Origin of the sequence: Paenibacillus sp. P46E, assembly GCF_001909095.1 — a bacterium.
GTDB classification, from domain to species: domain Bacteria; phylum Bacillota; class Bacilli; order Paenibacillales; family Paenibacillaceae; genus Paenibacillus_AQ; species Paenibacillus_AQ helianthi.
Genome location: NZ_LVYZ01000061.1, coordinates 1 through 57,671 on the forward strand (window position 1 = coordinate 1; position 57,671 = coordinate 57,671).

Sequence of the window (57,671 nt, forward strand, 5' to 3'; positions counted from 1 at the left end):
GAAGAAGGTACAGTAATTATGATTTATATTAAAGATCTAATGAGCGGGATTGATATCTTCAAGGCTCTCAGCTCCGAGATCCGGATTCAGATTCTGGAGCTGCTTGCAACGAATCAAGCCCTAAACCTCAATGAAATCGCCAAGAAGCTGAATCTCAGCAATGGTGCCATCACGATGCATATCAAGAAGCTTGAGGATAGTGGGCTGATTGAGATTAATACTTCGGTCGGCAAGCATGGCATTCAGAAGGTATGCTATTTGAATAAAGACAAACTGATGGTGGATTTGCGAAGCAAGGAGACCGACAATTTGTACGAGGTTGAAATCCAGGTTGGGCATTACAGCAATTACCAGGCAGTCCCTACCTGCGGACTTGCCACGAAAGACAGCATCATTGGGGACTTTGACGAACCGCGCTATTTCGCCGATCCCCAGCGGATTGAATCCGAGATTATCTGGATGGCAGAAGGATTTCTTGAATACCGGATTCCGAATTATCTGAAGGCAAACCAGACCTTCCGCGAAATTCAGTTCTCCATGGAGATTGGTTCAGAGGCACCTGGGTTCAATGACAATTATCCCTCGGATTTATACTTTTATGTAAATGGTATCGAAATCGGTTATTGGACGAGTCCCGGCGACTTCGGCGATGCCCGCGGCACCTTCAATCCAGACTGGTGGCCTCCTCATCTTAACCAGTACGGAATGCTGAAGCTTATCCGCATTAACAATGAAGGAAGCTTTATCGACGGTTGCCGTATCTCAGATATTACCCTGGATGATATCAAACTGGATTACAAAAGCGAGCTGACCTTCCGTATTGCCGTCACCGACAAACCGGTCAACAAACGCGGATTAACGATTTACGGCAAGCATTTCGGCAACTATAGCCAGGATCTGATGGCCCGTGTGCTCTACAATGTACATGAGGTTGAAGATGCCGCTTCCCGGCTTACACCAACCCACGCAGACTAGCTGGTGAACTTTCCCGGCCCAAGCCGCCAGGAAGAATTGGAATTGGAGAACGAGATGGAAACCTTCTCACCGTATAAATGTCCTCCCGTTAACCCACACTAACTAGGTCTTTCAATCCAGCTAAAGAGGGAGTGTTTCGAATGCGTGAAGGTATGATTCCCACCGTTCTCGGAACTGTAGTCACCGCTTCAAGCGCAGCTTTTCTTGGCAGCAGGTATAAGATGGCCGCTACAGGTATTCTTGGCTTTGGCCTAGCCCACATCGTGCTGGGAGCCATTGATCTGTTCGAGCACCGCTAACAAGATTGAAAGATGCCGGCCCTGTAGGTATACAGAGCCGGTTTTTTTTAATAAATATCCAATCCGCCGCTACTCCCTCTGCTGCAGGGACTTCAAAAAGGCCCTTCCCTGATACAGGTAAGGACCTCATACTACTTAGTGTTTATTTTACAGCTACATAAAATAGCCGTCCGGCACTGTCGTCGGCCTCCACCCATTCAAAATCGGCATAGACCTTGACTTCACTGAAGCCTGCCTTCCGCAGCTCCTCTGTCATCCATTCGGGATCATACGCCCGCTGGATGTGAGTCTCTTCAAAACGGCGGTATAGGCCGCTTCCTCCCTCTTCCCGGGCGAAGATGGACAGATGATGCTCAATTTCCCGGCGCGGCACATCCATTTCACAAGTCCAAATATAAGATACCGCAGGCTCATCCAGCACAAACGGCTGCTCCTCTTCGTAGCGGATAAGTGTATTGGGGTGATGCACATCAAACAGGAAGCTTCCTCCCGGCTTAAGGCCGGCATAGGTCTGTTCAAATACGGACCGGATATCCTGCTCCTCCAGCACATAGTTCAGACAATCGCAAAAGGAAATGACCGAATCGACAAGCTCCGGCAGCTCCCACTCCTTCATATTCTGCCGTACCCAGCGGACACTGCCCTCACGCAGGAAGCGGCGTCCCTGAGGATGCCGCTCCATCTTCATCTGGGCTACAGACAGCATATCCGAAGACAGATCAATTCCTGTCATGTGGTAGCCTGCAGCGGCAAGCGGGATCGTAATGCTTCCGGTTCCGCATCCCAGCTCCGCCACCGTCAACGGCTTGCCGTATTTACTCCATGCCGTCTCCGCAAAGGCCAGCCAATCCGGATAGGGCATATCCGCCATCAGCTCATCGTATACATAAGCAAATTTCCCATAGGAAGACACTGGCTTACACCGACTTTCTGTGAATGAAACTGTATAACTGTTCTTCCGTTTCCGGATTATTATTGTTCAGGCTCTTGGTTATCCTTGGCTTGGCTCTGGTCACCGGCCTCTTCGCTCCGGGCTAGATAGGTCCAGTTCTCCTTCTGGGTCACGAGCCCTTCCTTCATCAGCTTGCCAAGCGCACGCTTGAATGCCGATTTGCTGATGCCAAACCGCTGCTTGATGATGTCGGGAGGTGTGGCATCTGAATAAGGCATCGCTCCGCCAGGCCGTTCGTTCAGGAAATCCAGCAGCGCTGCGGAATCGACATCCCGGCCTACTTCCTTACGCTGGCTCATAGACAGGTTGACACGGCCGTCTTCACGGATATGCGAGACCCGAGCCTCGAATTCCTCGCCAAGCCGCAGCAAGCGGCTACGTTCAGAGGTATGCACCATACCGATGATCCCGAAGCCCAGCACCCCGCCGTCAACAAGTACAAAAGTACCCATCTGGAGCGGCTTGTACACTCTTGCCTTAACGGTCTGTCCCATCCAGGACTCTGGTGCAGGCAGCGACAGCGGCGCAAGCTCCAGTTCTCCTGCGAGCTTGGCGCGCAGACGTCCCTGCTTATCATGCTCCATAAGCACAAAAACCTTGTCTCCCACCTGCGGGCGCAGCTCAATCAGCTCCGGCAGCTCACGGATCGGCAGCAGCAGCTGCCGTCCGAGTCCCATCTCCAGGAAGCAGCCCAGACGGGGGTGAATATCCGCCACTTCCAGCAGAGCCATGTCACCCAAGGTCAGGAACGGCTTCTTCATTGTGGCTGCCAGACGGTCCTCTGTATCGAAGAAGATGAACACTTCCACCTTGTCGCCATTCTTGGGCTTACTGCCAACAAGCTCCGTATAATGCAGCATCACATCCTGGTCACCAGCGCCCAGAAAATAGCCGTAAGGGGATACCTCACGCAAGACTTCCAGGGTAACCGTAGTTCCGGCAATCAGACTCATACCGTCTCCACAACCTTGGCGTCAGACCACAGACGCTCGATGTTGTAATATTCCCGCTCGTCGCGGTGGAATACGTGCACGATCACATCTCCCAGATCCATCAGCACCCAGCGGGCTGCATCCATACCTTCAATGCCGCGGATGACTCCGCCGGCTTCATGTACAACCTTGCGCACCTCGGTGGCAATGGCCTGAACCTGTGTATCCGAATTCCCGTGGCAGATGACGAAATAGTCACTGATAGGTGACACACTGCGCAAGTCAAGCGCCACCACGTTCATTGCTTTTTTATCATCGGCGGCCTTTAGGGCCAATTGCAAAAGCTTGCTTGATTCTACACTCATATTTTATCCTCCATTATTCTAACTAAGTCATTGCGGGCCAGCATGGTCAGCGGGAACACAATGCGGCGTTTCTGAAGCAGCAGACTGATTGTAGAGTCGAACCCTGCGATCAGGCCGTCCTCCAGGCTTACCTTGGACTGCTTACGGATGTCTTCCACTCCCGGAAAATCCCTTCCCGGCTCGATGTAATCTGCCAGACAGACGATTTTTTCCAGCAGGCCCATGTTCTCACGTCCGGAGGTGTGAAAACGGATCGCATCCAGCACCTCAGGATCGGTGATTCCATACTCATGCTCGGCAACAAAAGCGCCAACTTCTGCATGCCACAACTGCTTGTCATAGCTCAGCAGCTCAGCGGACAGCCCGTTCTGCTCAATGATCTCCTTCATTCGTTCCACCGGCCAGTATTTGGCCACATCATGCAGGATCGCTGCTGTTTCCGCCCGGGCCGGATCCCCGCCATAGCGCTCTGCCAGCTTCACCGACGTCTCCATCACGCCCAGGGTGTGCTTCCAGCGTTTGTCGGGCATCTGGGCGGAGACCGCTTCAATCAGTGCTTCGCGGCTGAATGCCATACAACCCACTCCTTTGAACATAATCGTATACAGCATCAGGCACCATATAACGAATAGACTTGCCTTCAGCAGCTCTGGCTCTCAGCATCGTGGAGGAGATATCCACAAGCGGCATATCCGCCAGCAGTACCTTCTCGGCAATGAATCCGGGTAGCGCTTCAAGATCCAGTGGAGTACCCGGCCGGCCGACTCCGATAAAGGTCAGACGCCGGACCAGCTCTTCAATCCCGTGCCATTTTGGCAAATACTGGACCATATCAGCTCCGACAATGAAAAAAAATTCATGCTGCGGATATTTTTCCTGCAGAATCGTGATGGTTTCGAAGGTGTAAGAGACGCCCCCTCTGGCGATTTCCAGATCCAGAATGCCAAACGCGCCGTGATCCCTCACTGCATCCTCAACCATGGCCAGCCGCTCCTCGCCGGATGCTCCCGCCTCATGCTTATGCGGCGGGATGTGCGAGGGCATGAACCATACCTCTTCCAGCGAATAGGACTCTCTCGCCGTCTCCGCTGCCATCATATGGCCGATATGAAGAGGATCAAAGGTCCCTCCCATAATTCCAACTTTCAAGAGGTCTACCTCCTCTTATTATCAGGGTAAACTGCACTCCCCCGCAAGCTGCGGAGGCCGTATTAACGGGGCAGCTCGATGGTTTTGTTATCGCGTGATTCCTTGTACAAAATGATGGTCTTGCCAATAACCTGCACCAGCTCGGAACCCGACTGTTCTGCAAGTGCAGCGCCAATTTCCTTCGGATCATCCGCATTGTTGTTCAGCACACTGATCTTCATCAGTTCGCGCTTCTCAATAGCCTCTTCGATATGGCGGATCAGATGATCGTTGACACCGCCTTTGCCGACTTGAAATACTGCATCCAGATGATGGGCCAGCGAACGGAGATAGCGTTTTTGTTTTCCAGTTAACATAAATGAACAAGCTCCTTAATTAACAAATATTATTACCCTAACTATACCGAACTAATAAACCAAAATGGGAGAAAAGAGTGTACCCGCAGGCGAAGAGATGTAAGTTGTATATCAGGAGAGCCTGAGACAATCCATAATCGTCTGACGCATGATATCTACCGGTGCATTCCGTCCAGTCCAGTACTCAAGCGCATAGGCTCCCTGATAGACGAACATGCCAAGCCCGCCATGAATTATGCAGCCCCGCTTCTGTCCCTCCGTAAGGAGCCTGGTATGCAGCGGATTATAGATCAGATCACTGACGATCGTTCCTTCGCGAAGCAAGGCAGGGTCAATCGGCGTGGCATCCATGTGGGGATACATACCGACAGAGGTGGTATTGATCACAATATCCATTCCGGGAATATGGGCCGGGATTTCATGCATTCCAATACCAGAGACTGTACCCTTCAACTGAAAGGCTGCAGCAAGCTGCTTCGCCGTATCCTCAGTCCGGTTGGCAATAATCACTTCGAACGGACGCTCCTCCAGCAGCGCGGCAATAATCCCTCTTGCCGCCCCTCCGGCACCAATGACCAGAATGCGGGTGCCCGACAATTCCGGTGCCGCCTCCGCCTTCAGTGAGCGGACATATCCGATGCCGTCCGTATTATATCCGGTAAGTACCCCATCGTCGTTAACCACCGTATTGACCGCGCCTACAGCCAGTGCGCTGGCATCCAGCCTGTCCATATACTCCATTACCGCAACCTTATGCGGAATGGTCACGTTCACCCCGCGGAAACCTAGGGTACGGATAGCCTGAATGGCTTCACCCAGCTGTCCGGGTGCAATATGCAGCGGCACGTAGGCCCCGGAAATGCCGAGCGCCTTCAGCGCTGCTCCATGCATAACCGGGGATTTGGACTGGACGATAGGATCACCCATGACCCCCAGCAATATATCCTTATTCCTGTAATCACTGTTTGTGCTTGTCACAGCCTATTCGCCCTCCTATAGGTCAGATCAGCGATGGACGGGTCAGAACCTTAATTCCCCGCGGAACATGGATGGCTACAACTGCCCCGCCTGTACCGTTCACCTTGATCCAGCCCAAGCCGGAAATGAAGAGATCCGTCTGGCTGTTCCGGCCGATGCGGAACTCGTGGCGCTGCCATTGCGGCAGCTTATCCATGTCAGCGGTTCCCGGCGGAGACAGCAGCTCGCCACGGTGCTCCTGATAGAGGGAATCCGCACGTTCCAGCTTCGTACGGTGAATCTTCAGCGTTCCGCTGATATAGCAGGTGAAGGATTGCCGTTCACCTTTCACGAAGTCAAAGCGGCCCAGACCTCCGAAGAACAGCGATTGTCCCTCGTTCAGCTGATATGCCGCCGGTTTCAGCGGATTTTCGGGCATTACGGCTCCCAGATCTTTGCGTTCCACCAGCTCACTATACCGCCAAGGGTATACAATCCCCGGGGTATCAATGATGTAGTGTCCGTCATCCAGTGGGATCTTCACCGTATCGAGTGTTGTTCCCGGGTAACGGGAAGTAGTCAGCTCCTGCTCCAGATCGCTGTAATCAGAGATCAGCCGGTTAATGAGCGTAGACTTACCTACATTAGTAGCACCGACAACATACACGTCCCGCTGGCCCCGCAGCTCGGTGACGGCTTCAAGCAGACGGTCGAAACCCTGATTGCGCTTAGCGCTGCAGAGAACAATCTCCGCAGTCCGCAGGCCATGCTCCTTGCAGCGCTGCTGCATCCAATTGCGAAGCTTGTTCCAGTTGGTTACCTTGGGGAGCAAATCACTTTTGTTGACTGCCAGAATGACAGGGTTGTTGCCTACGAAACGCTGCAGGCCGGAGATCAAGCTGCCTTCAAAGTCGAAAAGATCGACAATATGAATGACAAGCGCATTCTTCTCACCAACACCGCTCAGCAGATGCAAAAACTCATCCTGATCCACCGATACGGAAGATGCTTCATTGTAGTTCTTAATACGGAAACAGCGCTGGCATATCACGGGTTCCCGTTCAAATGCCACCTCCGGAATATAACCCGGGATGTCCTTGTCCGCGGTCTGCAGCTTGATACCGCAGCCGCTGCATTTCTCAGGGCGCTTGGTTTCATTTGTTGAATTCATTAAGGTTTATCCTCCTCGTGCCACAATCCTTGCTTGCGAAGCCGTGTAGTCGCTATACGCTCAACCCGGCGGTTGAATCTGGTGCCGATCCCTTCATCCTTCACAGAGATAGGGAGCACGAGCACCGTATACAGCCCCAGGCGGTTGCCGCCGTATACATCGGTGAGCAGCTGATCGCCGACAACAATCGTCTGTTCCGGCTTCAGTTCCATCTGTTTCATAGCTTTTAGAAATGGAGTATTGCTGGGCTTGCGTGCCTGGTGCACAAACTCAATATTAAGCGGCGTTGCAAAGCGTGACACCCGGTCCATGTTATTGTTCGACACAATGATGAGCTTGAAACCCAGCTCCTTCACCTTCGTGAACCATAGCAATAGCTCCGGAGTGGCCAGAGGCGCTTTGGCGCCGACCAGCGTATTATCCAGATCCGTGATGATACCCCGGTATCCAAGAGCGTACAGCTCTTCAAGAGCAATGTCGAATACCGTATTCACCCGGAGTTTGGGGATTAACCTTTCAAACAATACGTTCACCTCGATTTCATACGAAAAACTATATCATACTCTTTACGCTTCGCAAATGAATCCGGAACGGCCATTCTTCACCTCTGCCGCTACTTGCCGGACTTTATGCTTTTGCGCAGCCGCAAAGCTTCAGTATACACGCTGCGCCAGTCTTTGTCTTCAATAACCTCTGGGCTGTACTTCGCACGTTCGAACATTCCCAGCAGAGCTGTGAGAGAACCAGAAGCCGCAGGGCGTTCGTGTCTCCAGCGATCGACGGATTCCCGAAGCGTTTCGTGTTCTTCCTTAAGCATGCCCTTTCTGCGCGCATACTTTACCCAGCGCGCTGTTTCCGCCTCAACTTTCTGAACGGGAGACAACGGCTGGCCGTTGCGCAGCCGCTGGATGAAGAAGCGCAGGCTGAAGCGGCGGTGCCAGAGCAGGAAGCCTGCCCAGGACAAAAGCACAACGGCTGCCGCTGCTACCATCCATGTCCCCATATGAAAACCCTGCTCCTGAGCAGCGTTGTTCACCTTCGCCGGCTTAGGCTGGGTGTCTTTTTCTTCGGGTGCCGCGGTTTCTTCAGGCACTGCTTCCTGACTTTGTGTCAGTAGTGGTGCCGTGAAGCCTGGAGTCGCCTCGACAGGAACCCATCCATAATCCCCAAAATAGACCTCAGCCCAGGAATGGGCATCTGCATTCGTTATCGTGTAGTTGTTATTGATGAGATCACTCCCTTGCTGAATCGCAAGGTTATCCGGCAGTTGCGCCTGTTCACCCGGCGCATAGCCCTTGACCCAGCGGGCCGGAATCTCCAGTGAACGGGCCATGGTGACCAGCGCAGTAGAATAGTAGTCGCAATACCCTTCCATAATTTCGAACAGGAAGCTGTCCACCAGATCCTTGCTTTTGCGGCGTGAGAGATCTGGCTGGTTCGTATACGGAAAACTCTGCTGCAGGTACTGCTGCAGAAGGGCCGTTTTCTCATAAGGGGTCTTCCCCTGGGCTGTGACCTTCGCCGCCAGCTCTTTAACCCGTTCCGGGAAGTTGTCCGGCAGCTGCAGGTACTGTTGATCGATCTTAGCCCCGCCATACAGCTGTTCGTATGTCTGTCTGTTCAACTCCTGTACCGGAACAACCGGTACCTGTGAGGTCAACACATATTCGCGGGGGAAGGCCTTGCTGTTCTCCTCAGATTCCCATAGCAGTTCACTGCCTTCTTTTCTCCAGGACAGGCCGCTGCTTGTATTCTGTCCATTCACAGAATTCACTTTGGAGATGGAGTAGCCTCCGAAGAGTACAGGGTAAGACTTGCCTCCCAGCACTTTTACAGTCTGCTTCAGCTCTTTGGTCTGCACCTTGGAAGCTGTATTGCGGTCCAGCTTCTGTCCAACTTCGGCCTCTGCGACCCCTCCTCTGTCTACAGGATCGTCATCACTCCAGCCTTTGCCGGAATACACGCTGCGTGTCTCTCCCCGCATATACGTGCGCAGATCCGAAGCCACCGTCATCACCGGTGAATAATCGAAATTGAAGCCTCCGCCAAGATTGTTGTCATCTGTACTATAACCAGAGGTTGTGCTCCCAGTGGAGGCTGTACCCGTTCCGTTCCCGGACGAGCCGGAGCTGCCGGAGCCTGAAGTGCCGCCATTGCCGCTCCATTCCTGCCAAGCCGTATACGGATCAGTCAGCGTTGGGCGCACATCGGGCATATTCACACCGGTAATAATCACAAGAGAAAAGATAATGGCTACATTGATGGCGATTTTAAAAGGATATTTCAGCAAGTGAGTCCAACCGCGCGGGTAATGCAGCTGAAAGCTTCTTAAATGCTGTGTTACCAGCCAGCCCATCCCGGCAGAAACGGTCCAGGCCACCTCCTGCCATAATATAGAAGAAGTAAAAGAGTCCAGCGCAGCAAATGCCGCAATATTCATTCCGGTAAACATCAGAATCCGGGCTTTCGAGGATACCCACCAAGAGGATATTAGCAGCAAGGCCAGCGCCCCAAAAGCAAACCAGATATAGGGTGCCATATGCGAGAGGATATCCGGCAGCCGGTCACGGAGCCCAGGCATCCAGGGATCAGGAACATAGGTCCCGTAATGAAGTATCATCCGGTAGGTAAGGTATACCGCAGCCGCAGCTTCAAGCAGCAGCCGGTAGACCACTTTGACGGGTACAAGTATTTCAATAACAACCGCGGCAGCCAGTGCCATAAGCACCGATGCGGTGGTCACTTCAAGCCAGAAGGTTTCTGTGTAAGAAACCCATTGCAGTGCAATCACCATCAGCCACAGCAGGCTGAAGGAGTGATGCCAGGAGGATTTAATTCCATTCCACCAGCGTATCATATGACTTTATCACCTCCGAGCACAGCGGGAAGCTCCTGCAGCGCACTGACGGAGTAGCCAGTAATGCCGCGTGATCCCAGTACATCTATCCACTCCTGAGTACGCCTCATAGCCGCCGGATTACGTACATGAATTTGCGAGGGCGTCATCCCCCGGCTCTCCGCCCAGCGCAGCACATCCAGAACAGGCTGGCCTGACTGGGGACTGATCAGTACAAAATATGAGCCCTTGGGGAACATGCGGGACGCCTTTTCCAGTCGGGTAATCAGCGGTCCGCGGCCCTCAGCATTGATATCGATCAAATATTGAATCATTTTCTGCCGTTCTGCACTGCCTTCAGCAGGTGTGAACATCTTGGTATGCTTGTCCAGACAGCACAGACCGATACCGATCCGTTCACGTATTCCATACCCCAGCAGCGAGGCTGTAATCGAAACAGCAAGCTCGAAATGATTCGAGCTGCCATAGGATGCCGCACTTCCGTCCAGCACCAGCACAGTTTTGGGAATAGATTCATGCTCGAATTCTTTCGATTTCCAGTCGCCGGTCTTCGCCGTTGCGTTCCAGTGAATACGGGTCAGCCGGTCACCGTAGACATAATCGCGGACACCATTGATCTGTGTAGTCTCGCGGCGAGAAGGGACCAGGGATGCCTGAGGTCCGGCCAGCCGGGCTCTCCGCTCATACAGCTGCCAGCGCGGCACAAATACTGAGCGCGGCAATACACGGAACTGGCCCTCCGCCTGAAAGGTCCCTTTGTGTTCTACAAGCCCGAAGATGTCTTCGGCGAGAATATCCGTACCTTCAAAGGAATAATGGCCCCGCTCAAGCGCCGGTGTCTGGAAGTGCAGTTCTCCCCGGCCCTTCAGGCTCGGGATGAGACTCTCCTCAAACACCCATGATTCGCCGTTGTGGCGCTTCAATATTTCTCTCACCACTACATAAGGCAAGGGCAAAAAGCCCGGAATCGTGATGCTCAGCTTCACCCGCAGGAACCCGCCCGCATATAATAAGTCAGGCTTGTCCTGCTCCGAATACAGGCTGCGGGTGCCTTTGGCGCGGCGGACACCGCCCAGGCCTCCGATAATTAAATAAAGAAGCAGCACGGTGACCATAATAAAGAGCATAAAGGAAGTTTTGCCGCCCTGAAAAAGTACATAAAGCAGCGTGATGCCCCAAATGGCGAGAACGCCAGCCATTTTACGGGGCTGAAGAAGCGCGGCCGCCCCAGACAGATAGCTTTTCATATCACTGCCTCATCGTGACGGGCACGTGAATGCTCTGCAGCAGCTTCTGGAGCAGCGAATCCACATTCACGTTATCCATACGCGACTCCGGCCGCAGCAGGATACGGTGTCCCAAGGCATAAGGCGTCAGAATCTTCACATCATCGGGCAGCACATAATCGCGCTCCTGCAGGAAGGCATAGGCCTTGCAGGCCATCATGAACGACAGGGACGCCCGGGGGCTGGCCCCAAGCAGCACCAGGGGATGCTCCCGGGTCTGCCGGACCACATCCAGCAGATAGTTCAGCACAGGATCACTGATATAGACAGAACGGATCTCTTCCTGAATGGATGCAATCTCTTCCATCCCCGTCACTGGAGTCAGCCTGTCCACCGGCTGGCCCTCCTGATGGCTGAGCAGCAGGTTCTTCTCGGTATCTGCATCCGGATAACCGAGGCTAATCCGCAGCATGAAGCGGTCCAGCTGGGCTTCCGGCAGCGTATAGGTTCCTTCAAAATCAATCGGGTTCTGCGTTGCACATAGCATGAAAGGATGCGGAAGCGGGTACGTCTCTCCATCTACAGTAACGTTCCGTTCCTCCATCACTTCAAGCAGTGCGGACTGCGTTTTGGTGGTGGCACGGTTGATCTCATCGGCAAGCAGAATATTAGTCATGACCGGGCCCGGACGGAAATGGAACATTTCATCGCGCGGATGATAGACGGAGACACCGGTAATGTCACTTGGAAGAATATCCGGGTTGCACTGAATCCGGCGGTATTCACCGGACATGGATCTGGACAGGGCCCGTATCAGTTGGGTTTTGCCCGTTCCCGGCACATCCTCAATCAGGACATGTCCGCCGGCAAGGAGAGCAGTGAGCAGCAGCTCTATCTCAAATGATTTACCAAGGATGCAGGATTCCAGATTATTGCGAACAGCGTTCATAATTTGCATGGATTCTTGACGAACGGGCATATAGGGTAAACCTCCTATGTCAAAATAAGCAGTATTAATTATATTTTACATGATTAGGGACCCCAAAGTACATTATTGAAGATTGCTATCTTTAACATACGTCAAAGAAGCCGAACAAGGTTCTCCCTCCCGGCTTCTAAGATTTTCTTATTCTATTCTTGCTTGGAGTCTCCGCCTGAACCGGAGACCAGATCGTTCAATCCTACAATCAGACTCTCCAGACGTTTGAAGCTATCCACCATTTGGTGCGTAATATTACGCTGCTCCTCCACACCGGCCAGAATTTCTTCCGTCGCGGCGCTGGACTGCTCGGTGACACTGGAGAATTCAGTAATTTCGCTAACAACCTTTTCTGAAAAATGCTTCATGCCCGCTGAGCTTTGCTCTACATCCCCGGCCTGTGTCAGCACCTTGTGGGCGTTCGTCTGGATGGACTGGAACACTTTTTCCGTATTCTGTGCTGATTCACTGCCCGTGTGCAGAATCTCAAGGCTCTGTTCAAACTGCGAGATCAGTCCTTCGGTCTGCTGCTGGAGACTGGCGAGGACCTCGCTGATGGAATCGGCAGTCTGTCCGGAGCTTTCGGCAAGCTTGCGCACTTCTCCGGCCACTACAGCAAAACCCCGGCCATGCTCCCCGGCGCGTGCCGCCTCTATAGAAGCGTTCAGGGCCAGCAGATTGGTCTGCCGTGAAATTTGCATAATACTGTCCAGCATCGAGTGCATATCCAGACTCCGCTGAGAGAATTCCTGCATCTGTTCCGAAGTATGGTTCATCACTTCACGCAGCTCGGTGAATTGTCCCGTGAGCAAGGAGATATTGCTGCTGCCTTGTTCGCTCACTTCTGCCGTGTCTGCAGACAGCTGCTTCATCTCCTGGGAGTAGCCGGCGACATCGCGGATATGCTGGTCTGACACAGAGATGGATTCCGTGATTTCCGCGATACTGCTCGCCTGATATTCTATGCCTTTGGATACCTCTTGAAACCCGATCACGACTTCATTAGTGATGGCATCAACCATCTCCACTTCCTCTTTGAAATTCCCGGTAAAAGCATACAAACCGTCTACAGCTGATTTGACGCGGTCCAGCAGATATTTCACCTGGGTGCCTGTAGCCTCTACCTCCTGCCGGTGCTGCTCACTTTGAATAAACAGTTTGCGGTTCACGATAGATACACCGAGCATGGCACCGCAGATTAGAATAAATAGCCCAAAGCTGTCTACATAGGCCAGAAAATCCGGATTCGCACCAGCCTCTGAGTGGCCCGATGCGATCTGAATGAAAATATTCACAGCATTCACACCAGCGGTAATCGCAAAATAATGGTAGCTTGGATAAAATAGCAACATCGAGCACAGCAGCAGCGGTGTCCCAATGTCATCCGTGCCCTGATTCATATACACAGAGAGCGTTCCCAAAATAACAGTAAACACCCAAGGTAAGACAAGAATTCCTTTTTTCTTCAGATGAAGTACAGTTGCCACCACACTTAATGGAACCGAAACCGCGCTTGTAATCCATAAGTCTGGAACCTGAAATGCCAGAATCAAGCCGATCAGCGTAACCACGCAAAAGGCACAGAGAATAATCTTGTTTCTCATCCAAATAATTTCTGTAAATCTTTGATTCTGCAAGTTACACTTCCCCCGTCTTTATTTATTGAACCTGTTCTAACGTTTTATATCGTCATTGTTCGACAGTTTTTTAACTATAAATCTAATCAATTCGGCCCTTTTATTCCTCTTCACGCAAAAAAAAGCCGCCAAATGGCGGCCCTAAAAACAAGTTTCATGTATGCACTGGACTAGCCCTTCGGGCGCACAACAAGTGCAGCGAGGAACGAGAATACTATGGCTGCAGAGATCCCTGCACTGGTTACATCAAATATGCCTGTAACGACTCCAATCCAGCCATCCCGTTCCAGTTCGGTCAGCGCCCCGTGCACCAGGGAATTCCCGAAGCTGGTAATCGGTACCCCAGCACCGGCGCCGGCAAATTTCACGAGCGGATCGTATAATCCGAAGGCATCAGCAGCCGCTCCGGCCACCACAAGCGTACTCATGGTATGAGCGGGGGTCAGCGCCAGCACATCCATCAGCAGCTGGCCGATGACACAGATCGCACCTCCGACCAGAAAGGCCCACAAGTAGATCATACCCTATCACCCCCCATCTCCAGAGCCACGGCATGGGCCACACAAGGAATGCTTTCTCCCTGCTGGTAAGAGAGCGGTGAGAGCAAGGCTCCCGTTGCCACAACCAGCACACGCTTTAACTCGCCTTTTTTCATCCGGTTAAGAATATGACCATAAGTTACTGTTGCAGAGCAGCCACAGCCGCTCCCCCCGGCAATTACATATTTCTGTTTGTCGAGATCGTAGATCATTAGGCCACAATCATTAAAAGTCGTCTGCTCCATAGGAATGCCTTCCTTGGCCAGCAGATCCTTCGCAATCGGCAGCCCGACCGACGCAAGGTCCCCTGTTACAATCAGATCATAATGGCCGGGGGAAAGCGCTGTATCGCGAAAATGTGCGGTTATCGTATCCGCAGCAGCCGGAGCCATGGCCGCCCCCATATTGAAGGGGTCCTTGAGGCCCAGGTCCATAATACGCCCCATCGTTGCCATCACTACATGCGGTCCTTCTGAGGTTCCGTCATTACGCCCGATAACTGCACAGCCGGAGCCGGTTACGGTGTACTGGGCGGTTGGAGGTTTTTGCGAGCCATATTCCGTGGGATAACGAAACTGCTTCTCCACAGTACAGTTATGGCTGGAGGTGCCCGCCAGTGCGTATTTGCCGCCGCCGGAATCTATGATCATCGAAGCAATGGCAAGGCTCTCCATAGAAGTGGAGCAGGCTCCGAATACCCCCAGATAAGGCACACTCAGCGTTCTTGCGGCAAAGGAGCTGCTGATGATCTGGTTCATCAGGTCGCCGCCGACAAAAAACTCTAATTTATCCTGATCCAGCGCCGCATTCATTAATGCCAGCTTGGATGCTTTTTCGAAAAGGGCGCGTTCTGCCTTCTCCCACGTCTTCTCGTCCATCTTCAACGAATCGTAGATATAATCAAAATCGGAAGTCAGCGGACCCTCCCCTTCCTCCGGGCCCACTACCGCAGCGGAACCGAGAATAACAGGTCGGGTAGTATACTCCCAGGTCTGGCTGCCAAGCTGCTTCACAAGTGCCCACCTCCAAAGCCCAGGATCGCATAGACTACACCCACAACAAATGCGGCGACCACCCCGAACACTATTACCGAACCGGCCAGTTTGAACATGTTCGCACCCACACCAAGCACAAGGCCTTCAGCACGGTGTTCAAGCGCTGCGGAGCACATGCTGTTGGCAAAGCCTGTGACAGGAACTGCTGTCCCTGCACCGCACCATTGCGCAAGTTTGTCGTAGACGCCAAAGCTGGTCAGAATGACAGAGAGCAGGATCAGGACAGCTACCATCGGGCTCGCGGCTTCCCGTGCAGTCATATCAAAGATAGCCATAAAAGCCTCCTGAATGCCTTGTCCAATCACACAGATCAGTCCTCCGGAGAGAAACGCACGCACACAGTTTTTGAACACCGGACGGCTGGGAACATAAGGCTTGGCCAATTGTTCATAATCCTCCGGGGTCAAGGTATCAAGCCGCAGCTTGACACCGGATTTTCTAGTTTTTGCTGGCACAAAGGGACACCTCCTGAAAAGGATGCGAAAGGGATAGCCAGTATTACAGACTCAGGCTCTCCCTCCCGGAATATTCTTCGTTAGAAGTTTTTCCTTATTCTTCACCATTTCCGGTTTCGTTATGTCCCTCTAGCTCAGGTAAAATACAGCAGCACAAAAATCAGCAGCAAAAACAGAATCAAAATAAGCACGGCCTCACGCTCTGCAATATACCGCAGGCCGCCTCTCCGCCGTATTCCCCGGCTGCTCACCCTGCGGGAGAGGCCCATTGCCCGGGCCTGGGGCATGCTTCCTGCCATTCTCATGCACTTCGCATCCTTTCCCGGCCCCTGGGAGCCGCTGCTTTCATACTATTCGCATCCCTAGTACCCGGTGTTTATTTTGCCCTCCAATCATGGACAATTTGAGCCGCAATGTTCATACTAGATGATAGTAAAGGAGCGAGATGAACAATGAATCCAGAAACACTTGAACTGTTCAAAACACTGACTGAATTCCGCGCCGCACCGGGCTTCGAGCGCGAATTGCGCGCTTATGTCAAGGATGCGCTGGCACCTTATACCGATGAGTTCGTGCAGGACCGCCTCGGCAGTCTGTTCGGCGTGCTCCGCGGTGAAGAGAATGGCCCGAAAATCATGGTTGCCGGACATTTTGATGAGGTCGGCTTTATGGTTACAGGCATTACCGACAAGGGCATGATCCGCTTTCAGCCGCTTGGCGGCTGGCTGGCTTCAGCAGTGGCTTCACAGCGGCTTCAGATCGTCACCCCCAAAGGTGTACTGACGGGTGTTGTCGGCAGTACTCCGATCCATTTAATGAGTGACGATGAACGCAAGCAGCCTGGCGATATCCGTAAAATGTACATTGATATCGGTGCGGACAGCCTCGAAGAAGCACAGAGCTTTGGTGTAGCTCCCGGACAACAGGTTCTGCCGATCTGCCCGTTCACTCCACTGGCCAATCCTAAGAAGATTATGGCCAAAGCCTGGGATAACCGCTATGGCGTGGGGCTGGCGATCGAGCTGGTTCAGGCCCTGCACGGGAAGAAATTGCCAAACACTGTCTTTGCCGGGGCTACGGTACAGGAAGAAGCTGGCCTGCGCGGAGCACGGACCGCTGCAAATCTGCTGCAGCCGGATATTTACTTCGGCCTGGATGCCAGCGCCGCTGCCGACATGACCGGCGACCGCCAGGCTTTTGGACACCTCGGCCAGGGGGCCTTGCTTCGCATCTATGATCCAACCATGATCACGCACCGGGGACTGATTGAATATGTGCAGGATATGGCAGATACCCACAAAATCAAATATCAGTATTTTGTCTCGCAGGGCGGAACGGATGCCGGTCAGGTGCATGTCAGCGGTATCGGTGTGCCGTCTGCTGTCATCGGCATCTGTTCGCGCTACATCCATACCGCCTCTTCCATCATTCACAGCGATGATTACGCTGCTGCCAAAGAGCTGCTGATCAAGCTGGTGGAAGGGCTGGACCGCACAACACTGCAGACCATACTAGAGAACAGCTAGCTTGTTAAGCACGTCATAAGGACAGGAGAACATACTTTGCTGCTCTCCGGTAGAGTGTTATCCGATGTTCCAAATTGCAAAACGGGCTGACCAGGAATACCTTTCCCGGTCAGCCCGTTTTGTATAGATCATGAATGCCTTTCTATTAGTTCCGCGAACGCACCTCCTGGCGCATGAACACATAATAAGATAACCCGAAACAAAGCACGGTCGCCGCAAGTAGGCCGGTCAGCTGCGGCCAGACCAGAAGCAGGCTTTGTCCTAGAGATAACGGACTTGAGATCGCACCCACCAGCTGATCCATGGTCAGAGGCCCCAGGGAACGGACACCCGGGGAGAGCAGTGTGGTAATCGTTTCGGAGAACAGCTCCGTTGGCGAGAGCCGGTTCAGAGCGAGAATAAAGTGGACATGGCGGAGCTGCTCACTGACAGAGGCCATCTGGGACACCGCGGTGGCACTGTCGATCAGGCTGATGATCATGCTGTAGAACAAGGTCAGGAACAGCCAAGCGGCGATGCCCGACAATGCGGAGGTGGCTGCCTGGCGGAAGCGGATCGAGAACAGGATCGACAGATTCAGCCAGAAGCCGATGTAGACCGTGGCGATGATCAGAAAGAACAGGATGCGCCAGAATTCCTCCGGGGTCGGCGGATAGCCGATCGTCAGGAGACCCAGCCCTGTAACCAGCAGCCCCAAGGAAAATACCACGACGGCAATGAGCAGCAATGAAGCGGTGAATTTGGCCTTCAAAAAATCATCCCGGTAGACTGGCTGCGAGAGCAGACGTCCAAGCGTGCCTTTGTTCCGCTCCGAATTTACTGCGTCAAAGCCCAGCGAAATGCCGATCAGCGGACCCAGCCAGGATAGAAAAGTGGTGAATGTCGGAATGGACAGGGTGCTGCTCGAAAGGGTAAACATTTTTAGAAAGAGAAAGGTCGCTGTACCCTGGTCCTCCTGCCCCCCGCTCTTGATGGAGCTGATAGAGGAATAAATGGAGCCGATACAAGCCAGTACGATAATACCGATCAGGATGGTGAACCGCCAGCTGCGGACATGATCCCCCATCTCCTTCTGCACCATAACCCAGAAGGCCGAGCCGCTGCCGCCTTCCCGTTCATCCGGTCTTTTGTTTATGTCTTCAGGGGATTTACCGCCCTGCAGTATAGTAAGCAGCCTGGACCAGCCCACACGCATCGGTGCAGCAGCATTTTGCGCTTTTACCGTCATCATCCTTCCTCCCTCCTTTCAAAGTAACGGTGATAAATCTCATCCAGTCCAAATTCCTTGCGGGTAATGAAATACAGCTCTGCTCCGCTGTGTATTACCTGGGCGGCAATTGCCGAGGTTAGGTTCCGGTCACAGATCAGTGTCACCAGCACGCTGCCCGGCGGCGCATTCTCCCCTTTCCACTCCTCTGTTTCAAGCCTCAGCACACCTTCGATGGCTTCCAGACGTCCAGCCAACTCCCCGCTCCAGGGCTGAACCGCCAGTTCCACCTCGAACCGCAGTTCCTGGTTAAGCTCCCTGGACAGCGTTGCAATATCGCCGCAGGCGATGAGGCGTCCTTGGACAAACAACCCCACCCGGTCACAGATCTGCTGCACCTGCTGTAATTGATGGGAGGACAGCAGTACGGTAATGCCTTCATTCCGGCTCAGATCGGAAATAAGCACCAGCAGCTCTCTTACCCCTTCCGGGTCGATGCCCAGCGTCGGTTCATCCAGAATAATGACCTCAGGATTCTTAATCAGCACATCAGCAAGGCCTAGACGCTGCCGCATCCCGCGGGAATAGGTGCCAACCTTGGCACGCGCGCTTCCGGCCAGCCCGACCTTTTCCAGCAGCCGTTTCGCACTCCGCGCCGCTTCCTCCGCTTCAATCCCGTTAAGCCTAGCTGTATAGATCAGATTGTCCAGACCGGTACGGTCTTCGTAGAAGCCGATATCATCCGGCATGTATCCCACCCGGCGTTTGACCTGCAGCGCATAGCGTGCAGGATCATATCCGCAGATTAGCGCACTGCCGGAGGTGCGCTCCGTCAGGCCGAGCATCATTAGAATGGTTGTTGTTTTGCCGGCACCGTTCGGACCCAGCAGCCCAAAAACCTCTCCTTTACGGATTGTCAGACTTAGGCCGTCTACGGCAGTGAAGCTGCCATACCGCTTCGTCAGATCTTTCAATTCAATAACAGATGGTATATTCGCGTTGTTATCAGATGTATCTGCCATATCTGTTGTTCCTGTTAACAGCCGCTGCTCGATATTAGTATCCATAAGATCACCGTCTTCCGAATTTGCGGAACAGATAATAGATTCCGCCAATGACAGCGGCAATGATCAGCACACCAATCCAGCCCCAGAATACGGAGGTCTTCACCGTAACCCGCAGATCAGCCGTTGCTGATTTGGCTGCAGAAGCGGCGCTGAGACTAACCACATAATCCCCCGGCAGCGAATTGCTGCTGGATTTGATAACAGCCTGGGTCGTTGCGGTGGCTCCCGGTGCAATCGTACGGATGGTGGAAGGATCGAAGGAAACCTCCCAGCCAGTTGGCGTACCTTGCGAAGTCAGCGAGACATCCTCAAGCGGTGCACTGCCTGTGTTCGTAATCACCAGATTAATCCGCCGCTGACCGCCTGCTTTCACATCTGTACTCAGCAGATTGTCTGATGTGCTCAGCTGAATGCCGTAGGTTCCTGTAACCACAGCCTCCAGTTCTGCTTTTGTTTGGGTGGAGCCGCTTGTTGCGGTTACCGGTATTTTGTAGGTACCCGCCTTGACCTGTTCCGGCGGTTTGGCTTCAATACTAATATTCTTCTCTGCTCCCGCTTCCAGCTCGACCGACGTTACACTGTTGCCGTCTGCCTTAATCCGCACATCCCATCCGTCTCCTGCCTGTGCCGCAAGCGCGTATGACTGCTTCTGCGCTGTGTGATTCCTCAGCACTGCACTATACGTAAAAGTGGTATCGGAATGGCCTTCCATATTGGACTGGTCCACCGCCAGCTCAGTTTTGAAGGTCCCCTGCTCGGATACATTGACTTTAAGCTTCAGTGAATCCTGTCCCGGAGCGTTAACCGCGAATATATAGCTTCCCTTGTTAATCTCCAGCGGCACCTCCAGCTGCAGGTTGACGCTCTGTGTTTCCCCGCCCTTGACAGCGATCTGCTGAACCTGGCGTCCTCCTGCGGTCAGCTCATACTTCCAGAAGTTGCCGCCTGCGTCAAATGATAATCCGACCTTCTGTGTAGCAGTTCCATGATTGATTACATCTACCGGATAAGTGACCGACTCGCCCGGTGCCGCAGACAACTCAACATAAGGTGTGTACAGTTCTACTGCGCCTGCAGCCGCCGCTTTAGGCAATCCCGCATTTGAACTCCAGACCAGTCCTGTCAGCAGCAGAATCAGTAGTGCAGCGAGTGGTTTTCCGCATCGTTTTAACATCAATAATTCCTCCTTCGGTAGTTCATCCGATAAAGATACGAACGAATACCGGCTTTGGATTTACTGTAAAAAATATATTTTTGGAGGTCTTTTAAAAAAATAATTTTAGTGGTACAAAGAAGAAAAGGCAGTTAAAAAAACGAGCGGCGGAGTATCAAATAGTCAGATATGGACCAATGAATGTTGCTAAGGGAGGAAAAAGAGCGATGGATCCCCACAACGAGGCAATGGCCGAGGCACTGGCGCAGATGTGCGAAGGCTCCACAGCCGCGTTTGACGAATTCTATGGATGCTATGCGCCTTTCATCATGAAGATCGCCTATGGGCAGACTCAGGATTGGATGGAGGCAGAAGACATCTGCCAGGATATTTTTCTGGAGGTATTGCGGAAAGGCGGAGCCTATGATGCTTCACGCGGCACGGTCAAGGCGTGGCTGGCGGTAATGACACGCAGCCGCTGTATCGACAGGCAGCGCCGGAAGGCCCGGACGGAGCCTATTGCCGATCCCGAAGTGCTGCATCGTGAGCCGGACGGACCGCTTCAGGAGGATGCCGCGGTGCGCAAGCTCCAATGTGAAGCACTGGATCATGCGCTGCAGACTCTTCCGGTCAACCAGAGAAAGGCGATCCTCGGTTCCTATTATGCCGCGCACACGCATCAGGAGCTTGCGGATTCCTGGAGCGTTCCGCTGGGCACGGTGAAATCATGGATTAAATACGGCGTTGCCAATATGCGCAGGCAATTCATCAAGCAAGGCTGGATCGAGCAGCCGGAAGGAGACCCCTCCTATGAACCGTTACAGAAACGAAAATTCTGAATTCCTCCATAGCAGCAGCGGCTCCCATGTCCCCTTCCGCCATTACAGCGAAGAGGAATGGATCGATTGGATCGGGAATGACATCCAGGGAAACAAGCGGGCGGAGATGGGCTTCCATTTGGAAGAGTGTCCGGTCTGCCGTGAACGATATAACACCTGGATGCCGCTGCTTGCAGAGCCGTCTCCGGATACTGAAGGAGGGTCTGCCGAAGCAATGGCCGCCGGGAAAGGAACCTGCTCCGCAGAATCTGAACCTTTCTCTGTCTATGCAGAACAGCAGGGTCCCCTCTATCCATCAGGTTCAGTGCGTCGGAAGATCAGACGCCGCGTCCGGTGGACAGGATGGCGGCGCAGACTGGGAAACCTGCGGCCCGCTTACCGGCGCGGGGCAGCGGCGCTGGCTCTGTGCTGCGCCGTGGGCATCATGCTCCTGGGACTGTTCGGAACCGAGCAGGACGGGCGCTCGGAGCGCAACCGTTATGTAAGCAGCTATGAGCCGCAAGCGATGGAGGTGCTGAACAGGCCGGAGACCGTAGCGTACCCGCTGGACTGGAGCCGGAAGGACCAATTCTCCGGCAATGTCTGGTACAACGGCAGCTCCGGGGAGTTGTTCGTGCTGATCGAAGATGTTGCACTCAGTGACGGCCTGTCCATTCAGGCCTGGGCTGTGAAGAACGGCAGCCGGAACACGCTGGGACTGGTTCAGATTGAAGACAGGAAGGGCCATCTGTATGTTAAGGGCAGCCAGCTGGGCGAAGCGGACAATATTGCACTGACCGTGGAGCCTACCGGCGGGAGTCTTAAGCCGACTTCTCCGGATGCAGCTTGGGTCCACCTGCTTAAACGGTAAGTCACTCCTCCCCGCCTAACCACAGGTTTTTCCCATCAATCGATGGAGTCCTTAACCTGCCAAACAACAAAGGGGTTTTGCGCCTCAGCCGATACACGAGCTGACGGAAGCGCGAAACCCCTGTTTATATAGCTTTTACTTTAATTTCGCATACTCTGCCATTACCGACTGATGTACCGCATGGTCAGCAGCAATGCCTGTGTATTTCGTTAACGCAGCTTCGGTGCCAAGCTCTGCAATTGCAGCTTGAAGCTCTACGGCTTCGGGATCATCCTTCACATCAAACAGCAAGGCTCCGGCCATGGAACGGGTCAGGGCTGTATAGCCCAGTCCTCTGTCATAAGCCTGCAGTGCCGGTGAGACCAGACGGTCATTCGGTGACAGCTTGCGCAGCGGTGAGCGGCCTACACGGGACACTTCATCCGTCAGCGCCGGATTGCGGAAACGCTCAAGGATTTTATCGATATACTTGCTATGCTGCGCTTCATCGAAGCCATGCTTTTGAATCAGCACCGCACCGGTCTCCTCCAGCACTTCTCGCACCTGCGCAGTCAATGCCTCATCGGCCATAGCCTGCTGGATCGTCTCATACCCGCGCAGATAACCGAGATAAGCAGCCGAGCAATGTCCCGTGTTCACCGTGAACAATTTGCGCTCAATGTATGGCTCCAGATTATCCACATAATGAACACCTTCAACAGGGACATAGCCAGGAATCATCTGCGAGGAGTCGATCACCCACTCGTAAAAAGGCTCTACCACTACCTTCAAAATATCCTCATGCTGCTGCAACGGCACAATCCGGTCCACCGCCGCATTCGGAAATGCTACAGAGGCGTCCGCTTTGGCGCGGGACTCCTCGTCCAGCTTGGCATATACCAGCTCTTTGAGCTGGGCGCTGCCGCCAATAGCGTTCTCACAGGCAATGACATGCAGCGGAGCTGCGGAGATAGCCACCCGTCTGCGGATGCCTTCCGCTACTGCACCGGCAATATGCTTCAGGATCGTGACCCCGACTGCCGTCGTTACGAGATCGGCCTCCGCAACAGCCGCTGCCACTTCCTCCGCATGGGTTACACTACTTAACGCAGTCACATTCTTGACAATGACCGTTTCCTGGCCCTCACTGGCCAAGGTCACCGGATACTCTTTGCGCTCCTGGAGCTGGGTTACAAATGCCTCATTGACATCCACGAAGCATACTTCATATCCCGCCTGCGACAGCAGCAAACCGATGAAGCCTCTGCCGATATTGCCCGCACCGAAATGGACAGCCTTCATTACTCCAGTCCCCCTTCAAAAATAGCAATAACATCAGCTGGAGTAGGTGCATTCATGACCCGTTCAATTGCGTCATCTTCCGTGAAGATCATCGCCACATTCGTCAACACTTCCATATGGCCGTCACCTGCGGCTGCAATGCCAATGACCACAAACGCAGGCTCATCGCCGCCAAAATCCACGCCGTCCGGGAAGCGGATGACTGACAAACCGGTGGATTTAATAAAAGGTCTGGCTTCCTTAGTGCCGTGTGGAATCGCTAGGCCTCCGCCCATATAGGTAGATACCACCTCTTCGCGTTCCAGCATCTTCGGCACATATTCCTCCGTTACATGTCCGGCATCGACTAGCAGCTTTCCGGCCATAGTGATCGCTTCATATTTATCTTTGGCAGCACCGTTCATAATCACTTTGTTTTCAGACAGTATACTCATATGGTTTCTCTCACTTTCACATTTTATTTTCGAAAAAATGAAGCAGCTCAGACGATAAATACCGCCTGATCTCAGGCTCCGTCCGTTCCTCCAGCAGTTTGACCAGCTCCGAATTCAGCAGAAGGGCGCTGATCTCGCTAAGCACCTCCAGGCTTTCCTTGGACAGCTTGCGCGGGGCAAGCATCAGCAGAATGACACGGACCTCAGTTCCGCCTTCCAAAAGCACCGGCTGGCTCAGCCGGTACAGCGTCAAAGAAGACATATGCACATGACTGCTGCGGGTATGAAACAGCGCAAGTCCTGTATCCGGGATCACCTGGCTGGCCATGCGTTCCCGTTCAAGCAGCCGCTCCAGCAGAATGTCGGAATCATCGATTACCCCGCTGCCGTTCAACAGATTCAGCATCCCGGACAGCGTCCCGGATAAAGACAGGCCGCTGTTGTCTAGCGGATGGAAACGGAAGCGCTCAAGCAGACTGACCATTTCATCCAGTATCCCTTTGTAGCTCTTCAACCGGCTTAGCGCGGCTTCTTCCCGGCTGGCCTTGCCGGATTCCTCAGGGGCGGACGTGTCCTGCTCGTTGAGTGTTATATTGTGAATATAATTCAGCAGCTTCTCTATCTCCTCCCCTGTAAGCAAGGGGCTGATCTTGATATAGCGTTCCTTGTCGATCGGCAGATCAATCGTTGAAATAATCAGGTCATAGTCCATATCCGGCAGACGGGCGGCCTCATACCAGGAGATGTTGCCGAGAACCTCAATCTGCGGCATTTCCTTGGCCAGCCTCGTGGCAAGCAGCCGGGAAGAGCTCAGTCCGCTGGCGCAGACCAGAATCGCCCGGACACTGCGCCTGAGCTGGTTCAGCCTCTCCACGGATGCGCCAAAGTGCATCACCAGAAAACCGATCTCTTCATCGGGAATGGTTAGCTCCAGCTTCATATCCTGAGCCGCTGCCCGGACAACCGCAAATAAATATTCATAATCTTTGCGGATAGGTCCAAGCAGCGGATTCCGGATACGCGTGCCTTCCCGGATGCGCTTCAGCGCCGGGTCCATATGCTCCAGCAACCCTTCACGCAGCGAACGGTCTCTCTGAAAAGGCAGGCCCGTGCGCTTGGCAACACTCTCTGTCAGCCTGTATACAATCTCCATCAGCTCAATATCGCCGTAGGCAAAACCGCTTGAGGAAAATGAGTCCTGTACACGGTCAAACAATCCGGCAAAATAGAGAATCTCTGCCCGGGGGAATTCCTGTCCGAGCACGGTCTCCAGACGGCTCACGAACTGCTCGGCCCCGGCGATGTTGCGGTGATCAGATAACCTGGAGTATCCGGCTTCTTCGCCGCTAACCATTCCCCGGCCGATCTCGATCCGCCGGGTGCTCACGGCCAGCCCCAGCAGCATCTCCATGTAGACAATTTCGGGAAGCTCTGCGGTCCACTTCCATTCCATGTCCCACAGCATACTCTCGACGCTCATCAGATTGGATTTGCCGACTGTAGTAAGAAGAAGGCGGAAGACCGGATTGCTCTCGGTCTGCGGAGTATGGCCCACCAGATCGGACAGGTCCAGGTGTTCGGCAGCCAGCCGGCAGACCGCCCGGCGCTTGTCAACCTCGAGACCTGTAATCTCTACGCCATACCCTCTCCTTCGGACCAGCTCCAGGCCGAATTTGCGGACCCACGGTTCCAGTTCGTCCAGATCGTAGCTGATGGTAGCAACCGTAACCTTAAGCGAATGGGCCAGCGTGAACAGCTTCACCGGCTCTTCAGCCTCCAGCAGCGCGCAGAGCTCAAATATTTTGCGGTCCTCCCCGGAATACTCCGCAGGCTTTTCTTCCCGCAAAAACAGGCGCAGCTCCGCAAGAGCCGGCTCCTGGCCGCTCAAAGCGATGCCTTTTCCTGATTTCCGGATCAGATCAAGCCCAAACTCCCCAAGCGACTGCTCAATATCCTCCATCTCCCGGTGAACGGTTCTCACGCTCACTCCGATAGACTCGGCGATTTCAGCGGCAGTGATCTCCTCGTTTACACCCAAGAGGATCCATAGGATCTGGCGCTGCCTTGCGGTTATTTTCTTCATAGCCTGTGTACCCTCGCCTTAACTGGAGACAAACGCTGGCTTGTGAAGGCCAGCGTTTGTCTCCTAATTTAGCTTTATACAGATTGGACCTTCATAATGTCAGCCGGCCTGACTGTTTTTGATCTGAACGGCAAATTTAGCTTGTATGATAGTTGTACACGACGAATTCTTACTTTAAACGTTCCACCAGCTCGTCATATTTCGGGCTCTTCAGGAAGTTGTCAATCGAGATATGCTCTGCCTTTGGATTGCTGGCAATCGCACGGTCGGTCAGTGTTTTCTGGGTAACAACAATGTCAGCATCGGCAGGAATTTCGCTGACCGCAGAGTTCACCACAGTAATGTTGACCCCTGCATTCTGCAGCTTCTTCCGCAATACGGAAGCACCCATGGCACTGGAACCCATGCCGGCATCACAAGCAAAGACGATTTTGTTCACATCCGCTTTGTTTCGAACGTTGGCTGTCACATTAGGAGTGATTATATTGGCTGTAGTTGCCGCAGTTGCTACTGTAGGGCTAGCCGCAGTACCGGCAGCTTTCATATCACGCATTTTCGCTGCTGCTTCTTCCAGATCTACTTCTTCCTCGTTGTTTTTGCTGCTGGTCTTAAGCAGAATAGAAGCGATGAGGAAGGAAACTACTGTTGCTACAACAACACCGGCGAACATTGGACCGTAACCGCCCTTAGGCGTCATGGCAATGTAAGCGAAGATACTGCCCGGAGATGGTGAAGAGGTAAGTCCTGCGCCCAGAAGCTGGAAGGTGAAGGTACCGCTCACGCCGCCGCCGATAACTGCCAGAATCAGACGGGGATTCATCAGGATATACGGGAAGTAGATTTCATGAATACCGCCAAGGAAATGGATGATAATGGCACCCGGAGCGGATGATTTGGCCGAACCTTTACCTACCAGCCAGTAAGCAAGCAGGATACCAAGACCTGGGCCCGGGTTCGATTCAAGCATGAACAGAATGGATTTCCCGATCCGCGCCGATTCTTCCGCAGCGATAGGACTCAGAATGCCGTGGTTGATCGCATTATTCAGGAACAATACTTTTGCCGGCTCAATAATGATGTTAACAAGCGGGAGCAGGTTGTGATTGACTAGAACCTCAACACCGTTGGACAAAATATTGGTCAGTCCCTGGACCAGCGGCCCGATCCCTTTGTAAGCCCCGAGTGTTAAAGCACCGCCAATAATCCCGAGTGAAAAGTTGTTGACGAGCATTTCGAAGCCTGCTTTGATTTTGCCTTCTACCGCGCGGTCGAAGAGTCTTAATATCCAGCCTGCCAGTGGACCGACTATCATCGCTCCAAGGAACATTGGAATATCTGACCCTACGATAACCCCCATGGTCGCAATTGCGCCGATTACACCGCCGCGTTTGCCATTGATCATCTGTCCACCTGTGAAACCAATCAGCAGCGGCAGCAGGAACTTGATCATTGGACCAACCAGCGTAGCCAGATCTTTATTCGGGAACCAGCCCGTTGGAATGAATAAAGCCGTAATCAAGCCCCAAGCGATAAAAGCGCCGATATTCGGCATAACCATACCGCTGAGCATGCGGCCGAATTGTTGAACCCTCACCCTTATACCACCGGACGAAGTTTGTGTTGTTGCTGTTGTGGCCATTTGAAATGCCCCCTTATGTTATTGAATGAGATGCCCTTTACCGAATACTCTGAAAGGTTATCCCCTATGACCACATCGTAAATCAAAGCGCTTTCTTTGTCAGCAAATTGAAAACACGGTTTCGTCATGATCATTGTTGACATCATTTAAGAGTTCCTGCCAACGGGCTATTTACCGGCATTTTTCCTGCTGCGAATGGCCTACCATGTAAAAACGGAAGCCTGCATTTTACCGCAAGACCTCCGCCGTTTGATTCATTCTTTATCAGACCGAACCGCATGCCACGACACGCTGTCTGCCGCCTCGTCATTATAGAATGCACCAATCTCCGTAATATAAATCGGAATATCTCCGTACAATTCAATGAATTCGGCTGAGAACGGTGTACCACCCTGCCGCGGCAGGACAAAAGAAAAAGCTGCCCCGTTCCAGGGACAGCCCTCAAATCATCAAATCATATCCAGCGGTACCCTCCAGGCCGGCTGCGGAAATGCATCGTCAAGCTTCCAGCACTCCTCGTCGCTCAGCCGGATCTTCGCGGCCGATGCGTTTTCGGTGACATGCTCCCGGGTCGACGCTTTGGGAATGGAGATGACATCGCCTTCCCGGACGCTCCAGGCCAGCATAATTTGCAGCGGTGTCGCTCCGTGATTCTGCGCAATTTCACGCACCGTCTCATTCTCGGCTAACCCTTTACGCAGCTTACCCGCCTGTGCCAGCGGAGAGTAGGCCATTACAGGAATTTTGTGCGTGCGCTGCCAGGGCATCAGCTCGTGCTCAATGCCCCTTGAGCCCAGATGATAGAGCACCTGATTGACAACGCAGCGGTCTCCGCCAGGAATACGCAGCAGCTCCTTCATATCCTCCATATCCAGGTTGGAAACGCCCCAGCGGGCGATTTTGCCGGAGGCTACCAGCTGCTCCATCCCCTCTACCGTCTCCTGCAGCGGAACCTTCCCCCGCCAGTGCAGAAGATAGAGATCCAGATGATCTGTTCCCAGACGTTTCAGACTCTCTTCACAGCTGCGGATGATCCGATCCAGGCCGGCATGATGCGGATACACCTTAGAGACCAAAAACACCTGGTCACGGATTCCCCGGATAGCTTCCCCGACCAGTTCCTCCGAGCGTCCTTCCCCATACATTTCAGCGGTATCAATCAGATTCAAGCCCAGCTCCACCCCCAGCCTAAGAGCAGCAATTTCCTCGTTACGCACAGCCTTATCTTCGCCCATATTCCAGGTTCCCTGGCCCATCTTTGACAGTACTGTTCCGTCTTTAAGTGTGGTGGTGCCGGATATACCGGTTTTCATTATGAAAGTCTCCCTTACCCGTTTGATTGGATTACGTTAATATACCTACTATATATACTTACCATGTTATCCCAATCGAAACATCGCACAGGTGTCCATTTCATTACTTTCTCCCAATCACCCGATGAGTTTGAGACCGGCGGCCGCTCCAAGAATCATTACAATACAAATAATCCGCCGTAATCCGCGCCCTTCCCCGTATAATACCATCCCCAGTACCGCTCCCCCGGAAGCACCAATCCCTGTCCATACCGCATAAGCCGTACCCATCGGCAGAGTGTTCATCGCCTGAGACAGAAGCAGCAGACTGCCGCCAAAGCCCAGTACAAACAAGAACAACGTCAGGAAGTCACGGTCCCTTTGCAGCTTGCCCAGCATAGCCACCCCAAGCATCTCACAGCAGCCTGCAGCAATAAGCATCAGCCAATCCATGTTATGATACCTCCTTCGTACGGGTGTCCCCGGTAACAAGCTTCAGGCCAATGACTCCGGCCAACAGCACCAATATAAGCACCAGCTTGAGCAGCTTGAACGGCTCCCCGAACCAGATCATATCCATAAGAACCGTTCCTGCCGTGCCAAGTCCGACAAATACAGCATATACCGTTCCTGCAGGCAGCTTGCTGCTGGCCGCGACAAGAGTATAGAAGCTGACCAAAAGCGCCATTCCTGTTACCAGCCACTCCCAGGGAGCGGAAGCATGCTTCAGGCCGATGACCCACACGACCTCCAGACAGGCCGCGCCTGCAATACTTAACCATGCCCTATTACTCTTCATAAGTGAATCTCCTCCTGTGTAAAAATAAATAAGCCCGGAAGGCCATCATCCAACTGGACGATACCTCCCGGGCTTTTATCCCTCCGTGTTGACACGGATCATAGGTCCGTGCGTCTTCCCTCGGACCAGCCAGCCTAGATGGGCTGCGGAACCCTAGAAAACTAAAAGAATTATTATATTACACCGTATATTAGCAAATTCCGGAGATGAAATCAAATATTCTAAGTCAGCAGAATCAGAAATCCCCAAGGGGATAGTTCCAGTTCCTCCTTAGGCGCAACTTTCCGGCCCGACAGCAGCTCTTCAGCAGGGCCATGCGGATATACCAGAGACTGCGGAGAGTCAGAATAATTAAAGTAATAACGCACCGTCCGGTTTTGCGGATTGATGCCTGTTCTGACGATCAGAGGAAATGCCAGCTCCTGGTCAGCTCCCCATAATCCAGCCTCCTGCACGGCAGCCTTCAAAAGGCTGTCCGCCATCTCTCTGCTTGTCATGCAGCCGATATACATTGCGCTGCCTTGTCCATAACGGTTCCGGGTAACTGCGGCGTATTCGCCGTAGTGCGGATGATCGTAACGCAGCAGCACCTCTGCTGTCGTCGGGGTGATCAGTTCCATCCAAGTTTCCACAAGGTTGTCCCCGCTAGGAATCACTGCATTTTCACTCTTCAGCCTTACCTCATGTGGTGTGACGAACATGCTGTAGCTAATGCCGCAGGCCTCACTAATGATTCCCGGCTGTACGGTTGTACGTACCTGGATAACTTCGTCCGCGAACCCGCTTTTGAAAGAATATACGACATGTCCGCCGGCACGCACGTATTCATTCAGACGCTCAAGGGCCTCATCCGGGACCGCATACAGCGCCGGAACAACGATCAGGCTATAATCCGACAGACTGGGATAATCCGGCTGAATAAAGTCACATTCAATGTTCATCCGGTACAGCCCGTCATACATCCAGCGCACAACATCATTATAACTCCGTCCATCCGGCAGCTTGAACCATTCCAATGCCGTCAGAGCTTCGTTGCTGACCATTACCGCCACCTTGTTCCGCTTCTGCAGACCATACAGCGACTCGCTTAAGCGCGCAAAATCCCTGCCGATCGTGATCGCCTCGTTATACACCGGGTTCGGCTTGAAATCATGGCTAAGCAGCCCTTTCCAATACGTCTCGAATGAATTATGAATGGAGTGCCAGTGCCAGTAAGCGACCATATTCGCACCTGATGCCAGATGGCTGAAGGCCTGCAGCCGCAATTGACCCGGATAAGGTGTCCAGTGGGGAAAAGCCTGCGCCTGCGTCTCCAGCACCAGGTAATTGCTGCGCTTCAGCGAACGGGTCATATCGCCGCCGAAGGCGATTTCCGTTCCGGTCAGTTCATGCTGTGAGGGATGGTAAATATCCACTCCGGCAATGTCAAAAGCTTGGGCCGCGGCAAAGTGGTCCACGGATGGCTGCACCCCAAACGAATACCCGCGCCACTCAAAATCAAAGTTCTGCGTGACGAATTGTCCCGGCTGCTTATACTCGTTCACCAGCGCCACCTGCCAGGCAAGAAAATCCGTCACCAGTCCCCGCTGGAAGCGGGCGAACTCCGCCCCCAGACTGCCGTTAATGGTGCCCACTACCGAGGGGAAGTCCTCCCAGCTGTTAATCCGGTTGCTCCAGTAATCCAGTCCGAAGCGGTGGTTAATCTCCTCCAGCGTTCCGAAGCGCTCCCGCATATATTTGACGAACAGAAGCTGCACGTTCTCTCCGGCCGTATCGTAATGCTTCGTCTCGTTGTCCGTCTGGTAGCCGATCACCGCCGGATGCTTGCAGACCCGGCTGATCAGCTTGCGGATAATCCGCTCGGCATGGAATAGATAGGCGGGATTGGTAATGTCCATAATCTGCCGCGCGCCGTACTTTCCGGGTCCTTTTGGCGTTACAGCCAGGACATCCGGATGCTCCTTGACCAGCCAGGTGGGAACGGCATACGTCGGGGTTCCGACGATGACAGCAATCCCCGCAGCATGCATCGCATCCAGTACCCGGTCAACGGAGGTAAAGTCGAAGACGCCATTCTGCGGCTCATGCGTACTCCAAGTCGATTCAGCAATGCGGACCGTATTGATGCCCGCCGCCTTCATCATGGCGATATCCTCATCCAGCCTCTCGTAAGGCATATATTCATCGTAATAGGCAACGCCGTAACGAAGTTGATTCATCGTTGCTTTTACCTCCCTTATGGAAAATTTCTTGTTCTTGTCCTTGTCATTATAATTCTTACTCACCCACCGAAGGTGAACTTAAAAGCAAAATAGGGTAAAAGTACGGAGGGGACGTTTGGAACTGTAGGAGCGTAGCGTCCGCCTTTGTCTTCAGATGTTATCCGCTAAGCGATATAATAAAATACATCTGAAGACAACAGCGGCCGAAAGTCCAAACAGTCCCCGCAGTACAACCAGACCCTATTATGAACTTTTAATGTTCACCTTATATCCTCAACCCTTAATGGCGCCCTCAGCAATGCCCTGCATAATGAACTTCTGGAAGAAGCCGTAGATGACAATTACCGGAAGTGCGGTCAGCACCAGCGCAGCCAGAATGAGTGACCACTCCTTGTTGTATTCCCCAAACAACGTATTCGTCGACAGAATCAATGTGTATTTGTTGGAATCCGTAAGCATCAGCAGCGGCAGCAGGAAGTCATTCCAGATCCACAGGAAATCGAGAATCGCGATGGTCACCGTAATCGGCAGCAGCAGCGGGAAGATAATCCGGAAAAAGGTCTGAAATTCACCGCAGCCGTCAATACGTGCCGCTTCCTCCAGCTCCCGGGGAATGGACTTCACAAAACCATGATACAGGAAAATCGCCATGTTTACCCCGAGGCCAATATAGATCAGGGCCAATCCGTAGGTGCTGCCGCTGACATGAAGGGCTTTCGCCATCCGGGTAAGCGGAATCATGATTGAATGAAACGGCACCAGCATCGAAGCTATGAACAGGGAGAAGATGGCTGCGCTAAGCCTACCGGAGGTCCGGGACAGCTTGTAGCCTGCCAGGGCTGCACAGAAGATAATGCCGCCGATACCGATTACGGATACAATGACCGAGTTCAGCGTGCTGTGCAGGAGGTTGATTTTATCAAAGGCCTGGCTGTAATTCTCAAAATGCAGCTTGGTCGGCAAAGCCAGGAAGGAAGAGAACATCTCGCCCTGTGTTTTTACGGAATTGATAATGGCCAGATAGATCGGGAAAAAGGAAATGAGCGCTCCGATCGAAAGAAACAGAGTAATGAGCAGGGAAGCTCCTTTTCTGAGTCTCATGCTTCCACCTCTTTTCGTTTCATGACACCAATCTGGATGAATGTGAAAATCAGGATAATTACGAACAGAATGACTGATTTGGCGCTGGCATAGCCGTAGCGGAAGTTGTTGGAGAACGCCTCTTCAAAAATATTCATTGTGATGACCTGCGTACTGCGTCCCGGCCCCCCGCCGGTCAATCCATAGACCACTTCGTATACCTTGAACGCCCCGTTCAGTGTCAGGAAGAAGCAAATGGTCACCGCATGTGTAATCATGGGGAGTGTCACTTTCCGGAAGGTCTGGAACGGGCTGGCGCCGTCAATAACAGCAGCTTCCTTAAGGCTTTGCGGCACACCCTGCAGGGCGGCCAGATATATAATCATCATATAGCCGACACCATTCCACAGCGATACGATTATGATCGAATAAAAGGATACCTTGGGATCGCCTATCCACAGCTGGTCCAGGAAGGACATAGCCGTTTTTTCGGCAATTTGCGGCAGCACCTGGGAGAACACAAAGGTCCACATGAAGGCACTGATAATCGTACTGATCATATTGGGCATGAAGAAAATGGTGCGGAAAAAGCCTTTAGTACGAGTTTTCGTCTCAATGAACACCGCCAGCACAAGTGCGAATACATTTTGCAGAACGATCATGAACAGCACATATTTCATCGTAAACAGCAGAGCATTCACGAAATCCGGATCATCACGCAGCGCCTCAATAAAATTGCCGAGTCCGATAAAAGAATAATTGGGATTAAGCCCATTCCAGTCCGTGAAGCTGTAGTACATTCCGCCAACCGTGGGAATCAGCAGAAATAATGAGTAGATTATCAATGCTGGTGCGACAAAAGCTAGCAGTGAAAGAACATTCTTGTATTTCTTATTCGGCACAGTAACCGCCCCTCTCCCTCTATGTGGGCAGCAGCAAACAGGGATGGAGAAAAATGGGTTCTCCCGCTCTTCCATCCCTGAATATCCGCCGCAGCTTATTTATTGACTTTGTTGAAGGATTTCCATGCTTTATCAAGTGCCTTCAGGACATCATCCTGCGACATTTGTCCGGCGTAGTACGCCTGCAGCCCTTTGCCTACCTCATCTTTGACCGATTGCGGAATAGCCGGGTCTTGAACAGACTTTCCTGCTTTGACATAGGTAGTAGCTTCAGTGATCCAAGGATAGCTCTCATAGGTGTGAACCGTGGATACCGGATTGAACTTAAGCGATTGGAAGAAGGCGTTGGATGCTTGATCGTCCAGCACATAGTTCAGGAAATCGAGTGCTACTTCTTTGTTCTTGCTCGTTGGCGATACGGCCAGCGATGTCGAGGCGCTCAGATTGATCAGAGTCGCACTGGCATCATCGTTGATTGGCAGCGGCGCTACCCCAAAGTCCAGATCCGGATTGGATTTGAGAATCGTTTCCGCATACCATGGACCCATCAGCCACATCGCTCCCTTGCCTGCAGCAAAGGCGGCTGCGCCGTCATCACCGCCAACCTCGGTAGCCTTGGCAGTGCCGTTCGCATTGATCAGATCGAACACATCAAAGATTGCCGATTTCATCTCAGTGAAGGAACCTTCATCCTTGTTCATCTTGTTCACAAATTCAGGATCTTCGGTTTTCATCATCCCGCCTACAGCCAGCGGCAGCACCAGCTGCGGAATCCATGACTCTTTGTACGAAAGTACAAATGGTGTTATTTTTTGGGCTTTCAGCTTCTCGATGACCGTCTTCATCTCTGTCAGCGTCGTTGGTGGGGTCAGTCCCTGTTCTTTGAAGATTTTTTTATTGTACAGGTAGCCCCAGGACAAGGTTTCCAAAGGCAATGCCACAACCTTGCCGTCCGTAGTGGTGACGGAAGGCTTCACACTGTCCAGCAGCTTGCCGACAAACGGCTGGCTGCTCAGATCCTCCAAATATCCGGCTTTATAATAGGACGGGATTTCGTTGACAGCATGAATGGCGAAAATATCCGGCGCATCATTCGAAGCGAGCCGTGTTTTAAGTATCTGGGAAGCGTTGTCGGCCGTAGGCATTTCCAGCTGTACGGAGACATCGATGTTCTTGTCCGTTTTTTCCTTCTTCACAAACTCGGCGATATAGTTATCGTATTGCTCCTTGAAGCGCGGCTGGGCGATGAACATCTTCAGGGTGACGCTTTTGGCGACACTGCCGGTGCTTGTTGTATCTCCGGTTGCAGTACCTGAATTACCGCTGTTGTTATTACCGCAGCCTGCAAGAAGTGTAGCGGCGAGGATCGTGCAGAGTAACCCTTTGCTCGTCTTTGTCATGCTGTAAGACCTCCCAATGTCTTTGTTTTGTTTACGCTTTCATTGTAACCCGTTTATGAAAGCGTTTAATTGGACGGAATTACCCTTCCGGATTGGACATTTTTAAACCGGCTTTCTGTTTGCGCATTTCTCCCGGTGCCACGCCAAAATGCTTCTTGAACACCCTGTAGAAATACCCCACGTCCTCATATCCCGCAAGCTCAGCCACGGTCTTGATTGGAATATTCTCATCGGCCAGCCACTCCCTGGCTTTGTCCATCCGAAGCCCGAGTATGTAATCCGTGACGTTACAGCCATATTCCAGCTTGAACACCTTGCTCAAATACTCCTTGCTGACAAAAAAAGCTCTCGCCAGCCCCTCCAGCGTCACCGCCTCGGCAAAATGCCCGTCGATATACTGCCTCACCTCTTCGAGGTTTAGCTTGTTTTTGAACTTGCGCTGACCGATCAGCTGCTCGAGGCTTGCCTCATAGAGCTCCTTCAGATAGGCGGTTATGCTGCCTGCCGAAGTCAATGCTGCATGTGGAATTTCCGCTTTCAGAACATCGTCTGCAAGCCCGTTGCCCCGCATAAGCTCCTTCAGGAGCAGCAGCATTTCACTTCCAGCCTGGCGGAGCGCACCGGGCATGCGGGTTCCACCAGGCTCCAGTTCTTTGCCGATCCCCTCCAGAACTGAGTTCACACCTTCAGCATATAATTCATTGAAATGGACACGCATGAGCTGTTTATAAGAGGATAGCCACATGGAGACGTCAATGTCCGGCGCGTACGCACTTTGCCCTTGTGAAGCTGCCTCCAGCTCCTTCTTGCACTTGCCCAGCACTGCGTTCAGTTCCTTCGGATCAATGGGCTTCAGCAAGTAATCCACCGCCCCGTACCGGATAGCATTCTGCGCATATTTGAAATCATCGTAGCCGCTGACCACAATCATCTTAACCTCAGCAAACCGCTCATGTACAGCATTCATCAGCATCACACCATCGGCACCGGGCATGCTCATATCGGTAATGACAATATGCGGGGCCAGCTCTCCGATCAGGCGCAGCGCCTCCCGTCCATCTTCCGCTTCTCCGGCAATTTCCATGTCAAGCTCCTCCCAGGAGCCGAACGTCCGCACGATGTCCCGGTTCCAGCTCTCATCATCCACCAGCAGTACTTTATACATCGTCGGTTCATTCCTTTCGGATATAAATTGAGCACGGGAAATCAAAATTTCGGGCTCGGCCGTGGCTCCAGAGAATGTTTGGACTTCCGGCCGCTGTTATGTTTGGATTTCCTGATTTGAACCGCTTGGCTGCGGTAGAAATCCAAACATAAAGGCGGTCGCTATCGCTCCTCCAGTTCCAAACTTCTCCTCCGCCACTTCTGCCCGAATTATTGAAAACTCACAAACTCAATTTATATAGTTTATTTTTTATAGGGGAATTCTTACGGTCACTGTGGTTCCCTGTCCCTCTGTACTCTTTACGCTAATGCCGTAGCTGTCGCCAAAATGCATCTGAATCCGCGAAGCGACATTACGCAGCCCAATCCGCTCTCCATGTGTCCATAAGTCCCCGCTGCGCCGGGTAAGCCTGCCCTGCAGTTCAGCAAGCCGGTCCGGCCCGATTCCTACGCCATTGTCACGAATCATAATGACCGTATCCAGTCCGGCACTGACCACCTTGACCTCCAGCTCCCAAGGACCCTCCTGCCGCTCCAGGCCATGGAAAAAGGCATTTTCTACAATCGGCTGCAGGCTCAGCTTCGGAATGAAGCTCTCCATTGTCCCTTCATCTATCTCAAGATTATAGCTCAGCCGGGCTGCGAACCGCTGCTGCTGGATCTGCATGTAGTTGTTCAGATGATTCAGCTCCGCCCGCAGCGGGGCCAGATCCTCAGGCTCGCGGATGATATAGCGGAACATATCGCTTAGCGATCTGATCACTCCGTAGCTTTCAGACGGGCTGTTCTTGAACAGCATGCTGCCGATCATCTGCAGGGTATTCTGCAGAAAGTGCGGGTTGATCTGCGCCTGCAGGGCTTTGAGCTCAGCACTTTTTTTCTCCAGACTGATCATGTACTCTGTGCGGATATGCTCACGGATACGGTGCGACATTTGATCCAGCTTCGTCTCCAGCAGACCGATCTCATCCACACGGGTGGTGTGCCGTATCTCGCGTTCCTTCATCATGCCAAAGCCCTGAATCGAGCGGGCCAGGCTGACAATCGGGGTGGCCAGCCGCCAGGCCAGTATGACTGCGAGCAGAATGGCCACCACAACTGACACGGCACCAATGATCAGACCAAAGTTCATGGTCGCCAGCGCGCTCTGGTTAATGAAGCTGTTAGGGATCACAGTGACCAGCTTCAGACCCACCGGATCGATGGTGTTGTAGAACACATACTCATCGTCGCTGCGAAAATACCCCTGGCTCTCACCCGTTCGAGCGATCCGGTCCAGGGTTGCCTTTGCCGGAGCGTTGCCCCAGGGCTGGTAGAGTACCTTGCCGTCCGCGCCGGCAATAAAAACCGTATGGTCGTTACCCCGCCCAAGCAGATTCAGCGTCTGGTCCAGCACTCCCCAGCGGATCTGCAGAGAAATCCCGCCCAGCTTCTCTTGATTCTCAAAGCGGTTAATGCTGCGGATCAGCTGAAATTTGGCCCCGTCTGTGCTGTCCGTGGTGATCATGAAGTCCTTGTCCTGATCGAACAGCAGCTTATATGGTGCCGGAATAACAGCAGGGGATTCAATGTCACTCTGTGAGGCATTGATCGTGTACAGCTTGTTGTATTCCTTCAAATACAGCTCTACGCCGACCACGTGATTCCCTGCGGAGTAGAACAGATTAGTCAGAGTATCGGTAATATTCCGCTGCGCTGTGAACTGGCTGGAGAGGCTCGCTTCCTCGGCATTCGCCAGATAATCGCTCAAATGCGGACTGATCAGCACTGTATAGATCAGATTATTCAGCTGGGCGAACTGGTCGCCGAGATAGACTCCAGTCCATTTCATATTGGAGAGATTCGTGCTGATCACTTCAGCCTCCATCGAGCGGCGGCTGTTCTCTGCAGCCAGAGCCGTAATAGCGACGATGGGCACCACAGCCAGCAGAATCATCGTCAGAATAAGCTTGTTGCGGATACTCCGCCGGAATGGCTCCGACAGCTTCATCAACCATTTGGCAAACATTGTCTCCTCCAGCCCCCTTGCCTCACTTGCTGTAGTTTATCCCAAGAATGGAATTCTACCAATGGAAACGGCTCGCCGTCCTTCTAGCAAAAAACTAACGCCCCGCATGTTCCGGACGTTAGTTCCTTAGAATATAGCTATGCTCTAATCAACCCACCACAAGGGTATGAAAAGATTCCGCTTCCAGCTTGAAGGAAATCAGCAATGACCCGCTGCGCAGATGCAGCATCCGTTCCTCCATATAAGGGTTCGCAATAACCAGCGTCAGCTTGTCCTCGGGCGTACGGAAAGCGACAGCATGTCCGCTCCATGGCCCCTTCAGCCCAACCCTTACCGAACCCGGCGCGGCAAAACGGGAGAAATGCTTCATCACGTAGTACTCCGGATTGCGGATGGTCTGCCTTGAGGCAGGATCAATGGTCAGCATAGAATTCTGTTCCCAGCCCCAGGTGCTGCGTCCTTGCGGAGCAAGCGCCATATTCCAATAGATATAAGCGTTTACACCGTTCATAAAATAGTGCTGGTACAGGCCAAATATATATTTGGCGTAAAACCAGGTGTTCTCGCCATCGCCGCATTCATTTTCCGTCTGCATATAGCGAAGCTCCGGATAGCTCTGCACTGTACGCTGAATCGCATGCTTGCCTGCCCATTGATAGCCAACGCCTTTGACGTATTTATAAGCCTCCGGATCACCAAGCACCACACCGGCAAAGGCATCATAATCATTGGATTTCTTCTTTAGCCATTCATCCCACGGCTCCGGGGCATTGATCGTGCCAAGCCATATTTCCGTATCCAGCCCATGCTCCTCGAAGGCCGGTCCGAGATAATCGCGGATAAAAATTTTGAGCTGCTCGCCAGTCCAGACACAGGACGGGAACTTTTGGTCGGCAACTACTTCATTCTGCACATGAACCTGATGTATGGTAATCCCCTCTTGCCTGTAGGCTTCCACGAACTTCACGAAATAGAGGGCATACGCGGCAAGGATCTCCGGCTCCCAGCGAAGTGTGCCATAGTTATAGGCTTTAGGAAATTTCATCCAGGTTGGCGGACTCCAGGGAGAAGCGAATAACTTCAGCTCCGGGTTCAGCGCGAGGGCTTCCTTGATATAGGGAATCAGCAGCTGTCTGTCACGTTCAATCGAGAAATGCTCCATGGCGTAATCGCCATCCGTTTCGTTCAAGCTGTACCAATCCAGCGCATAATCGCTGGCTCCGATAGGCAGCCTGCAGATACTGAAGCGCTGCTCGCCCTCAGGATGGAACAAGTTATGCATCACTCTGGCTCTCTCGCCCTCGGGCAGATTGCACAGAACAGCATAGCCGAGTTCATTGAAGCAGCCGCCAAAGCCCTCGAGCGTTTGATAAATATCGTCGGTAATGGTTAGATTAGCCGGTGCAGCCTCCTCCGTTCCAGAGACTTCAGCCTCGTCTGCCCCGCGTTCGGTCCAAGGGGCATTTTCTGTGCTGGAGAACCATTTTAGCTGTATATTCGTCATCGTCTATACCTCCATTTGAGCATTGAATTCAGAAACTCATCTATTCTTTTCTGTGGACAGTCCTGCCCCAGATTCATGATTGCGCTTTCATTATAACTTGTCTTCATCACGGATGAAATGGACAATCTGGAGATCGGGGATTGGACTATTTTAATCCGTTTATTGTGAAACGGTGCAATCTGAAGTTTCTGTCTACAACTAACCCAAAAGGCAGCGAACCCCCGGTAAAGGGCTGCTGCCTTTTTCAATCCCCACGAAGAGCCTGAAAGGAATAACAAGCTTCTGCGGATTTTATTTCGCTGCTACCAGAGCATTCAGCTCGCTTAGATCCTGAGCCAGATCCGCTTCGGTATATTTCCCCTGCCCGAAGCCGATCATGGCCCGTAGCGGCATATATTTCATCATCGCCAGGAACATCTCCGGATTATCCTCCATCGCACTTTCGAGCCCGAAAATACTGCTGAATTTCTTCGCGGTCTCTGCTGTAAGCGGATTGTCCAGGAGATCCCCCACTGTAGTATTCCGGTGAAAGCTTACTGCCATTTCAGTCGTGGAAGCCACTTCAAGTGTAGCATTTAGGCGGATATCGCGGGATGACGCTCCGATCCCAATCCGGAAGGTTCCGCTCTCCACATGCCAATCACTAAGCCCCACATTGTAATAGGCAAAGGCGCGTTTATTCAGTGTAAAAGAAACCTCACGCGCTTCCCCGGGCTGCAGCGCCACCTTCTGGAAGCCCTTCAGCTCCTGCAGTGGACGGATAAAGCTGCTCTCAACGTCACTTACATAGAGCTGCACAATCTCCTGTCCGGCCCGGCTGCCGGTATTCTTTATGGTTACGCTGACCTGCACGGTTTCCGTATCGTTAATGGCGGTTTTATCCAGCACCAGATGACTGTACTCGAATTCGGTGTAGCTCAGGCCGAAACCAAACGGGAACAGCGGCTCCAGCTCTTTTTTATCATAATAGCGGTAGCCGACGAACAAGCCTTCCTTATACTCCACCTTATCCCCTTCACCGGGGAAATTCAGGAAGGACGGATTATCGCTCAGCTTCACCGGGAATGTCTCCGCCAGCTTACCGCTTGGACTTACAGCGCCGAAGAGCAGATCAGCAACCGCCCCGCCAAAGGCCTGTCCGCCCAGGTAGCCTTCCAGAACCGCCTTTATCTTGCCTAGCCATGGCATTTCTACCGGAGATCCGTTACTAAGGACGACGATCAAATTCTTCTGCACCTCAGCCACCGCTTCAATCAGCGCAATATGGCTTGCGGGCAGTGACAGATGGCTGCGGTCATAACCCTCCGACTCGTATCTGTCCGGCAATCCAAGGAACAACACTGCGACTTCTGAATGAAGTGCCGCCTCACACGCCTCACGCATAAGCTCCTCATTAATCTCATCACTACCCAGTTCATAGCCCTGCGCATACTGGAAGCTTGCGGAGGCTCCCGCCACCGCCTGTAGTTCCGCAAAAGCATCATCCAGCTTCGTCGGATTCACATGCGAGCTTCCGCCGCCCTGATAACGCGGCTTCTTGGCAAATTCTCCAATGATGGCAATCTTGCCTTCTTGGGCAAGCGGGAGCAGGTTGTCTTCATTCTTCAGCAGCACCATGCTCTCCCTGGCCACTTCACGGGCAAGCCGGTGATGCTCCTCCGGATCGAACGAAGCGTTCTCAATTCGGTTCTCTGTCCGTTTACCAATAAAGTTCAGCAGCCGCTCCACCGCAAGGTCCAGCGTCTCCATGGACAGCTCGCCGCTGTTCACGGCGGCAACGATTTTGGCGTCACCGATCCCTCCGCTAGAAGGCATTTCCAGCTCAAGTCCTGCCTGTAGCGCCTTTACCCGTTCGTTCACCGCTCCCCAGTCGGACACTACGAAGCCTTCGAAGCCCCATTCGTCCCGCAGAATCCGGGTTAGCAGCGTTTCGCTCTCCGAAGCGTATTCACCATTCACCCGGTTGTAGGAGCACATGACGCTCCAGGGCTGGCTTTGCTTCACGGCCCCTTCGAAGCTCGCCAGATAAATCTCCCGCAGCGTCCGCTCATCAATGACGGCATCGGTAGACATTCGGCGGTGCTCCTGGTTATTGGCGGCAAAGTGCTTCAACGATGTCCCCACACCCTGGCTCTGCACACCCTGAATATGATTGGCAGCCATCTCCGATGATAAGTAGGGGTCTTCCGAGAAATACTCGAAATTCCGTCCATTCAGCGGTGAACGCTTGATATTCGCTCCCGGCCCCAGCAGGACGGCTACATCCTCAGCCTGGCATTCTCTGCCCAATGCTTCACCTACCCGGCGGATCAGCTCACGGTTCCAGGAAGAAGCGAGTCCAGCCGCCGAAGGAAAACAGGTAGCAGGCACACTGTTATGAAGACCCAGATGGTCGGCGCTTTCTGCCTGCTTACGTAGTCCATGCGGTCCATCGGTCACCATTACAGAAGGGATACCCAGCCGCTCAATGCCTTTGGTATGCCAGAAATCCAGCCCCGAGCAGAGTCCAGCCTTCTCTTCAAGCGTCATTTGCGAAATGAGGTGCTTTATGTTAGTAGTCATCATATACCTCCTTGAAAGTGCTTTCTTGTCTCCATTCTAATATACTTCCCGGTAGATTTATGGCAAAATCATTGTATTATTGGTATTTTCATTAGGTGTGAGGTGAGAGAATATGCTTGATCATCTAGAGGACGGTGAACGGATTCCTTATATCTGCAGGTTGCTGTACGAGGCTTACCGGATACCGGTCATTTGGCTGAATACAGAGGGCGAAACGGAGCAGGCACTACCCCAGTTTTACCAAGCCCGGCCTCCCGCTCAAGACAGCCAGGGGCTGCTGGCAGAAGTTCGGGAGCATGTGCTGGATGCAGCGAACAGCGGGAGTGATGCAAGTAGGACTGCTGCTTTGCCGCAAATCTGCACAACGGCATACCTGGAGAATTTCGTTGTACTCCCATTATCTGGTGAGCTGAAGCTGGCTGTAACCTTCGTGATCGGCCCTTCACTGTATACGTCCATGAACGAAGAAACCGCGGCAAGCCTCCTGCGGGACCATAATATTTCTTCTGGACAGCTGGAGGTCTGGTTGCAATATTACGACTTGCTTCCCGTACTGGACCGGATGCGGTTGTATCATGCGGCCATCCTGCTGTATACACTGGTAACCGGCCAAGCCCTAACCATCAACGAACTGCTGCTGGATTCACTGAAGCTCCAACCTGCGCAGCTAGAGGGCGGGGCACCTGATCTGGATCTGTCCTACCGCCGGGAGAATACCTGGCTGCACCATGATCCAAGCCAAGAGCGTGCGCTGTTCAGACACATCCGGAATGGAGACAAGGAAGGGCTGCTGCAGACGCATGCGGGTTTTAACGAAGATCAGTATGGATTGCTCTCCAAGAACAGCCAGCTGCGCAGCAAAAAGAATCTCGCCATCACCTCTATTACCCTGGCAACACGCTCGGCCATGGACGGAGGGCTGTTCTGGGAGATTGCCTACACGCTGAGCGACTTTCATATTCAACACATTGAAGAACTGAAGGATATTCCGGCGGTGGACCGGGCCTTGCTAGCCGCGCTGTGCGACTTCGCCGATCATGTGAAAGACAACCACAGGTCCAAGCTGTCCCGCACCTCTGCGCTGTGCCAGAATTATATTTTCAACCATTTATACGAGGAACTCAGCTTGAGCAAGCTTGCCGGGGTGACCGGGCTGAATGCCAGTTACCTGTCCCAGCTGTTCAAGAAAGAGACCGGCCTGGCCGTCAGTGATTACATTCAGCAGGAACGGATCGGGGAAGCCAAACGTCTGATGGAGCTGCCGGGCATTACCCTCTCGGATATCGCAACCCGGCTTCATTTCAACGACCAAAGCTACTTCACCAAAGTGTTCAAGAAATATACCGGGATGACGCCCAAGCAATTCAGACATGACCGGGGGATAACCTGATATTTGTAGTGATCAAAAAAACTTCGAGATATGTATCCACCAATTGGCTTATATCTCAGTTAACGTCTCCCGTATTTACTAATCTTATTAAGAAAAAAATCATGATATCGCTCATTCAATATTACAGTAAGCTTACAGAAAAGCCACCCGCTATCGAACCTTCACCTTACGAGTATTATCTCTTTAATAAGGATGCCTTTGACCAAAAGGTAGAGCCGCTGAGTCTGCAGCAGGTTTTTATGTACCATCTTTCGGAGATTAAAACGATTCATCCTTCTCAATATAATGAATTTGTAAGTCAATTGTTCGCTTTAATGTATGGTGTACCCATTCAAACCCATATTATGGAGCTTGATAATATGTACCCTTTCTATGAGGCAGGTATCAAAAGCATTGTAGGGCAATAGTGTCTTGGAGGATAGCGTCAATACGAAAAGTTGCACAACAAAGAGAACAGTCCGCAGGCTGTTCTCTTTGGCTGTCTGCCTTAGAAGCAGGTGAACGAGCTAATCCGATTCAAATCGATGCCGAAGTATCCCCAGAAGAAACCGAACCATCTGAACCCCGCAATCGAATTTCGCCCGACGAATACCGGGTAGAACCAGAATTGCTCGCCGTTGTTCAGCCAAATGTATGTGTTACGGAACATGCAGCGTCTGATCCCGCCGGGATCGACGGCAAATGTGGTGGCCGACATTTGCGGCACGAATTGCGGTGGAGGAGCCGTCGGCGCTTGAACGCCTCCCGGTGCACCTCCTGGAAGTCCCGGAGTCCCGGGACCTCCACCTCCCGGCACGCCAGGTCCGCCCGGAAACCCTCCCCCGGTTCCCGGCGTTGGAAAAAATCCCATATGTGATCGCTCCTTTCAATGAGTATGCATAATCATCATATGCATTCGCGGAAAGGGCGCTTGGGCGAATGCCCATACAGAGTAAAGCGCCTATCGTCTGAGGCAGGTCCTTTTTATGGACTATAGCTTCCGTACTGGCCTGATATACTTCAAAAACCGTTCCGGATCATGATACACGTAAATGATTCTCCCAGGAGAATTATCAAAGCAGTAGCCGCTGTCTGCAAAATCAAAAGTTGCCATTGCACTTTCCATCTTTTCCTCAACAATACGATTTGCCTGCTCATAATTGAATGGACCATGTTCAAAAACAATATACTCGGCTTCGGGAACATCAATCATAAGCATTTGTGGCGGTACTTCACCTGTATAATCCAAAGGAAGACGTACACCAAAACACTCTATACGTGGAATACCCCAATCACAGAGTCTGCCAGCCGGGTCATTAATGTAAGCCATAATCTGACCGCTGCCACCGTTAGATTCACTCCCGCCATCGTCATCCAATTTGCCCTTTATACTATCGAGTAAGCCGCAAATGGTATCACAGTCCTGTCCCGGAAGAAGACTTTGCTTTTGCCAAAAATCCCAATACCTGTTACTCTCATAGTTTTTAATGTGCAAAAATTGGTGTGCGGGAATGGTTACAAAATAAATGTTAACCTCATCTGCAGATTTGATCATCCCAATCTCTCCCAATCCGAAAAAGTAGCGGTCGAAAGAGTTTATTTTTGTACGAAGGGCGACAGGCATAGGCTTTTTCCGGTATTCACTTGGAGTTACACCATATGTTCCCTTGAAAGCCCTGGTAAATGCTTCATGTGATGAAAAACCATAATCAAAAGCAATATCCAAAATGCTTCTCTCACTATCCCGGACCTCTTTTAGTGCAAAGGCTAATTTTCTATTCCGCAGATAATCCCTAAATGGCATACCCGATATTTCCTTGAATTTTCTCGTAGTATGAAATTCGGAATATCCTAACTTGCGGGAAAGAAATCGTAGCGTTATAGCTTCACTGTTACGATTCTTAATACATTCGTCAATTTCATTAACGATGATTTGGATTTGCTTGTGCCACTCGTGCATTCGACTGTTCACCTCGTTTCAACCACTCTATAGTCATTGTAGAGTGATGGAAATTGCATTGCTTGATTCTACTTGCGGAAAAAAGGCCATCGGATAAGCTTTTGAAAAAAACGTGTTAGTTCGTTCAAAAAATACTCGTCGGAACAGTTAATTTTCTGCCCGTCCTTTCGAACGTTCCCGGACCAGGGAGAGGAATGCTTCCGCAGCCGGCGACAACGTCTCCTGCTTCCGGGTACAGACAGCAATCGGATTCAGCAGCGAAGCGCCTTTGACCCTCACACGGTCCACTTCTCCACGCCCGACATTGTCCCTTACGGCCAGGGAGGAGATAAAGATGGCTCCGTAGCCAGCCATAACAGCCCGAACCATCTCGTTCACCCCGTTAAATTGCAGACCGACCTTGGGAGGATTCACGTTCAAAGCCCGGCACAAGGAAAAAAGACGCTCCCGGGTAGAGCTTCCCTCTTCACGCAGAATGAAGGGAACCTTCATCATTTCCGCTAATGTAATTTCCTTCCCGGCATATGGATGGTTTTTGGGTACGATAAACCAGAGTTCATCCTCCAGAAGCTCCTCCCATTCGATACCCGGCTGCTCTTCCCAGCCGCCTCCGTAGACGGCAACCTCTGCATCATACTGCAGTAGCCTCTCCACCGCTTCCCGGGAGTTGGCTGTGGTCAAGACCACCTCCACGGAAGGATGCTCCTGCTTGAAGAGAGCCAGCCATTCCGGCAGCAGCAGATTGGCTGGCAGGTAGGTGGCAACGATCCGCAGGATACCGCTGAACCCGGCCTTGTATTCCCGGACCACTTCATCCAGCTCACGCTCCAGCGCGAACAGCCGTTTGGCATGGCTGGCCAGCATCTGACCCGCATCGGTCAATAGAATGCCACGCCCCTTGGAGGCCAACAGTTGGATACCCAGCTCTTTTTCCAGATTGCGTACTTGTGCCGTAACCGCAGGCTGGCTGATCCGTAGTTCCTCCGCAGCGCGGGTGACTCCGCCTTTTTCAGCGATGGTGTGGAATATTTTAAGGGCGTGAAGATTCATAAGATGACCTGCCTTCTACATCAAAATTGATGAATAACGAAAATATATATATTTTTCTGATGAATCATTATGCTTTATTGTATGAGTTAGAGAAAGTTTTCACAAGTGTTCAACGTTAAATATAAGGAGAGAAAAGTCATGCGCAAAACTAAAATCGTCTGCACCATCGGTCCCTCCAGCGAAAGCCCCGAAATGCTCCGGAAGCTGATCCAAGCCGGTATGAACGTTGCCCGCCTGAACTTCGCCCACGGAGAGCTGGACGAGCACGCGGAGCGCATCCGGCGCATCCGGGAAGCAGCCAAGGAGCTGAACCAGTACGTTGCCGTCCTGCTCGACATCAAAGGTCCGGAAATCCGCATCGGCAAAATGGCCTCAGACTACGCGGAGCTGGTACCGGGTGAAGCCGTGGTTCTGACCACCGAGGAAGTGCTCGGCACCAAGGACCGCATTCAAGTCACCTACAAGCAGCTGCCCCAAGATGTGAAGCCCGGCAGCATCATCCTGATCGATGACGGTCTGGTCCGTCTGGAGGTCGTACATGCCGAAGGCACCGAGATCACCTGCCTTATCAAGAACGGCGGCAAGCTGAAGCAGCGCAAGGGCGTCAACGTTCCCGGCGTCCAGACCAGCCTTCCCGGGGTCACCGAGAAAGACGTCCGGCACATCAAGTTCGGCATTGAGCAGAACATCGACATCATCGCCCAATCCTTCGTCCGCAAAGCCGAAGACATTCTGGAGATTAAACAGATCCTAAGCGAGCACAACGCCAGCCATATCCAAGTGATCGCCAAGATCGAGAATGACGAGGGCGTGGAGAACCTGGACGCCATCCTGAGCGTAGCCGACGGCCTGATGGTAGCCCGCGGCGACCTGGGCGTAGACCTGCCAGTGGAGGACGTGCCGCTGGTTCAGAAAGAGATGATCAAGAAGTGCAATTTGGCCGGTAAACCAGTCATCACCGCCACCCACATGCTGGAATCCATGCAGATGAATCCGCGTCCAACCCGTGCGGAGGCGGGCGACGTCGCCAACGCCATCTTCGACGGCACTGATTCCGTTATGCTGTCCGGCGAATCTGCTGCAGGCAAGTACCCGCTGGAGTCTGTCGAGACCATGGCCCGCATCGCCACCCGCGCCGAGTCCGCCCTGGGACGCTACGGCCGCTGCAGCTGTGAGGGTGAAGTCGGCTCCACCGACGTAACTGGTGCCATCGGCGAAGCCGTTGCCCATACGGCCCTCGTGCTCTCCGCCAAGGCTATTCTCGCCTTGACCGAAAGCGGCCTTACTGCCCGCACCATCGCTAAGCACAAGCCGGCTGTACCGGTCATCGCTGTGTCCACCAAGGAGAGCGTACTGTATGCCCTATCCTTGACTTGGGGTGTAACGCCGCTGCTCCGCAGCGAGTCCGCTTCCAGCACTGATGCAGCCGTAGCCGCCGCCGTTGAACTGGCCAAGTCGGCCGGCTACGTGCAAGATGGAGATCTGGTGGTCATCACCGCAGGTGTCCCTGCAGGCCGCACCGGAACTACCAACCTGCTGCGGGTTCACCAAGTAGGCGAAGCGCTCTAAAAAGTAAAACAATCCGTAGCAGAAGCCTATCGCACCTGCTACGGATTGTTTTGTTATACCCTTTTTGTTTTACCCATCGTCCCTATACAAACCTTCCTGCCTGCTCCAACGATAATTTACCGTCTTCCATCCGGTATACCTTGTCGCAGTAGGTGAGCATCCGGTCATCATGAGTCACCATAATCGCCGCTTTATGGCGTGTTCTTACCTCATGGGCAATCAGGGAGACAACTTCATGGGCGCGTTTGGTATCCAGGCTTGCTGTAGGCTCGTCGGCCAATATGACATGGGGATCGTTAATTAACGCCCGGGCAATAGCGGTACGCTGTTTCTCGCCCCCGGACAGCTCCTCCGGGTAGCTCTTCAACTTGGCGCCTAGCCCTAGTTCTTCAAGCAATTTTGCGGCAAAAGCTTTATCAGCTGCAGTAACTTTTCCCGACATCCGCTTCACCACAAGCAACTGGTCAAGAACATTCAGGTATGGAACCAAATTTGAAGCTTGCATGATGAAGCCAATCTCACGCAACCGGATGTCGGAAAGTTGGTTGCCTGACAGCTTCGATATATCCTGACCATTTAATATAACTTCTCCTTCAGTGGCTTTAAGCAATGCACCCGCAACGGATAAGAAGGTACTTTTACCCGAACCGGAGGGTCCCACTACCGCAACAAACTCTCCTGTTTGCACATTTATGGATACGTTATCTAGTGCGGGAATACGATTCATTCCTTCATTGTAATATTTTGATGCTCCTGTAATTTGCAATCCCTTAGTCATTATTCAACCCTCCCAAGCGCTTTAAGCGGATCAATTTTCGAAATCATGCGTACCGACACCAAGGAACTAAGCAAGGAAATCACTAACAAAATGATGGAATACGTCACTACCAGCCTGGTTTCAAGCATAAACGGCATGCCTTTTGGCATGATAGCGGCTGACCCATAAGTTAGGATTATGCCGACGATAATGCTAGAGAGCGACAAAACAAACACCTGTGAGACAACAGCTTTGCCCAAGAACCCATTTTTAGCCCCGATAGCCTTCATAATTCCGAACTGGTTCGTCTTCTGCATTGTAAATACATAGAAGAACACACCAAGTACGAATGCCGAGATCGTAAGCAGGAACGCAAGCATCATCATGATCGTGCCATTCTCTTCTTTGTAACCGGGCATTCCCTGCACCGCTGCTGCACGGGTAACCGTTTCGGTCCCCGTCAATTCTTCATTGATGGCCTTAGGGTCAATATCCTTACCTTGAAGCATAATTGCATTGACTGGTTCCGTGACCCCTTTGTCTGAGCCTGGTGCTGCAAACGCAAGTTTTCGCCACTCTGTAATAGGTATGAAAACAGCAGATACATGGTTGTACGTCTGATTCTGGACAAAACCGGCAATAGTCAATGATTCTGTTGAACCATCCAGCTTGAAGGTGTCCCCAAGTTTAAATCCCTCATCTTTCATGGTCTTATTGACGATAACTTTCGTCACATTCTCGGTAGTCAGTCCCACACCTTCAATAATCGCCGGCTCTAAAAAGCTTCCCGGATCAATACCAATAATAGCTATATCTACTTTATCCTCATTGACTGCACCATTTCCTTTGATTGCAGATGCCATGATGGTACCCATTGGAGAAACGGCACTAACATTCGGCATTTCTGTTAATTTCGCGGTCAACTCATTAGACAGTAAAGATTTACTCATTGACGCTTTCGACCCTTGTTCGAAAACCACATAATCGGCCTTCATGGTTTTAAATGTCGAAGCCGCCAGTGTAGATAATCCATTCCCCAAACCCGATAAAACAAATACCAACCAAGAAATAAGCACAAAAATGACTGCAATCATCACAAACCTTGTCTTGTTATGTTTCAATTCCTTCCATGCCAAGAACATAGTGTATCCCTCTCCTCCTCTTAAATAAATGACACGAGTGTCAAATTAAACATTTGGTATCTCGTTTTAATTATCCTATCTCGTGTAATCTAGTACGAACCATTTTCGACACGAGTGTCAAATATAATAAATGGAAATGGACCTCAGTCCCTTCCAGCTCCCCCCAGCCACATTTGATACAATAGCTTACTCCACTCAGGCGTAGGCATATTCAGCATATTAGGCGTTTCAATAAGGTTAAAATAGACGCCGATGATGACCGGAAGTGGAATACTTCTATGTAAGTGTCCCTCTTCCTGCGCACGACCAAACAATAGCTCAAGCTGATTTTTTAAAGTGACATGTGCCTGTTCAATAAATTCAAGATCACTCGCTGCCGCAACAGAATTGGCTGTATTTATTTTATGGGCGTCACCAAGCAATTGATGGAAATCAGCCTCTTCCAGATATACTGTAAGCAGATTCTGAAGAGCGACCATACAATCCGTCTCATCAATCGCTGACGTTTTTTGTAGTACATTCTCCATTACGCGCTTCATGCATGCAGCAACGATCTCGTCTTTATTGGCATAATACTGGTATATTGTACTTCTTGCCCCTACCAGGTTTTGCGATAACAATTTAAGCTGAAACCCCTCATAACCGTGTTGCAGGAGCAACTGCTTGGTCTGGTCAAGCAACTCCGATTTGGTAAAAGCCTGCTTTCTTCCCATGTTGATCACCGCCCCTAACTGTTCAGTAGTCTCATTGTAACAAAAAATTACGTTTATTGTATTTTCCCGGTTCAAAACTCAACACAATCATTGTAAATATGATTAGTATGAAATATCATACTATTAAGTAGATTATTTATCAAAGGAGAGATTGATGATGCATCAAAAAAAAGAAAACAGTCACGGATTCGGGCATGGCAAAGTGCTGGGAACAACCTCAATGGGTGAGAGAGGACAAATTGTTATTCCTAGAGAAGCAAGGGAAGAACTTGAACTCAAGCCAGGAGAGAAATTCATCGTTTTCGGGAATAAGCGCAAAGGAGCCGTCATTCTAGTCAAAGCAGAAATGTTCAACAAATTTGCGGATTTCTTCATGAGCGCTTCCAAAAAGTTTGAAAGTATGGCCCAAGCGATCTTCGATAAAAACACTACTATTCCTGAAGATGAGGATAACGAACCTGAGGTCGATGAAAAAGAACCTGTAGCAGCTGAAAAAGAATGAGCGAATTCTTTAAATTGATGAAGGATCTCCGGTTCAGGAGAACCATGCGGATGATTTTCAAGTTCGCCTGGGATTTCTGGTGGCTGGGCAGGCAAAAGTATTTTATTCCGGGGCGGCGCTTAGAGGCGAAAACAAAAGCCTTATATCGAAAACAGGCAGCGTATTTCACGAATACCGCCATGGATATGGGTGGATTAATTATCAAGCTTGGGCAGCATGTTAGTGCACAGGTGGATATTTTGCCGAAGGAAATCATCGATGAATTATCAAAGCTGCAGGATTCCGTGGATTCCGTGGATTTTTCCGAGATACAGCAAAAGATAGAGCGTGAACTCGGAGCATCGATTAGCGAGATTTTTGCTGAGTTTAGTCCAGCTCCCATCGCAGCAGCTTCCTTAGGACAGGTACACCGGGCGACATTACGGACAGGTGAAGACGTCGCAGTAAAAGTAATGCGTCCCGGAGTCGAGGACATTATTACCATTGATTGGAAATCCATCCAAGTTGCTATTCGATTATTGAAACGCTGGACAAAGATGTCAGACTTCATGGACCTTGATGCGGTGTATGATGAGTTTCACGACACCGTGATGGAAGAGCTCGATTACCAAAAAGAGGGACAAAATGCAGAGGAATTTCAGCTGCAGTTTATCCATCGGGATGATGTCGTCGTTCCAGCCATTCATTGGTCCTATACCACTTCAAAGGTGTTAACCATGGAGTTTTTGGAAGGCGTAAAAATCAACAATTTTGCCCAGCTTGATGCTTGGGGTGTGGACCAGACTAAATTAGCAAAGTCACTAATAGAAATTTTCGTAGAACAGATTCTATTAGAAGGCTTCTTTCACGCAGACCCGCACCCGGGCAATGTTCTCGTACAGCCTGACGGCACCATCGCATTAATCGATTTTGGAATGGTTGGACGAATTCCCGATGATATGAAGGAGCAGATGGTAGCCCTTCTAATGGCCGTGTATTTAAAAGATGCTCACGGCGCTATCGATGCCCTTACCCGTTTGAGATTTTTAAGACGGAATGGAGATTTAGAGGTATTTTCAAGGAATCTTACGTCATTATTTGAACAAATCAACGGGGATACGTTTGACCTCAGTTTTGTGACATCAGGTGACAATGTTGAAGAATTACGGGATTTCCTCTACTCTCAGCCCTTTCAATTACCTGCAAACACAACATTTTTGGGAAAAGCGATAGGCACGGTGTATGGGCTTTGTACGGGACTGGACCCTGAGCTTGATTTGATTGGGACCGTTAAGCCTTATGTTGAAGAGGTTGTGCGCAGCGATCTGCGGGGAAGTGTCTTCTCCAACGTTGTAGATGAAGGCAAGAATCTTCTCAAGGGAATCCTTCCTACAACCAAGAAGTTCATTTCGGCAGTAGATAAAATGGATAGCGGAAATTTACGGGTAAAGCTATCAAGTTCCTTTGAGAACAAATTGATAGATACGCAAAATAGGAATACAGGGCGAATTATTGCAACCATCATTGGAGCGGTATCCCTTCTGACTGCTACAAACATGTGGAATGAAGTGAATCATATGGTTTCTTATGTGCTCGGAACTTTGGGGCTGATCATTATGCTTAGCCAACTCAAAGTGAGAGAACGCCGCCGTGATGTAAGACATGCAAGGCAGATGAGAGCCATGCGTGAAAATAGCAGATTAGAGAAGCCAAAATTTAATTCGCATGAATAACCGCCAAGCACAGAGGAGCTGACCCAAAAGCCATGAGACGGCTGCTTGGGTCAGCCCTTTTTACCGAATCCTGGCCTTTAGATGTGATATTGACTTTTAAAGTCTAATATCTCGTCAACGGCTTGATAATACCCGCCAGCCTTGCGAAAGGATTCCCTAAGTCTTACGGCAACTTTCTTGAAGGATGAGTGGCCTGTCACATGGTCTACAGCTTCACGCAGTTGAATTACGGTCAAGTTTTGCATTTGTAATTGAATGCCTGCTCCGATGTTGGCGACTTGTCTGGCAATGACCGGCTGATCCGCGCTTTGTGGGATTACAATTAGAGGAACCCCATAATAGAGACTTTCCAGGGTACTGTTCATTCCGCCATGAGTAATGAATAATTCCGCGTATTGTAAGACATCCGTTTGTGGAACGTAATTTTTTACAATGAAGTTTCTAGGAACTTCTCCTAAATCTGAAATTTGAACCTTATTTCCAATGGCCATAACAATAGAATGATCTGTGTTCTTAAATGCCTCAAAACAAAGCTTATAAAAATCGATGGCTTGGTTAAATACCGTACCCAGTGAAATGTAAATGAGGTTCTTCCCCTTGATTGCCGGTAAGTCGAGGTTTTCTTGGGTGAATCTCGAAGAGATGGATGGACCCACAAATTTATAAGTATGGTCGAATGCTTCTTCACCCGGTTGAAACTCTCTGGTTGTATACACAATTGTAAGCGGTGCAGGATTACAAAACACTTCGTAAGGAGAATGGATCTCCACCTCGTATTGTTCCCTGATCATTGCCGTCAGGCTTTGAAATTTATTGTATATAGGTTTAGATATTTCTGTTGAGACATTCGTGAAAAACGGTTCCAGCATTTTATCGAATGAATCTTTTGTCTGTGCAAAAGAAGTACAAGAGTTGACTGCAGGAAGCTTAAGAATTTGAGCAAGTATATGTCCGCAACCAAACATGGAATCATGGATGATGTAATCGAAATGCTCTCCTTCGATCTGTTCAAGAACGCTTGGTATGACGATATCTGCCGTAAGTAAAAGACCGTTAATTCTCTCGAGTACATAGTCTCTCCCGCCTGAGATGAAGGCTTTTATAAACTTTTGATCGTCAAATGTCCGTACCGAAGCCCCCGTCTTCTCCATACGCTCCCGATAAGCTTCTACACAAAAGTACACCACCTCTTCCCCACGCAGAATAAGCTCTTGCACAATTCCAATCGTTGGATTGATGTGTCCCTCTGATCCGCCATTGATAAATAAAACACGCGCCATATACACCACTCCTTAGAGTTTTGTTAGCATATACTTCTTCGATTTACTTCGTGCACAACTAGCTTCGGAAGCATACGCTTAGGTATACTGTTCTCTAGACCGGGTTAAAATTCGATGCACCCCAAGCAGTCTCGCCCGTTCCCCTATGATATGGTTCACCAGAATGCACCTTAAACTATCTTACCTGTTATCATGACTTAAGGTCAAAAATCCTCGTTCCTGCAATAAGCCAGTCTGCACGTTAGATGCTGCTAATGACACCAATCTCAAAACAGGAGGGGTCCACCTCTACCGGAAATTTTCTACACACTCATGCAGAAAAGCGTCTAGCGTACGCGGCTCCCTGCCAAGCAAGCGCTTCACAGTGTCATTTGGAATTTCTGGAATCACCGTAGACATGGTTTGAATTTCCACAACGTGGTTCGCAAGCCAAGGAGGCATGTGCCCGTGTTCGATAAGATTACGGTGCAGTTCTTGGGGTTTCAAGTTGATGTAACTTATCGGCCGATTGAGCAGGGCGGATAGTTGACCCGCGATCTGGGGATAACTGAAAACCTCCGAACCCGTAAGCGTATATATTTGGCCCGATACCTCAGGGTTGATTAGAGCTTCTGCGGCAACATCTGCAATATCGCGGCAGTCAATGAAGTTACAGGGTGAATCGCCCATGGAGCCGAAGAAAACATTTTGGGTTGTAATCGTTGGTGCAAGGCGCATTAAATTTTGCATGAATGCATAAGGGCGCAACACGGTGCGGGTGAGACCTGATTCCCTCAGCACTTTCTCGATTTCTTGATGCCAGCCCGCGACTGCTACTGGAGAACTCTGCTCAAAGGCAGGGCTGGATATTTTCACGATGTGGTTGATTCCAGATTCGGCTGCAATCTGAATGATTGAAGTTTCCAATTCGATTTGTCTTGGACTGTTGGACATGGCGATAAAGAGCTGGCTGGCACCTGTAAACGCGCGGCGCAGCGATTCGGGGTCAGCAGCATCTGCCAATGCGATCTCGATAGTAGACTGGCCTTTTTCTCCAATCTGATTACGCAACTTCTCTGGCTCTCTGCTCAGCGCCCTGACGGGCACGCCAAGATCAACCAAACGTTCCAAAAGCGCACTGCCTATCGTACCTGTTGCTCCCACAATAACGATCATTTTTTCATTCTCCTTTTGGGTGAAAAATTAGTTGTGACGGCAAGACGCCACCGCCATGTCACTATCGTGCTTGCTATGAATCCAGACAACGGGAAATCGGTCCAGACGCGATCGGCCCAGGCCAAATGGTTGCCGGGAATCCTAATTTCTAATAAATCAGATGTTATCCATGCGGCGCATAGGCCATACAAGGACCCCGCCAATGCGAACCCTCCTACCACAACCAAGTGAGGTGCACCGATGATCCATCGCATATGGCCTACTCGGCTGCGTAACAAAAGGCCAATCATCAAGGCCATCAAGGCCGATGCACCGCCGATTGTGGTTAATGCCCCTATTTGAAGCCCCCTATCAGCAGTAACCAATCCCCCAATACCTGCCATGATGGCAGGAGCAGCATAGGCCATTACAACTTCACGCCACAGTACAAAAGTCTTTTTCCTGGAACCAACAGTCTTGATACCGTAAACATCATCTGTCTGATTCGGGCATTTTATCTGGTTCATTTCGTTGCTCCCTTCTTCTAAGAAATCATTCAATCGATTACTTTCAGCAAATTATAATTAGGAACCTAACTATATAGGAGTAAAAATAGGCTAGCATCACTAGCCCATTTTACTCATTACTGATATTTCCCTTAGGTTTCAAGCTTCGTTCGTCCGTAAGTGCAGAGATGCCTTGTGTGACCCGGCCTAGCAAGTCGAGAAATACGCTGCGCTCCTCGATACTGAGTAAGCCCACCATGGCTTCCAGCCAAGCGAAATGCTCTGGAGCCATTTCACGCAGCTTCTTTGCTCCTTCTTCCGTCAAAAGAACCGATCTCTGGCGGCCATCTTCTGAGCTTAATCGCCTAGATACTAGGCCATCCCGTTCAAGAATGTCGATCAGACCTGTCACTGTAGCACGTGTAACGCCTAGATGCTCAGCTAATTGCGATGGCAACTCTTCTCCTTCGTTATCTTCAAGATCTGCCAATAAACGATATCGACCTGTTGATAAGCCGAATCTTGAGAAATGAATCTCCGAGGCATGCCCAAGCTGGGCTCCCGCTGCCATTAGCCTAGACGCGACGAGTATAGCCTGCGCGTCTATATCTAGGTTATAGCGGTCAATCTGTCGCTTGGATTGTACAAGCGAGGGAATAGCTTCAAGGTCATTTAGTATTTTCTTATCGTTGTTCATACATATAGTATGGCTCCTAATTACTTCTGTGTCAAGCAGCTAGCTTTAATTCATGAACATGATTGTGGAAATGCCATTTTTCCGATGCAGATCAGGCACTTTTAACATGCCGATGTCCACTAAATGTTTGAGTACGAAGGCACGTATTATTCCCGACGCCATGCAGTTCTGTGACCAGTAGCGCACATATTTATGTGCATGATCGGGTTGTCCATCGAGGTTCACTTGATAAACAGCTTGATCCAATTTTGCCGCAGCTTCTTTGATTCGTTCGGACGGTTGCGGAATCGCCGCACGCAGACGTTCTCCTGTTTGCTTATCCTTGCAATAAACAATGTTAACTTCAAGGTCAGATTCCGTTCGC

The 57,671-nt window shown here is 51.4% G+C and carries 56 protein-coding genes and 1 riboswitch (1 of these 57 running past the window's edge); of the genes, 10 read left to right on the forward strand and 46 right to left on the reverse strand.

The features are described from left to right. The first annotated feature begins 18 nt into the window (after positions 1 to 18). Positions 19 to 975 (forward strand): ArsR/SmtB family transcription factor, encoded by a 957-nt coding sequence (locus tag A3849_RS23195; protein ID WP_074113564.1) that lies wholly within the window; start codon positions 19 to 21, stop codon positions 973 to 975. 140 nt (positions 976 to 1,115) lie between these two features. Then, on the forward strand, positions 1,116 to 1,274 hold the full coding sequence (locus tag A3849_RS23200; protein WP_025705470.1) for a hypothetical protein: 159 nt from the start codon (positions 1,116 to 1,118) through the stop codon (positions 1,272 to 1,274). Positions 1,275 to 1,416: 142 nt separating this feature from the next. On the opposite strand, the gene A3849_RS23205 is transcribed toward A3849_RS23200, so the two are convergent. The 17 genes from A3849_RS23205 to A3849_RS33070 form a co-directional block, all read right to left on the reverse strand. After that, on the reverse strand, positions 1,417 to 2,187 hold the full coding sequence (locus A3849_RS23205; RefSeq protein WP_074113518.1) for a class I SAM-dependent DNA methyltransferase: 771 nt from the start codon (positions 2,185 to 2,187) through the stop codon (positions 1,417 to 1,419). Between the two features lie 59 nt (positions 2,188 to 2,246). Next, positions 2,247 to 3,179 carry a CvfB family protein gene (locus A3849_RS23210; RefSeq protein ID WP_074113519.1) on the reverse strand — a complete coding sequence of 311 codons (933 nt, stop codon included), beginning with the start codon at positions 3,177 to 3,179 and terminating at the stop codon, positions 2,247 to 2,249. Continuing rightward, positions 3,176 to 3,523 carry a ribosome silencing factor gene (gene rsfS, locus A3849_RS23215; RefSeq protein ID WP_025705473.1) on the reverse strand — a complete coding sequence of 116 codons (348 nt, stop codon included), beginning with the start codon at positions 3,521 to 3,523 and terminating at the stop codon, positions 3,176 to 3,178. Before rsfS ends, A3849_RS23210 begins: the two co-directional genes overlap by 4 nt. After that, a complete protein-coding gene (gene yqeK / locus A3849_RS23220) occupies positions 3,520 to 4,098 on the reverse strand; it encodes a bis(5'-nucleosyl)-tetraphosphatase (symmetrical) YqeK (RefSeq protein WP_074113520.1) in 579 nt (192 codons plus the stop codon). The genes rsfS and yqeK overlap by 4 nt, the downstream gene beginning before the upstream one ends. Further along, positions 4,070 to 4,672 (reverse strand): nicotinate-nucleotide adenylyltransferase, encoded by a 603-nt coding sequence (locus A3849_RS23225; protein WP_074113521.1) that lies wholly within the window; start codon positions 4,670 to 4,672, stop codon positions 4,070 to 4,072. Before A3849_RS23225 ends, yqeK begins: the two co-directional genes overlap by 29 nt. A 62-nt stretch (positions 4,673 to 4,734) precedes the next feature. Then, positions 4,735 to 5,028, reverse strand: coding sequence for a ribosome assembly RNA-binding protein YhbY (gene yhbY, locus A3849_RS23230; RefSeq protein WP_019912522.1), 294 nt, complete (start codon positions 5,026 to 5,028; stop codon positions 4,735 to 4,737). A gap of 111 nt (positions 5,029 to 5,139) precedes the next feature. Further along, on the reverse strand, positions 5,140 to 6,006 hold the full coding sequence (gene aroE / locus A3849_RS23235) for a shikimate dehydrogenase (protein ID WP_074113522.1): 867 nt from the start codon (positions 6,004 to 6,006) through the stop codon (positions 5,140 to 5,142). Positions 6,007 to 6,028: 22 nt separating this feature from the next. Next, complete coding sequence (gene yqeH, locus A3849_RS23240; protein WP_074113523.1) at positions 6,029 to 7,156, reverse strand: ribosome biogenesis GTPase YqeH; 1,128 nt, start codon at positions 7,154 to 7,156, stop codon at positions 6,029 to 6,031. Further along, positions 7,156 to 7,680: a YqeG family HAD IIIA-type phosphatase gene (locus tag A3849_RS23245; RefSeq protein ID WP_074113524.1), complete on the reverse strand. Its 525-nt coding sequence runs from the start codon at positions 7,678 to 7,680 to the stop codon at positions 7,156 to 7,158. Before A3849_RS23245 ends, yqeH begins: the two co-directional genes overlap by 1 nt. Before the next feature lie 89 nt (positions 7,681 to 7,769). Beyond that, entirely contained in the window at positions 7,770 to 10,013 is a 2,244-nt protein-coding gene (locus tag A3849_RS23250; RefSeq protein ID WP_074113525.1) for a DUF4129 domain-containing transglutaminase family protein, read from the reverse strand. Then, positions 10,010 to 11,260, reverse strand: coding sequence for a DUF58 domain-containing protein (locus tag A3849_RS23255; RefSeq protein WP_074113526.1), 1,251 nt, complete (start codon positions 11,258 to 11,260; stop codon positions 10,010 to 10,012). The genes A3849_RS23250 and A3849_RS23255 overlap by 4 nt, the downstream gene beginning before the upstream one ends. Before the next feature lies 1 nt (position 11,261). Then, positions 11,262 to 12,218 (reverse strand): AAA family ATPase, encoded by a 957-nt coding sequence (locus A3849_RS23260; protein WP_074113527.1) that lies wholly within the window; start codon positions 12,216 to 12,218, stop codon positions 11,262 to 11,264. A 152-nt stretch (positions 12,219 to 12,370) separates the two neighbouring features. Further along, entirely contained in the window at positions 12,371 to 13,855 is a 1,485-nt protein-coding gene (locus A3849_RS23265; RefSeq protein ID WP_083613637.1) for a methyl-accepting chemotaxis protein, read from the reverse strand. A 170-nt stretch (positions 13,856 to 14,025) separates the two neighbouring features. Continuing rightward, a complete protein-coding gene (gene spoVAE, locus A3849_RS23270) occupies positions 14,026 to 14,376 on the reverse strand; it encodes a stage V sporulation protein AE (RefSeq protein ID WP_074113528.1) in 351 nt (116 codons plus the stop codon). Then, positions 14,373 to 15,407 (reverse strand): stage V sporulation protein AD, encoded by a 1,035-nt coding sequence (gene spoVAD, locus A3849_RS23275; protein ID WP_074113529.1) that lies wholly within the window; start codon positions 15,405 to 15,407, stop codon positions 14,373 to 14,375. The genes spoVAE and spoVAD overlap by 4 nt, the downstream gene beginning before the upstream one ends. Then, the gene (gene spoVAC, locus A3849_RS23280) at positions 15,404 to 15,856 is read right to left on the reverse strand and encodes a stage V sporulation protein AC (protein WP_372237793.1); all 453 of its coding nucleotides are present in this window, start codon (positions 15,854 to 15,856) and stop codon (positions 15,404 to 15,406) included. Before spoVAC ends, spoVAD begins: the two co-directional genes overlap by 4 nt. Positions 15,857 to 16,038: 182 nt before the next feature. Then, positions 16,039 to 16,209: a hypothetical protein gene (locus A3849_RS33070; protein WP_178382783.1), complete on the reverse strand. Its 171-nt coding sequence runs from the start codon at positions 16,207 to 16,209 to the stop codon at positions 16,039 to 16,041. Between the two features lie 147 nt (positions 16,210 to 16,356). On the opposite strand from A3849_RS33070, the gene A3849_RS23285 reads away from it, so the two are divergent. Continuing rightward, positions 16,357 to 17,430 (forward strand): M42 family metallopeptidase, encoded by a 1,074-nt coding sequence (locus A3849_RS23285; RefSeq protein WP_074085976.1) that lies wholly within the window; start codon positions 16,357 to 16,359, stop codon positions 17,428 to 17,430. Positions 17,431 to 17,575: 145 nt separating this feature from the next. Here the strand turns inward: A3849_RS23285 and A3849_RS23290 are convergent, their stop codons facing one another. Genes A3849_RS23290 through A3849_RS23300 form a run of 3 tightly spaced genes read right to left on the reverse strand, consistent with a single transcriptional unit; the run spans position 17,576 to position 20,878 of the window. Further along, positions 17,576 to 18,661 carry an ABC transporter permease gene (locus A3849_RS23290; RefSeq protein ID WP_372237791.1) on the reverse strand — a complete coding sequence of 362 codons (1,086 nt, stop codon included), beginning with the start codon at positions 18,659 to 18,661 and terminating at the stop codon, positions 17,576 to 17,578. Continuing rightward, positions 18,658 to 19,659 carry an ABC transporter ATP-binding protein gene (locus A3849_RS23295; protein WP_074113566.1) on the reverse strand — a complete coding sequence of 334 codons (1,002 nt, stop codon included), beginning with the start codon at positions 19,657 to 19,659 and terminating at the stop codon, positions 18,658 to 18,660. Before A3849_RS23295 ends, A3849_RS23290 begins: the two co-directional genes overlap by 4 nt. 49 nt (positions 19,660 to 19,708) lie before the next feature. After that, positions 19,709 to 20,878: a COG1470 family protein gene (locus A3849_RS23300; protein ID WP_074113531.1), complete on the reverse strand. Its 1,170-nt coding sequence runs from the start codon at positions 20,876 to 20,878 to the stop codon at positions 19,709 to 19,711. A 206-nt stretch (positions 20,879 to 21,084) separates the two neighbouring features. Here A3849_RS23300 and A3849_RS23305 point away from each other — a divergent pair, with 206 nt between their 5' ends. Together A3849_RS23305 and A3849_RS23310 are read left to right on the forward strand one after the other, a co-directional pair. Next, complete coding sequence (locus A3849_RS23305; protein WP_074113532.1) at positions 21,085 to 21,696, forward strand: RNA polymerase sigma factor; 612 nt, start codon at positions 21,085 to 21,087, stop codon at positions 21,694 to 21,696. Beyond that, a complete protein-coding gene (locus tag A3849_RS23310) occupies positions 21,668 to 22,546 on the forward strand; it encodes an anti-sigma factor (RefSeq protein WP_074113533.1) in 879 nt (292 codons plus the stop codon). The genes A3849_RS23305 and A3849_RS23310 overlap by 29 nt, the downstream gene beginning before the upstream one ends. Before the next feature lie 135 nt (positions 22,547 to 22,681). On the opposite strand, the gene A3849_RS23315 is transcribed toward A3849_RS23310, so the two are convergent. From A3849_RS23315 to A3849_RS23385, 15 genes are all read right to left on the reverse strand, one after another. Beyond that, on the reverse strand, positions 22,682 to 23,827 hold the full coding sequence (locus tag A3849_RS23315) for a mannitol-1-phosphate 5-dehydrogenase (RefSeq protein ID WP_074113534.1): 1,146 nt from the start codon (positions 23,825 to 23,827) through the stop codon (positions 22,682 to 22,684). After that, complete coding sequence (locus A3849_RS23320; protein WP_020432921.1) at positions 23,827 to 24,261, reverse strand: PTS mannitol transporter subunit IIA; 435 nt, start codon at positions 24,259 to 24,261, stop codon at positions 23,827 to 23,829. The genes A3849_RS23315 and A3849_RS23320 overlap by 1 nt, the downstream gene beginning before the upstream one ends. A 16-nt stretch (positions 24,262 to 24,277) precedes the next feature. Further along, positions 24,278 to 26,344, reverse strand: a complete 2,067-nt coding sequence (locus A3849_RS23325) for a BglG family transcription antiterminator (protein WP_074113535.1) — start codon at positions 26,342 to 26,344, stop codon at positions 24,278 to 24,280. Between the two features lie 169 nt (positions 26,345 to 26,513). Continuing rightward, complete coding sequence (locus A3849_RS23330) at positions 26,514 to 27,983, reverse strand: PTS mannitol transporter subunit IIBC (protein WP_074113536.1); 1,470 nt, start codon at positions 27,981 to 27,983, stop codon at positions 26,514 to 26,516. Positions 27,984 to 28,432: 449 nt separating this feature from the next. Then, positions 28,433 to 29,296 carry an aldo/keto reductase gene (locus A3849_RS23335; protein WP_074113537.1) on the reverse strand — a complete coding sequence of 288 codons (864 nt, stop codon included), beginning with the start codon at positions 29,294 to 29,296 and terminating at the stop codon, positions 28,433 to 28,435. A gap of 117 nt (positions 29,297 to 29,413) precedes the next feature. After that, positions 29,414 to 29,728 (reverse strand): DMT family transporter, encoded by a 315-nt coding sequence (locus A3849_RS23340; RefSeq protein ID WP_074113538.1) that lies wholly within the window; start codon positions 29,726 to 29,728, stop codon positions 29,414 to 29,416. Between the two features lies 1 nt (position 29,729). Further along, the gene (locus A3849_RS23345) at positions 29,730 to 30,074 is read right to left on the reverse strand and encodes a DMT family transporter (RefSeq protein ID WP_074113539.1); all 345 of its coding nucleotides are present in this window, start codon (positions 30,072 to 30,074) and stop codon (positions 29,730 to 29,732) included. Positions 30,075 to 30,136: 62 nt separating this feature from the next. Continuing rightward, a riboswitch (guanidine-I (ykkC/yxkD leader) is annotated at positions 30,137 to 30,242 on the reverse strand. A gap of 53 nt (positions 30,243 to 30,295) precedes the next feature. After that, positions 30,296 to 32,293, reverse strand: a complete 1,998-nt coding sequence (locus A3849_RS23350; protein ID WP_074113540.1) for a beta-galactosidase — start codon at positions 32,291 to 32,293, stop codon at positions 30,296 to 30,298. 276 nt (positions 32,294 to 32,569) lie between these two features. Next, on the reverse strand, positions 32,570 to 33,397 hold the full coding sequence (locus A3849_RS23355) for a carbohydrate ABC transporter permease (RefSeq protein WP_074113541.1): 828 nt from the start codon (positions 33,395 to 33,397) through the stop codon (positions 32,570 to 32,572). Further along, positions 33,394 to 34,278 carry a carbohydrate ABC transporter permease gene (locus A3849_RS23360; RefSeq protein WP_074113542.1) on the reverse strand — a complete coding sequence of 295 codons (885 nt, stop codon included), beginning with the start codon at positions 34,276 to 34,278 and terminating at the stop codon, positions 33,394 to 33,396. Before A3849_RS23360 ends, A3849_RS23355 begins: the two co-directional genes overlap by 4 nt. Positions 34,279 to 34,373: 95 nt before the next feature. After that, positions 34,374 to 35,678 carry an ABC transporter substrate-binding protein gene (locus A3849_RS23365; protein ID WP_074113543.1) on the reverse strand — a complete coding sequence of 435 codons (1,305 nt, stop codon included), beginning with the start codon at positions 35,676 to 35,678 and terminating at the stop codon, positions 34,374 to 34,376. A gap of 79 nt (positions 35,679 to 35,757) precedes the next feature. After that, the gene (locus A3849_RS23370) at positions 35,758 to 36,843 is read right to left on the reverse strand and encodes a response regulator transcription factor (protein WP_074113544.1); all 1,086 of its coding nucleotides are present in this window, start codon (positions 36,841 to 36,843) and stop codon (positions 35,758 to 35,760) included. Positions 36,844 to 37,092: 249 nt separating this feature from the next. Further along, the gene (locus A3849_RS23375; RefSeq protein WP_074113545.1) at positions 37,093 to 38,850 is read right to left on the reverse strand and encodes a sensor histidine kinase; all 1,758 of its coding nucleotides are present in this window, start codon (positions 38,848 to 38,850) and stop codon (positions 37,093 to 37,095) included. Between the two features lie 148 nt (positions 38,851 to 38,998). After that, positions 38,999 to 40,354, reverse strand: a complete 1,356-nt coding sequence (locus A3849_RS23380) for a glycoside hydrolase family 30 protein (protein ID WP_074113546.1) — start codon at positions 40,352 to 40,354, stop codon at positions 38,999 to 39,001. Between the two features lie 291 nt (positions 40,355 to 40,645). Then, positions 40,646 to 42,916, reverse strand: a complete 2,271-nt coding sequence (locus tag A3849_RS23385; protein ID WP_074113547.1) for a glycoside hydrolase family 3 C-terminal domain-containing protein — start codon at positions 42,914 to 42,916, stop codon at positions 40,646 to 40,648. A gap of 112 nt (positions 42,917 to 43,028) precedes the next feature. Here A3849_RS23385 and A3849_RS23390 point away from each other — a divergent pair, with 112 nt between their 5' ends. Continuing rightward, on the forward strand, positions 43,029 to 44,306 hold the full coding sequence (locus A3849_RS23390; RefSeq protein ID WP_074113548.1) for a helix-turn-helix domain-containing protein: 1,278 nt from the start codon (positions 43,029 to 43,031) through the stop codon (positions 44,304 to 44,306). Between the two features lie 101 nt (positions 44,307 to 44,407). Then, entirely contained in the window at positions 44,408 to 44,713 is a 306-nt protein-coding gene (locus A3849_RS23395) for a hypothetical protein (RefSeq protein ID WP_074113549.1), read from the forward strand. 80 nt (positions 44,714 to 44,793) lie between these two features. Here A3849_RS23395 and A3849_RS23400 read toward each other — a convergent pair whose 3' ends face one another. The 3 genes from A3849_RS23400 to A3849_RS23410 form a co-directional block, all read right to left on the reverse strand. Continuing rightward, on the reverse strand, positions 44,794 to 45,156 hold the full coding sequence (locus A3849_RS23400) for a transporter (RefSeq protein ID WP_074113550.1): 363 nt from the start codon (positions 45,154 to 45,156) through the stop codon (positions 44,794 to 44,796). A gap of 120 nt (positions 45,157 to 45,276) precedes the next feature. Next, entirely contained in the window at positions 45,277 to 46,245 is a 969-nt protein-coding gene (locus A3849_RS23405) for a helix-turn-helix transcriptional regulator (RefSeq protein ID WP_074113551.1), read from the reverse strand. Between the two features lie 147 nt (positions 46,246 to 46,392). Beyond that, the gene (locus A3849_RS23410; protein ID WP_074113552.1) at positions 46,393 to 47,295 is read right to left on the reverse strand and encodes a LysR family transcriptional regulator; all 903 of its coding nucleotides are present in this window, start codon (positions 47,293 to 47,295) and stop codon (positions 46,393 to 46,395) included. A gap of 138 nt (positions 47,296 to 47,433) precedes the next feature. On the opposite strand from A3849_RS23410, the gene pyk reads away from it, so the two are divergent. After that, positions 47,434 to 48,864, forward strand: a complete 1,431-nt coding sequence (gene pyk, locus A3849_RS23415) for a pyruvate kinase (protein WP_074113553.1) — start codon at positions 47,434 to 47,436, stop codon at positions 48,862 to 48,864. A gap of 82 nt (positions 48,865 to 48,946) precedes the next feature. Here the strand turns inward: pyk and A3849_RS23420 are convergent, their stop codons facing one another. The 3 genes from A3849_RS23420 to A3849_RS23430 all read right to left on the reverse strand — a co-directional run bounded on the left by A3849_RS23420 (position 48,947) and on the right by A3849_RS23430 (position 51,476). Continuing rightward, positions 48,947 to 49,642 (reverse strand): ABC transporter ATP-binding protein, encoded by a 696-nt coding sequence (locus A3849_RS23420; RefSeq protein WP_074113554.1) that lies wholly within the window; start codon positions 49,640 to 49,642, stop codon positions 48,947 to 48,949. Continuing rightward, entirely contained in the window at positions 49,642 to 50,763 is a 1,122-nt protein-coding gene (locus tag A3849_RS23425; RefSeq protein ID WP_074113555.1) for an ABC transporter permease, read from the reverse strand. The genes A3849_RS23420 and A3849_RS23425 overlap by 1 nt, the downstream gene beginning before the upstream one ends. Before the next feature lie 143 nt (positions 50,764 to 50,906). Then, positions 50,907 to 51,476 carry a TetR/AcrR family transcriptional regulator gene (locus A3849_RS23430; protein WP_074113556.1) on the reverse strand — a complete coding sequence of 190 codons (570 nt, stop codon included), beginning with the start codon at positions 51,474 to 51,476 and terminating at the stop codon, positions 50,907 to 50,909. Between the two features lie 157 nt (positions 51,477 to 51,633). Between A3849_RS23430 and A3849_RS23435 the strand changes: the two genes are divergently transcribed. Beyond that, a complete protein-coding gene (locus A3849_RS23435; RefSeq protein WP_074113557.1) occupies positions 51,634 to 51,978 on the forward strand; it encodes an AbrB/MazE/SpoVT family DNA-binding domain-containing protein in 345 nt (114 codons plus the stop codon). 50 nt (positions 51,979 to 52,028) lie between these two features. Beyond that, complete coding sequence (locus A3849_RS23440) at positions 52,029 to 53,690, forward strand: ABC1 kinase family protein (protein WP_074113558.1); 1,662 nt, start codon at positions 52,029 to 52,031, stop codon at positions 53,688 to 53,690. Between the two features lie 77 nt (positions 53,691 to 53,767). Here A3849_RS23440 and A3849_RS23445 read toward each other — a convergent pair whose 3' ends face one another. The 5 genes from A3849_RS23445 to A3849_RS23465 form a co-directional block, all read right to left on the reverse strand. Then, positions 53,768 to 54,970 (reverse strand): macrolide family glycosyltransferase, encoded by a 1,203-nt coding sequence (locus tag A3849_RS23445; RefSeq protein WP_074113559.1) that lies wholly within the window; start codon positions 54,968 to 54,970, stop codon positions 53,768 to 53,770. Between the two features lie 288 nt (positions 54,971 to 55,258). Continuing rightward, entirely contained in the window at positions 55,259 to 56,125 is an 867-nt protein-coding gene (locus A3849_RS23450; RefSeq protein ID WP_074113560.1) for an SDR family oxidoreductase, read from the reverse strand. Continuing rightward, positions 56,122 to 56,631, reverse strand: coding sequence for a hypothetical protein (locus A3849_RS23455; protein WP_074113561.1), 510 nt, complete (start codon positions 56,629 to 56,631; stop codon positions 56,122 to 56,124). Before A3849_RS23455 ends, A3849_RS23450 begins: the two co-directional genes overlap by 4 nt. Positions 56,632 to 56,740: 109 nt before the next feature. After that, positions 56,741 to 57,307, reverse strand: a complete 567-nt coding sequence (locus tag A3849_RS23460) for a MarR family winged helix-turn-helix transcriptional regulator (RefSeq protein ID WP_074113562.1) — start codon at positions 57,305 to 57,307, stop codon at positions 56,741 to 56,743. A 45-nt stretch (positions 57,308 to 57,352) separates the two neighbouring features. Continuing rightward, positions 57,353 to 57,671 carry the 3' portion of a sigma-70 family RNA polymerase sigma factor gene (locus A3849_RS23465; RefSeq protein ID WP_074113563.1) on the reverse strand. Its footprint extends 1,295 nt past the window's final position, so the window shows 319 of its 1,614 coding nt (coding positions 1,296-1,614); its start codon lies off the right edge, out of view; the stop codon is at positions 57,353 to 57,355.

Coding starts and splice junctions, on each gene's coding strand:
- A3849_RS23195 (WP_074113564.1), top strand. CDS start 19: ATGATTTATATTAAAGATCTAATGAGCGGGATTGATATCTTCAAGGCT.
- A3849_RS23200 (WP_025705470.1), top strand. CDS start 1,116: ATGCGTGAAGGTATGATTCCCACCGTTCTCGGAACTGTAGTCACCGCT.
- A3849_RS23210 (WP_074113519.1), bottom strand. CDS start 3,179: ATGAGTCTGATTGCCGGAACTACGGTTACCCTGGAAGTCTTGCGTGAG.
- rsfS (WP_025705473.1), bottom strand. CDS start 3,523: ATGAGTGTAGAATCAAGCAAGCTTTTGCAATTGGCCCTAAAGGCCGCC.
- yqeK (WP_074113520.1), bottom strand. CDS start 4,098: ATGGCATTCAGCCGCGAAGCACTGATTGAAGCGGTCTCCGCCCAGATG.
- yhbY (WP_019912522.1), bottom strand. CDS start 5,028: ATGTTAACTGGAAAACAAAAACGCTATCTCCGTTCGCTGGCCCATCAT.
- yqeH (WP_074113523.1), bottom strand. CDS start 7,156: ATGAATTCAACAAATGAAACCAAGCGCCCTGAGAAATGCAGCGGCTGC.
- A3849_RS23250 (WP_074113525.1), bottom strand. CDS start 10,013: ATGATACGCTGGTGGAATGGAATTAAATCCTCCTGGCATCACTCCTTC.
- A3849_RS23255 (WP_074113526.1), bottom strand. CDS start 11,260: ATGAAAAGCTATCTGTCTGGGGCGGCCGCGCTTCTTCAGCCCCGTAAA.
- A3849_RS23260 (WP_074113527.1), bottom strand. CDS start 12,218: ATGCCCGTTCGTCAAGAATCCATGCAAATTATGAACGCTGTTCGCAAT.
- spoVAE (WP_074113528.1), bottom strand. CDS start 14,376: ATGATCTACTTGTGGGCCTTTCTGGTCGGAGGTGCGATCTGTGTCATC.
- A3849_RS33070 (WP_178382783.1), bottom strand. CDS start 16,209: ATGAGAATGGCAGGAAGCATGCCCCAGGCCCGGGCAATGGGCCTCTCC.
- A3849_RS23285 (WP_074085976.1), top strand. CDS start 16,357: ATGAATCCAGAAACACTTGAACTGTTCAAAACACTGACTGAATTCCGC.
- A3849_RS23290 (WP_372237791.1), bottom strand. CDS start 18,661: ATGATGACGGTAAAAGCGCAAAATGCTGCTGCACCGATGCGTGTGGGC.
- A3849_RS23295 (WP_074113566.1), bottom strand. CDS start 19,659: ATGGCAGATACATCTGATAACAACGCGAATATACCATCTGTTATTGAA.
- A3849_RS23300 (WP_074113531.1), bottom strand. CDS start 20,878: ATGTTAAAACGATGCGGAAAACCACTCGCTGCACTACTGATTCTGCTG.
- A3849_RS23305 (WP_074113532.1), top strand. CDS start 21,085: ATGGATCCCCACAACGAGGCAATGGCCGAGGCACTGGCGCAGATGTGC.
- A3849_RS23310 (WP_074113533.1), top strand. CDS start 21,668: ATGAACCGTTACAGAAACGAAAATTCTGAATTCCTCCATAGCAGCAGC.
- A3849_RS23315 (WP_074113534.1), bottom strand. CDS start 23,827: ATGAAGGCTGTCCATTTCGGTGCGGGCAATATCGGCAGAGGCTTCATC.
- A3849_RS23320 (WP_020432921.1), bottom strand. CDS start 24,261: ATGAGTATACTGTCTGAAAACAAAGTGATTATGAACGGTGCTGCCAAA.
- A3849_RS23325 (WP_074113535.1), bottom strand. CDS start 26,344: ATGAAGAAAATAACCGCAAGGCAGCGCCAGATCCTATGGATCCTCTTG.
- A3849_RS23330 (WP_074113536.1), bottom strand. CDS start 27,983: ATGGCCACAACAGCAACAACACAAACTTCGTCCGGTGGTATAAGGGTG.
- A3849_RS23335 (WP_074113537.1), bottom strand. CDS start 29,296: ATGAAAACCGGTATATCCGGCACCACCACACTTAAAGACGGAACAGTA.
- A3849_RS23340 (WP_074113538.1), bottom strand. CDS start 29,728: ATGGATTGGCTGATGCTTATTGCTGCAGGCTGCTGTGAGATGCTTGGG.
- A3849_RS23345 (WP_074113539.1), bottom strand. CDS start 30,074: ATGAAGAGTAATAGGGCATGGTTAAGTATTGCAGGCGCGGCCTGTCTG.
- A3849_RS23350 (WP_074113540.1), bottom strand. CDS start 32,293: ATGAATCAACTTCGTTACGGCGTTGCCTATTACGATGAATATATGCCT.
- A3849_RS23355 (WP_074113541.1), bottom strand. CDS start 33,397: ATGAGACTCAGAAAAGGAGCTTCCCTGCTCATTACTCTGTTTCTTTCG.
- A3849_RS23365 (WP_074113543.1), bottom strand. CDS start 35,678: ATGACAAAGACGAGCAAAGGGTTACTCTGCACGATCCTCGCCGCTACA.
- A3849_RS23370 (WP_074113544.1), bottom strand. CDS start 36,843: ATGTATAAAGTACTGCTGGTGGATGATGAGAGCTGGAACCGGGACATC.
- A3849_RS23375 (WP_074113545.1), bottom strand. CDS start 38,850: ATGTTTGCCAAATGGTTGATGAAGCTGTCGGAGCCATTCCGGCGGAGT.
- A3849_RS23380 (WP_074113546.1), bottom strand. CDS start 40,354: ATGACGAATATACAGCTAAAATGGTTCTCCAGCACAGAAAATGCCCCT.
- A3849_RS23385 (WP_074113547.1), bottom strand. CDS start 42,916: ATGACTACTAACATAAAGCACCTCATTTCGCAAATGACGCTTGAAGAG.
- A3849_RS23390 (WP_074113548.1), top strand. CDS start 43,029: ATGCTTGATCATCTAGAGGACGGTGAACGGATTCCTTATATCTGCAGG.
- A3849_RS23395 (WP_074113549.1), top strand. CDS start 44,408: ATGATATCGCTCATTCAATATTACAGTAAGCTTACAGAAAAGCCACCC.
- A3849_RS23400 (WP_074113550.1), bottom strand. CDS start 45,156: ATGGGATTTTTTCCAACGCCGGGAACCGGGGGAGGGTTTCCGGGCGGA.
- A3849_RS23405 (WP_074113551.1), bottom strand. CDS start 46,245: ATGCACGAGTGGCACAAGCAAATCCAAATCATCGTTAATGAAATTGAC.
- A3849_RS23410 (WP_074113552.1), bottom strand. CDS start 47,295: ATGAATCTTCACGCCCTTAAAATATTCCACACCATCGCTGAAAAAGGC.
- pyk (WP_074113553.1), top strand. CDS start 47,434: ATGCGCAAAACTAAAATCGTCTGCACCATCGGTCCCTCCAGCGAAAGC.
- A3849_RS23420 (WP_074113554.1), bottom strand. CDS start 49,642: ATGACTAAGGGATTGCAAATTACAGGAGCATCAAAATATTACAATGAA.
- A3849_RS23425 (WP_074113555.1), bottom strand. CDS start 50,763: ATGTTCTTGGCATGGAAGGAATTGAAACATAACAAGACAAGGTTTGTG.
- A3849_RS23430 (WP_074113556.1), bottom strand. CDS start 51,476: ATGGGAAGAAAGCAGGCTTTTACCAAATCGGAGTTGCTTGACCAGACC.
- A3849_RS23435 (WP_074113557.1), top strand. CDS start 51,634: ATGCATCAAAAAAAAGAAAACAGTCACGGATTCGGGCATGGCAAAGTG.
- A3849_RS23440 (WP_074113558.1), top strand. CDS start 52,029: ATGATTTTCAAGTTCGCCTGGGATTTCTGGTGGCTGGGCAGGCAAAAG.
- A3849_RS23445 (WP_074113559.1), bottom strand. CDS start 54,970: ATGGCGCGTGTTTTATTTATCAATGGCGGATCAGAGGGACACATCAAT.
- A3849_RS23450 (WP_074113560.1), bottom strand. CDS start 56,125: ATGATCGTTATTGTGGGAGCAACAGGTACGATAGGCAGTGCGCTTTTG.
- A3849_RS23455 (WP_074113561.1), bottom strand. CDS start 56,631: ATGAACCAGATAAAATGCCCGAATCAGACAGATGATGTTTACGGTATC.
- A3849_RS23460 (WP_074113562.1), bottom strand. CDS start 57,307: ATGAACAACGATAAGAAAATACTAAATGACCTTGAAGCTATTCCCTCG.